Here is a 56,376-nt window from a genome sequence, read left to right as displayed (position 1 = left end):
GAATTTTAACAGTCAGTCCCAAACCGTCCAAATTCGGCATTTGTACGTCAGAAATCAGAGCATCAAAATAGCGAGTCTTTAATTTATTGAAAGCATCCAATCCGTCTACTGCTGTCACCACTTCATAACCTGCACCTTCGAGAATGCGCTTTTCTTGAGTGCGGGTAGCGATCGAATCTTCTGCTAAAAGTATAACTTGTTTTCGGCTGACCGTCTCAATGGGCGATCGGGCACTCCCAACCCCGCCCGACAAAACTTGCTTGCGTACAGATTTTATCAAATCGTGGGGATTGAGCACCATACAAACTTCTCCCGTCCCGAGAATCGTTGCACCTGAAACATTTCGCACCCGTTTCAGCAATAGACTTTGAGGTTTAATCACCACATCCTGTTCATCAATCAAAGCATCTATAAATAACCCCAATCTTTCCTCCCCAACTTTCAGAACAATACAAGAGATTTTCGGAGAATTTGATGTCAGGAATTCTCCTTTTATTTTGCTATTGACTTCTCTCCAACTTTCCTGTAGCCATTCCCGATTATTCGGCAGCCATTCTCTATTTTTTAATTCTAGTAAATCTGCTAAATAAGCAACTGATAGCGCCTGACCCTCAGAAAGTATAGTTGCCTTACCTTCTATGGCAAAAATATCAGAATAAGCAACCATTTTTGCCATTTCAACAAACTCAATGGGCAGCGCGTAAGCAATACCTTCAACTGCTACAATTAATACATTGGCAGTAGCTAGCGACGTGCCCAGTTGCAGCCGAAAAGTGCATCCTTTTCCTGAGACCGATTCAACTTGAATGCTGCCTTTTAGTGCTTCAACATTAGTCCGAACTACATCTAAACCCACCCCCCGTCCAGAGATTTCAGTAACAAATGTTCTGGTTGAAAAACCAGGAGCAAAAATCAGCGAGTGAATTTGGCTTTCTGTCATGATGGCGAGTTCCTCCAGCGTGCAGATGTTGCGTTTGACAGCAGTTTGTTGAATGCGAGCGAGATTCAGCCCCCGGCCATCATCAGCAACTTCAATGATAATATTGTTAGCAGTATGGTAGCCTTTAATTCGGAGAGTAGCGGTAGGAGGTTTGCCTAGTTTTTCGCGTTCGGCGGCCGTCTCGATGCCGTGGTCGATCGCATTCCGAATCATGTGCATTAAAGGGTCTTTCATTTCTTCTAAAATGCGTTTATCAGCTTTAGTTTCCGCACCTTCCATGACTAATTCAACTTCTTTCCCTTCCCGCTTCGCCAAGTCTCTAACCGTTCGGGGAAATAGATTAAAAATAGTAGACAAAGGCAGCAGTCTGAGAGTGCGAATTCCTGATTCTAATTCCTCGGCAATTAATTCGAGTCTGGCAGTATCTTCATCAACTCGATTTTTTAAGCCATTTACTAGAGTTCCCAGACGTTCTAAACGTTCTTCAGTACGCTGGTAATAATTCTGTAACTGGAGTAGGCTCGCCTTTTGTGGAGACCCATTTTTCTCAGTTTCTATTCGATCCAAACCCAACCGATTTATAGAAGCTTCTCGGCTCCAATTTTCCCACAAAGTTGTAAGCTTTTCTATATCAGCAAGTCGGTGTACTAGCCGAGTTTTGGTGACAGTAAGTTCCCCTGCTTGAGTCATTAAATCGTCTAAGTTTTGGGTAGAAACCCGAATGGTTTCGATGCGGTAAGACGAACTAGAAGAACCGCTAACAGTGGGTTGGGAAGCCGATGCAGCAGGGGGCCCGGAAGCCGCAGGCAAGTTTTGAGATTGCAGCAGCAATTGTTGCTCGGATTGTAGCGTCGAAGAAGAGTAATTATTATCTAAATTAGTGGCGGAAGAAGTTTCACTGTTTGTTTGTGATGGTGGCATTTCCGAATCAGTAAATTGCATTTTTACTAATTCTTGTTGGGGGACTTGTGAAGATGCTGGCTGTGCTGTCGGGGCGGCTGGCTGGGGCTTGTTAGAAGCACCCATCATGCTAGCAAGCACGTAAAATGTATTGACACCGGAATCTTCACCCGTGACGGCTTCGTCAACGAGTTTGCGGATGGCGTCTAAACCTTGCGAAAGTCGATCGCTAATATCTGGATTTAGTTGAGTTTCTCCCCGCTTGACACCTGCCAAAATATGCTCTATTTGATGAGCTAAAGATGCTACATTTTTTACGGCCAGCATCCCAGCATCGCCTTTAAGAGAATGGGTTTCCCGCAGCAATTCTTCTAACTTAGCTGAGTCCTTCGGGTGTTGTTCCAAGTACAGCAATCCATCGTCTAGTTTTTGCAAGTGATCTTCACTAGCAATTTTAAATACATCTCGGAGCTCTTCATCTTCAATCATATGTATCTTTGGGTAATTGGTAATCGGTAATTGGTAATTCTTCTTTTTATCCGTTACATCCGTTACATCCCGTACACTGCTCGTTGCCGAACTTCCTTCTAAACTACTGATTTTAAATCTTGGGCTGCTTGGTTGAGTTGAGAAATGCCGAGTTTGACTTGAGAAATGCCGGTGGCAGTTTCCCGGGCGGCGAGGTTAAGAGAGTTGACGGCTTCAACTACATCCTGAATGGCGATTGCCTGGTTTCTTGCAGTAAAAGAAATTTGTTTGCTGTTCAAAACAATGCGATCGATCGCCTCGGCCACTCCCGCAAATGCGTCTGCCGTTTTTCGGGCAATTTTCACTCCATTTTCCACAGTCTTTGTGCCGTCATCCGTCACCGTTGCTGTCGAACGAATCGCTTTCTGGATGTCTGCAACTAAAACATTAATTTGGCTAGCAGATTCCTTGCTTCGATCGGCTAATTTGCGAATCTCGTTGGCAACAATAGCAAATCCTTTGCCGCTTTCACCGGCTCTAACTGCTTCGACAGCAGCGTTGATGGCGAGCATATTTGTTTGGTTTGCTAAATCGCTGACTAAACTGGAGATATTTCCAATGCGATCGGTTTGCTCGCTCAAACGCAAAATTTGCTTTTGAATTGCTCCTACATTTTCGGTCAAAGTTGCCATCTCTTTCAAGGTATTGTCTACTGCTTGACTGCCTCCTGCTGTGAGTTTAAGGGCCTGTGCGGCCCCGAAAGCGGCCGAAGCGGCTTGCTCGGCACAAGCTTTGCTTGATTCGCCCAATTCGTCCATTGTAGTAGCAGTTCGATCGACAGCATATAGTTGTTGGCTGGCGATGCGTTCTTGCTGTTCGACGGTGACAGCAATTTGCGAGGAAGAAGAGGCGATCGCCCGCACAATTGCATTAACCGAGCGAGTAGTTCGACGGGCTAAAAAAATTGCGATCGCGCTAACAACAGCAGCAGTCATTCCAACTCCGGCCATCAGAGCATACAGCAAGTCTTTTTGCGGAGCAAATACATTTTTTGTATCGTTGGAAATAATCACGCTCCAACCCAATTCTGGCGTATTATTTAAGGTTTCAATAGGAGCGTAAGTAATCAGTTGCTTAGCTCCATCCATGAGATCGATATCTATGGCACTCTTAATCTTTCTGTCGGCTTGCATTTTGGCAAAAACAGTAAAGTTAGACCGTGCATCTCTGCTCACATCATGAGTTTCTGTTGCTGAGAAAAACTTGCCATTACCATCAATCAAAAGGTATTCCTCTTTTTTTAATTCCTCCGATTCTCGGGTTAATTTCTCTTGGTTTTCCTGAAAACCCTGCTCTAAATAACTTGTAGGCGTGCGAGTTCTGATGACGGCGATAGTTTTTCCTGTATTGATATCGACAACCGGCGCTGCTGCAAAAATGGCGTATTTGCCATTTATAAATGACTTTCTTGGCTGCACAAGTGTAGGACGATTAGTTTTAATTACTTCCTTAAAATACTCGCGCTTGCCGAGATCGGTAATTTCTTCTCCGCTCGATTGCAAAATAGTATTTCCCTGGAGGTCTGCGACTGCAATACTGTCGTAGCCTTCCCCTTCTTTTACAAATTTATCTAACAGAGCTTGTTTTTGACTGGTTGATGTTGTTTGGCTGACTCTGGGGTCGTTCAGTATACCTAAATTAGCTAGTTCCTTAATGTCTAGGTAGCGTTCAAAAATAAAGTTACTGACTTCATTTGCTGTAGAGATCGCCCGTGATTCTTGGTACTTAATTACGTAGTTAGTGAGGTGCTTGCTGGCAAATAAATAAGTCATCGCTCCTGTCAGTAGAAGTGGGATGGTACTGAGGGCGATCGCAAAAACAATCGCTTTAATTCTTAAAGATAATTTTTTCATTTTTGTGGCAATAATTAATTTTAAGAAATGATAAGTGATAACTCTTCTAAACAACTGCTTTTAAATCTAAAGCAGCTTCATTCAATCTTTGAGTGCCGACTTTGGTTTGAGTGATGCCGCAAGCCGTTTGTGCCGCTGCTTGGTTGAGAGAGTTCATAGCATCCACCACTTGTTCGATCGCGATCGCTTGCTGTTTGGCATTTAGCGAAATTTGCTGCGAACTCAAAACCACGTTGTTAATTGCATCAGCCACTCCGGCAAATGCCGCTGCGGTTTCTGATGCAATCTTTACGCCAGAGTCCACAGTTTTAGTTCCTTCATCTGTCACCATTACTGTTGAGTTAATCGCCCTCTGAATATCAGCAACTAAGAGATTAATTTGCGAGGCAGATTTTTTACTGCGATCGGCAAGTTTGCGAATTTCTGACGCCACAACGCCGAACCCCTTGCCGTGTTCGCCCGCCCGCACTGCTTCCACCGCAGCATTGAGCGCTAACATATTAGTTTGATTTGCCAAATCGCTAACTACAGTTGAGATATTGCCAATGCGATCGGTTTGCTCGCTCAACTGCATAATTTGCCCTTGCATATCCTGCACTTTCGTTTTCAGCGTTGCCATTGCTTCTAAAGTTTGTTCGACAGCTTTTGTACCGCCACCAGCTAAAGTTAAAGCTTGCATTGCTTGAGATGCGGCAGTTTCTATCTGCTGTGAAGTTGCCCTAGAAGATGCGCCCAATTCGTCCATTGTTGTAGTAGTTTGATTGACTGAAGCTGATTGTTGGCTTGCCATGCGTTCCTGTTCTTCAACTGTGGCTGCAATCTGGGCGGAAGAAGTGGCGATCGAGCTAATTGCGCGATCGATCGTTCCAGCAATTCCTGACGCAATCAGCCAAGCAACACTCGCACCCAACAGCACTAACAGCACCGAACCAACCACCAGCGTCCATACCAAAAAGCTTAAAGCTGCCTTCGTGGTTTGGGTTTCTTGCTTAATCATCTTTAATTCTGTTTCCCGAAATTCTCGGTTCACTTCCACAAATTCATTCACAAATTTTGTGTACTTCCCTGTATTAAATATAGCGAGGGCTTCCGCTGTCTGATTTTGCTGAAATAAGCGAACTATTTCGTTAGAACCATCATAATATTCGTTGACTAGCTCCAGCATCCTCTGCAAACGAATTCTCTGTTCGGGATTTTTAACGATCGGCTCTACATTACTCGCCGACTGGCGAGCCAACTCTGCACCTGTTTTAAACTCATTTAAAAATTGCTGATTTTTATTAACTAAATACCCGCGCATCCCTCGCACCATTTGCTCCGCACCTACGGAAAGATTACTTGTTTCCCCCAGGACATTTTCTACTCTTTCCGATTCTTGGAAAGTGTTAAACACCTGACTTGTAGTACCGAGAACTAATACGGGCAGACCTAAGTAGATAGCTGCTGGGGCCAGATATCCGAGCAGCATCTTGTTTCTAATGTTGATTTTTTTAATTTTAGCAAACATCTTTTTTTCCTTAATTTAAGATAGCATTTTGCTTGGTAAGATTGTGGCGCTGCCACAGTCGTTGGGAGCTTCGCTTTGGCCACATAAATTCCCTGCAACTTCGGCGCTCGATGCTGTCTAGTGACATTAGCAAATAGTATCATAGCAAATTATGTTCTATTACTCTTTTTTCTTTAGTTTCGGGTGGACATCTTTTGTGCAGGCGCGAACCCGACTCCCCCGTATAACATCTTTATTCAAACCTCCTCATCAACAACAACTCCTCCTTTTGTTAGCAGTTTTTGCAAGTTGAGAACAGCGATGATTTTTTCTTCGTAAAAAGCGGTGCCCCGGAGATATTCGCGGTTGGCCGAATTGAGTGCGGCAGGAATAGTCGCAATATCCGATAAATTTAAATATATAATATCTAATATTTCGTCCACAACTATACCGGCGACCAAATCTTTAATTTCAACAACGATCGCCTTAGAGAGAAATTTTGTATCCGCCGACATATTTAAAAGATTCCGAATATCCACTAGCGTCAGAATCTCGCCCCGCAAATTCATATTGCCAATAATGCGATCGGGAGTGCAAGGAACCGGAGTTACTTGGCGAATGTCAGTAAATTCGCGCACTACCGCGAGATTAATACCAAAGTATTCGCCGTTCAAAACAACCACCGCCAGCGACATATTAATTGCCGCAGAATTTTCGCGATCGCCCAACAGCCTCAAATTGTGAGCCCGCTCTCGAAAAATTGCCTTTTCTTGGGCTGTAGCATTCGGACAAAAAACGTGGGGCTTCACCAAAACTTTAGCATCTTCCGCTAACAAATTTGGATCTATTTCTAACTGTAAATTTTGGGTTTCTACCTTGCCTGCTGTGGCTGAAAGTCCTGCACCGCTTGCAGAAATTGGCATTTGGGCCTCTGTTTTGTCTGGAGAATATCGAATCAAGCGATCGAGATCGAGCAGCATGATAATATCGGCCCCGCAGCGGGCAAATCCAGCTAAAAAACGATCGGGCGCTTCTGGCTTGTCTCGCCCGTAAGATAGCTGCGGAGTTATTGCCTCTTCGGGGATATGCTTAACTTCGGTAACTTGATTGACAATGATGCCAACTCGAAATTCTTGCCATTTTATGACGATCGCACTATCTGTCAAACAATATTCTTGCCTGAGATATCCGAAACGGAGATTCAGATCCATCACGGGCAGAATTTCGCCCCTGAGATCGATCGCCCCGACAATATCTTGAGGCGCTTCGGCGATAGGCGTCAACTCCGGCAGAAAGAAAACTTCCCGAACGCAGCCGACTTCTAAACCGCAGAGCAAACCGTTCTGTTTAAATATAAGATACGGCTTAGTTTCCATATTTATCCTGACACTTTATTTACTAGGACTTGCGAAAAAAAACCGGTTTCTACGATAATATTGGGTTGGGCAGCGAGGCGCATACAAAAAAACCGGTTTTTTGGCTTCTCCGGCGCGTCAGTTTTGTTTGCTGTAGAATTTTACCAATTTTTTTTTAACATCCATCAATACTTGACTCGCTGTCATTTTTCCCTGCTGCTCGATCGGAGTATTGGGCGGTAGTTTTTTGAGAATTTCACAAGATGAGTTGTACATTTTAATAGCTATATTTAGCTTACCTTCTTTATTGTATATATTCCCGAGTTCTAGATAAGCTGAAACAAAAGACGGGCAAAGATAAATAGTTTTTTTCAAAAAAAATTTAGCTGTTTCCAAGTCGCCCTGTTCTTCAGCAATGTGAGCTTGCAAATAATAAGGAAATACTGACATAGCATCTACTTTGCTAGCTCGCTTGCAGTGTTCGATCGCCTGAGAATACTTGCCTAAATTTGCATAAACTTGAGCCAGCAAATAATCAGCCTCAAAATTGTTAGCTTGCAGATCGAGCGCCTGTTTTGCTTTATTAATTGCCTCAGCATAAGCTTGATTTTTGAAACAAGCTTTTGCCTCTAAAATCAGCATTTGAGGCGTTTGGCGATCGGCTTTTAAGGAGTCGAGCGTTGAAGGGAAACTAGGCACTTTATTGCTCATCATATCGCCCTCAAGATAGCGACTTCGCAGCATCTTTTCCTGCCCATTGCCGGCTGCTAATAGTGACCCGATATCCCCAAAATTACCGTTCTCAAAATTTGCTGAAATCGGGGGGAACGGTAGCAACTGACGGCTGTCGCCGCCCATGTCTTCTTCCTTTCCCGATTCCCCGAACGCCGATTTTGCCTTGGATGCTGGTGCGATCGAAGGCTCTATTTTACCTTGTCCTTCTCCGATGAAATTCTTGGCTTGATAAACAACCGACTCCGGGAAAATCTTTGGTTGAAACTCGTTCATCGCGTGACTGTGAACTTCAGCATGACCGGTCATTAAATATCCTCCAGGTCTCAGCGTCTTGGCAAACTTTTTCAATACCTGTGAAATATACTGAGGTTCAAAATAAACAAAAACATTTCGGCACAAAATCAAATCCATGTTATGAATATCTTGGTAAATATTAGGTAAATTATCGGTTACTAAATTTACACAGCTAAAGCTGACAAATTGCCGCAATTTCCGGTCGATTTCCCACTCGGTTTTCCGTCGCTCGAAATACTGCCTTTGCAGTTCCGGGTCAACTAAGCGAAACGACCAAGGGCTGTAAATTCCCCGCTCAGCTTTTTCTATTACTGCTTGATTGATATCAGTACCTAAAACTAAAATATTCCATTTTTCCACATCACAAATTAACTGTTTTAAAATAATAACTAAAGAATAAGGTTCTTCACCGGTCGAACAGCCGGCACTCCAAATTCGCAGTGTTGGCTTAATTCCCAATTTATCGTGCAATTTTCTCTTGTGTTCGATCAATTCAGGGAAAATAACTTTTTCCAGCAGCGAAAACTGTCCTTTGTCCCGCATGAAATAACTTTCGTTGGTTGTCAGCAGCAACGCGAGTTCTCGCCATTCGCTTTGACTTTCCCGACTCGGATCGGCTAACATTTGATAATACTTCTCGGGAAAGGCTATTTTTACAGCTTTCATCCGAGTCAAAATTTTTTGAGAGAAACCCGATCGCTCTTGCGGGCGAATTTGTAAACCCGTGTGAGCCGCAATTAATTGAATAAATAGCTGAATTTGTGCATCATTCATATCAACTCGGGTAAATGTGTTTAGGTATAATCTGCTATTATAGGGGATTGGTAATAGGGAATTACCTAGGCATTTGAGCCGATCGCACTCACAAAAATCCTACCAACGGAAATAATATCATCTCCGGTCGATCGACCCCAAGATTCGGGTCGGGGCGAGTAGACGCTTAGTTATTGCCGAGCTTACAGATAAAACGTGAATCCGCCCCGATAAGAATTATCGTTAATTTAGCGGACATGATATCAAAGGCAAAAGGTAGAAAACAGAAAGCAGCATCAAAAAAATTCGGCCGTTTCCCTTCTACCTTTTGCCTTCAAAGGCGTAAATTTCCAACAGTTAAGCTGGATAAATCCGCAGGCGGCGATTCGGTTCTTCCCCAAAACTGTGGGATTTCAGGTGATAGTGTTCCACAAGTTCGTGCTGCATTTTGCGAACGTCGGGAGAACGGGGCAGGAGTTCCACCGGCTGTCCCTTGGGAATGACAATTTGCTCGACTGCCAAGCGGGTTTCTTCGAGAGCTTCGATCTCGTCAGAAGAACCGCTGCGGGCGAATAAGGCGAGGTCTGCCACTTCCGGGGTGCCCGGGTCATCCATGTCCAACAGGCGCCGCAAAGCTCTCGCTACGTGGGGAATAGTGGCGGCCTTAATTGTGTGCACGGGAACTTGGCGAGTTTTGGCCAAGTGCCTCAATTTCGACTGGTTCCGAACGTTCGATCGCAAAGCCACAACCACGTCAGCACTCTCAATATCCTTCGTCAGCAGTACCGGCAGGTTCAGCGTCGAAATCACCTGTTCGAGCTGGTGGCGAGGTATGCCGTAAGGATAAACGTGGAGGGGCAAATCTTCGCCGTTAGGGCCGACATTATGGGAATAGCGTCCGGGCTTGGGTACCGGCTCGACGGACAGGGATTCTTCGAGCAGTTGCTCGAAATACCGAGTCTCAGAAACCGGCGCGCTCTTAGCAGCTAAGTTCTCGCTGGGAGCGGGCATCGGCACCATTTTGCCAGCACTCCGCCACCCTGAGATCGGTGTGACGGGCCGGATTGCCGATACAGCAGCCGGGCCGCTGGAAGCTGCCATCCCCGGAAACCGGGCGGGGGGAGCGGCTGACTCGCGCTCGATAATTACTTCTCCAGTCTCGCTGACGCTTCTGATTTGCTGGTGCGGTTCGCGTCCCCGCAGCAAAGTGTCGATCGCATCTGCAACTCGCTCGTGGATTACCCAGCGCTCGCGTTCGAGCATTTCGATGGCTATTTCAAAAGTTGGCGGTGCTTTGCGCTCCAAAACCGTCTTTTGAGAACCGCGCCGTCTTGCTTCGTCATCTCCCAGCGTCACCGCTTGGATGCCCCCAATTAAATCTGCCAGAGTCGGGTTTTTCATCAAGTTTTCGATCCGGTTCCCGTGGGCGGTACCGACCAACTGCACGCCCCTTTCGGCGATCGTCCGAGCCGCCAAAGCTTCGAGTTCCGTGCCGATTTCGTCAATCACGATCACTTGGGGCATATGGTTTTCCACTGCTTCGATCATGACTTGGTGCTGGAGTTCGGGACGGGAAACTTGCATTCTGCGAGCTCTGCCGATCGCCGGGTGGGGAATATCTCCATCTCCGGCAATTTCGTTGGAGGTGTCGATGATTACCACCCGTTTTTCCAAGTCATCGGCGAGCACGCGGGCAATTTCTCGCAGGGCCGTGGTTTTGCCGACTCCGGGGCGGCCGAGCATCAAAATTGACTGACCGGTTTCCACCAAATCGCGGATTATGCCGATCGTCCCGAACACAGCGCGGCCCACCCTCAAAGTCAAGCCGATAATCTCGCCGCTGCGGTTGCGAAGGGCGCTAATTCGGTGCAGGGTTTGCTCGATACCGGCTCGGTTGTCGCCGCCGAAGTGGCCGACTCGCTCGATGCAATAGTTGAGGTCTGCTTTGGTAATCGGCGTTTGGGAAAGATGTTCGGCCGAGGATGGAAAACGAGCTTCTGGTTGGCGGCCCAAATCCATGACAATCTCAATGAGATTGTTGCGCTGCGGGTGCTGCTCTAAGGGCTGCCGGATCTCATCTGGCACGATGTCTAATAATCTGTTGAGGTCGTCTGTAATCTGCATTCGCCTCGATGTGTTCGGTGACGTTTTCAACCTTTTTTAGTCAGTTGTCAGTTGCCAGTTGTCAGTTAACAGTTGCCAGTTGTCAGTTAACAGTTGCCAGTTGTCAGTTAACAGTTGCCAGTTGTTGTTGAAATTAACTACTAACCACTAACCACTAACCACTAACTAATGACTACTGACTACTGACTACTGACTAATGACTAATGACTACTGACTAAAATTCTTTGAGCTGGGAAACTAGAGAACGAGCTAAACTCACGGCCTCCGAGAGAAGTTCTGGGAAGGCTTCGAGCTGAGTGAGCCGAGATGTTTGAACTCCGGCTGCTGGCCGCGCGGCTGCCACCGGAACGGCACAGGCTCGATCGGTCTGCATTGTTTCTAATTGTTCTAAAATTGGCGATAGCAAAACCCTGGCATAGCTGCCGTAAGCTACACCTGCAATGTACGGGACAGGGGGAACTGACAAATTTTTCCCGCCATCCAACAGCAGTCCGCCGGCTCTCAGCTTGCTGACAGTGTGAGCATTAGTGCCGCCTGCAAGTTGCACGTATCCCGGCAACTGGGCAGCCAAAACTTTTTGACCGAGTTTGACCGCGGCTCTAGTAGTTCCTGTTCCGATATCTCCGCTCATCGGCCTACCGTCGGTTTGCCAAATTAGGGGACAAGGAAGGGGGGAAATTATTTGATAGAGTGTCCGCAAATAATCAATCAAACCGTCTCCATCGGGGCAACTAATTGCTATTACCTTGAGTTGACCGACCCAGGGAGCTATGCTCGACCAAAGTCGCCCAAAATCTGCCTCTCTGCCTACTTGCGTGTGGATTTCTAGGGCGTCCGCACCGGATTGCAAGATTAAAGGTGCGATCGCGGCGGGAGCAGACACGTAAGAACGAGTATAAATTAGTTGGCTCGGACAAATCGGCAGACAGCGACCGCAGCCGTAGCACTGCTCGTCTATCACCCCGGAAAAACCACTGCCAGCCCTCTGAAAAACTATTGCTTCGGCTGGACATATTTTTTCGCACGGCCGCCAGCAGTCCGCCGGACAATCGGCTGGGTTGAATTCGGCTTTGCGAAAATGCGGGTCTTCCCCATCGTTTAAACTCACCATCAGCAACGGCAACCCTTTGCCGCCAAACCTGCGGTTTTGAGTTCTTGCCTGTAATTCGCTGGCCACTTGTAGGGCTTCTTTCGCTGCGGCGACGGCGGCGGGATCTGCCGCGACATCGATACAGTCAGCGCCTGCTAAGGTGTAAGCCAAGGTGAGATTCCGTACCGCAGGCAGGTGTTGAAAGCTCGCCCCACAGATCAGCTTGAACCAATGGCCGCCTTTTAATGAGTTTAGGGGATGATAATGTTCTGTCACCCTTATATGCTAATCCTTTGAGCTGAAAATTACTATGTGAAAATTTCTACTTAATTTTTAAATTTAGGCTGATACAAGCTGGAAACGCTACTGATAGCAGTAGCTCTGGCGCTGTTGGCTCTATATGTAGAGTTCTGCCTTAATTTTTTTTCTTAAATTTGATTTTTGTCAGAGCGGCGGCCCAGGGGCGATTGGGAGATTGGGCGATCGGCTTGAGTTACACACAGACTTTCACTTATATCATAGTGTGGTGATTTAGGCAAGGAAAAAGTAGGCTAGAGAATTTTTTTGAAGTTGCCGTCCAGTGGCAATTAACGTAAAGCTCGATCGACATTGAAACCCATCGACCAACCGCAGATGAACATTCTTCTCCCTAACTTAAAGCTAAATTCATCTGGGTTAATCGGCGATTCAACTAGCTATACTACTTGCTCAGCCGCTTGTAAACCGTAGCCAAAGCATGGCTATCCCCCACATTTCCAGGAAACAAAACCACTGGTAAATTGGGAAACTGAGGATGGTCTGCCTCGGTTTTCACCACCGAACAACCTGCGATAATTTGACCGAGTTGCCTGACACTTTTCAGCGACAAACCTGTACTCAAAACATCATTAGAAGTAATGCCGCCCTTGCTAATCAAAAACCCGATATCTGTCGGCAGTCCCCGCACGATATCCATCAATAAAGCAGAAACCGCCTCTCCAAATTTTAACCGGACTTCTGCATTTTCAAATTGTAGTTCCTTGCGGCTTGTATAAATTACAGGCGTTTTGCCATCGGCATGAGAAGTGCGGACTTTTTCGAGAATTTCATCGAGCATTTGGGTGCGATACTCTGGTGAATCTTCTAGCAAGTGAGATACATCTATTTCAATGCTAACTATATTGGGTTCTTTTAACAAGCGTTCCAATTGTTCAGTAGTTTTCTTAACGTGGGAACCAACTATTACTGCGCCCGGTTTGCCGTCCCTCACGTATTTTGCCATTTGGTCGGCTGCTACTGGCTGGTTGCCGAGGTCAGCTAAGGAAGTTAAAATACTCGCCCCGCTGCGGAATAAAAACTTTTTGCCTTTACTGGCTGCATCCAGAATGTGTTTGGCAAATGTGTTTAAATCGCCTTGGCTTTCGCCGTCAACAACTGCACATTGGTTGTCTGTCATCTCCATCAGTCGATCTAAACTTCCGTAGCGGATGTCTGCGAGTAAAATGCGCTCGACTGCATCAGCATGGATGCGACCTTGGGTTTTTTCTTCTACGTAGTCTGGCAGGTAACTGTGACTGTAGCCGAAGACTGAATCTTTGGCAAATTCGGTTTGGTGAACTGGCGTTGCGACGCTGTTAACCATTAGGTAGTGCACGCTGTTGCGGGTAATTCTGCCTCCTTCAAAAAAGGCGGGAATTAGAAAATGAGCGTCGAAGGGGCCGAGTTCTTCGGCGATCGCATCGGTTTCGATCGGATAGTGGCCGCGCAGGGTAGAATCGGAACGGCTAACTATTAGGAAGTCTTCGATTTTTTCGCTCGCGATCGCCTTTTTAAGATTTTGACACACTTCGCGGGTGACGGAGGCTGCTTTTTCGGGAGTTAGCGATCGGGTATTTGTAAGTATGAAAAAAATCGGGGACTTGTCCCGCAGTCCCAAACGCAGAGTTTCTTCGTCCCAACGTGTCAGCAGCAAGCAACTGTGCACGGTTTGAGAACCTGTGGGATCGTCATCGAGAACTATAATCTTGGGTTTGGCAGAAGACATACTGACCTGGTTGTTAACGTCACCTTTCTAAGATATCCTTACCTGTTACGTAACAGGTAAAAATTTACAATCATGATATTTCTTAACAATTCTCATAACTTATAAATTTTAAAATGTGTTTTAGTTCGATCGCTTCAGTAATGTGCGCGTTGCTACCAACGAAGGTGCGCCCACAAGCACTGTACTAATATTTTCCATTGTTTCAATTAGCAGCGTTTCGGTCTTGCAACTTTTTCATTTCTGCTTGAACTCCTATAGCTAGCTGCAAAGCTTCGTTGAGCAATCGCCCCGGCTGGCTCGATCGATCGCTAAGAAGCAGGGCATTCAAACTTGTCAAATTATTGGCAAACAATTCGGAGTTAGTAGCGACAAATTTTTTGTTTTCCCTGAGAATTCTCTCGGTTTTCAAAGCTCGAACTAAATCGTCTCTGATGAGCTGCAAGGCTTGAATGACTTTCGAGCGATCGCCTATTTTGACTTCCCCATTGCCGGCATCTTCTATCTTGTCATTAATTTCGATCGCTTTGATGATACCGTTATAGCGATCGACATCATCAAAAAGATTGACTAAATGTTTGTTTTGGCTGCTGCACCAAATCTTCCACGCATCCTCAAAGATTAAACCGGCGATCGCAGCGAGGTGGAGGGCGAACCAAAACAAATAAGCTCTAGGAAATATAGCCACCAGCAGCCAACAACTGATTAGCACCAAAACAATTAAACCGACTGTTTTCAAAGCTTCGCGGGCAAACTTAGTCGCACTCGCGGGCCGGTATACGCGATCGGGTCCCGCGCCGCTGAGGTGCTTGAGCTCACCGACAGTAATTTCTAATCCCTGAATGTCAGCTCGCATAAATCTTCACAAATGTTTGTTAATTATAAAGTTTTGTGGTACAACAAGGGGCTCGTCTACAATAAACCTAACACTTTTTTCAACCAAAACTGCACTATGTCCGCACGTCCTATCTACCTCGACAACCACGCCACAACCCCCGTAGACAAACGGGTACTTGATGCGATGCTGCCCTATTTCACCGAACAGTTCGGCAACGCAGCCAGCATCAACCACGTCTACGGCTGGGAAGCAGAAGCAGCGGTAAAACAGTCGCGACAAATCATAGCAGAAGCAATCAATGCCTCCCCAGAAGAAATTGTTTTTACCAGCGGTGCAACGGAAGCAAATAACTTAGCGATTAAAGGTATCGCCGAAGCCTATTTCAGCAAAGGAAAGCACATTATAACAGTAAAAACAGAACACAATGCAATTCTTGACCCATGTACATATTTGCAAAAATTGGGATTTGACATTACTGTTTTACCGGTGAAAAGCGACGGGCTGATTGATATAGGCGATTTGATCAAAGCGATTCGGGCCGAGACAATTTTAGTTTCAGTGATGACGGCTAACAACGAAATTGGCGTCATCCAGCCGATCGCAGAAATTGCAGCAATTTGTCGCGGAAATGACATTCTTTTTCACACAGATGCGGCACAGGCGATCGGCAAAATTCCCCTCGACGTACAGGAGATGAATATCGATTTAATGTCCTTGACAGCGCACAAAATCTACGGGCCAAAAGGCATCGGTGCTCTCTACGTCCGCCGCCACAAACCGAGAGTGCAGCTAGCGCCGCAAATGCACGGAGGAGGCCACGAACGGGGAATGCGATCGGGAACTCTCTACCCACCGCAAATAGTCGGATTTGCCAAAGCAGTAGAATTGGCAATTGCAGAAATGCAGTCGGAAACAGAACGAGTGGTTAATTTGCGGCAGCGTTTGTGGGAAAATTTGAGTGAATTGGGCGAGGTTTTTCTTAACGGTCACGCGACTAAGAGATTGCCGGGGAATCTCAATATTAGTGTAGCCGGGGTTGACGGTCAAGCGTTGATGTTGGGTTTGCAACCGGCGGCGGCAGTTTCTTCGGGATCTGCTTGCACTTCTGCGAAAATAGCTCCATCTCATGTTTTAGCAGCGATCGGGCGATCGGACAAATTAGCTTACGCTTCAATTCGCTTTGGCATTGGGAGGTTCAATACCGCAGCAGAAATAGATGCAGTCTCCCAACACGCGATCGCAACTATTCAATCTCTCCGACAAGCACAAAAAGTAATGAGTTAGAAAGTTGACAGTTGACAGTTAACAGTTGACAGTTGACAGTTGACAGTTGATAGTTGATAGCGAAAATCCGTTCTGGGTTTTTGCTGTCCACTGTTAGAAAGTAGTTTAGGACTTACGCATAAATACCAAAGAAACTGGGTTTTTATCCATTTTTGCGATCTGTAACGAAGCATGATGCCAAAACCCGGTTTCTGAACACCCGCGCGTAAGTCCCAAATGCGTAATTCCTATAATCTGTAGGGTGCGTCGCTGTGAGATACTCAATGGAACTTGCAGATTTTTTCGGGCGACGCACCTTACCATTTAGGATTGGACGGTTCAATATCGTAGATGAGTTAAAGCATATACGACCATATCCCCTACTTCTGTAGCCGTTTCCCAGACTCAACATCAAAGCTAATGCTAAAAGTCGGGGATCTACTAACAGCATCGTTCACTTAGAACCAAATACCTCGCGCACCCGATAAATCGGTTTTCCCTGCGACTCGTGATAAGTCCGCATCATCACTTCCGCCAGCAAACCAAAACAAAATAACTGCACGCCAGTCAACAGCAAAACCACAGCCAAAATCAGCAAAGGACGGTTCCCGATACTTTGACCAAAAGCCAATTTCAGGAAAGTCAAATAAATCCCTAAAACCGTTCCCAACGTCATAGAACTCAGTCCCAAAAGTCCAAAAACGTGCATCGGTCTAGTCAGGAACTTTTTCATAAAAGAAATAGTTAACAAATCCATCAACACCCGAAAAGTCCGCCAAATCCCGTACTTACTTTGACCGAAACGGCGGGCGTGATGTCGCACAGGCATTTCTGCAATTCTCGCCCCTTCAATAAACGCCAAAGCCGGCAAAAAGCGGTGCAATTCCCCGTAGAGGTTCAAGTCTGCTACCAACTCGGATTTATAAGCTTTCAAAGAACAGCCGTAGTCGTGCAAATTTACGCCTGTAACGCGACCAATCAGCCAGTTAGCAATTTTAGAAGGAATCAGCCGACTAATAGTATTATCCTGCCGATTTTTCCGCCAGCCGCTAACTAAATCGTAGCCTTCATTTAACTTTGCCAACAACAGCGGAATATCAGCCGGGTCATTTTGCAAATCGCCGTCTAGGGTAACAATAGCACGACCGCGAGCGCGATCGAAACCCGCCGACATGGCAGCAGTTTGCCCGTAATTGCGGCGCAAAAGTACAGCACAAAGGTCATCGCGAGTGCTGGCTAACTGCTTGAGAAGTTCAGCAGAATTGTCCGACGAACCGTCATCTACACAAATAATTTGATAGCTGAGTCCAGATGGTTGGATAGAAGAGGCGATCGCCTCAATCAAATGAGGCAAACTTTCCACCTCATTATAGACCGGCACCACCACCGAAACATCCAGAACAACCTCAGCCTCAGCTTGCTGTCGCGCCAATTTTTCCAAAAATAATGCAGCGTCCATTGATTTATTCGATAACATCAGTAATCATTAGTCATTGGTCATTGTTCATTAGTCATTAGTCATTAGTCATTGGTCATTAGTCATTAGTCATTAGTTAACAGTCAACCGTCAACCGTCAACCGTCAACCGTCAACCGTCAACCGTCAACCGTCAACCGTCAACCGTCAACCGTCAACCGTCAACAACTCACTAGGTTGATAACTTGCCACAACTTTACCATAACCGCGCACTTGCTGGTAATAACCTCGACTGACTTCATCTCCATCGTCCGACAAAATATCGATACCGATACCGTTGCGACCTTGTAGTTTTCCCGAACTGTGAATGTAGCGATTATCTCCGAGATACAATCCTACATGAGTTGCTTTTTCCGGCGTACCAAAAAATACTAAATCTCCCGGTTCTAAAGCACTGATACTAATAGGTTTAGTAAAAGCTTCCTGCTGATAAGCATCCCTCGGCAACCAGATGCCCGCAGCAACAAAAGCAGCTTGCATCAAGCCAGAACAATCATAGTTTGGCCCGACTGTACCGCCCCAAAGATAATAATTGGATTGGTGCATAGCCTCGCGAGCAAAAGTAATTGCAATTGGCAATTTTTCCTTAATTTCTGCCTCAGAAACCACCAGAGGATGATACACTGTTTCTGCCGCATCGAGCAACTCAACATCTCGAATATCCAGCCATCCCGGATAATCATCTTCGCACAGCCGCACCATCACAGCCGTTGTATCCCCCTGAACAACCGAGTCTATGCCATTTCTCCCCCCTTTCATAAGGGGGGGCTGGGGGGGGTCAAAAAGGAGCAAATGTCGCCCCAGCGCTGCTTGAGTTGCCAATCGATCGCACTTTGGGGAATCGTAAATATTTATGTGCGATCGCGCCCGGTACTCCACAACATCAGATAATTGATAATTGGCCATTGCTAATTGCTAATTGTTTGCTGTTAATTGTTCGCACTTAGCGATAGATTGCCATTAGCCGCTAGCCGTTAACCGTTAACCGTCAGCCATTAACCATGACATTTTTCCACAAAGACGAACAATTAGAAACCCTCGGCAGTAGCATTATAAACGCAGCCAAGGCAGAATTTACAGGATTAACGGGCGATCGTACAGCCATTACCTGGATAGTCTACGATCCGCCGGTGCGAGTCAATACAGGCGGCGCCCTGAGTGCAGAAGAATTTTGGAAGTATCAACCGCGAGGTTTTAGCGCTAGAGCTTCCGAACGAATTTATCCAGCCAGCATCGTCAAATTATTCTACCTCGTTGCCATCTGGGAATGGGCGCAAAAAGGCATGATTCAAACATCGCCAGAATTAGAACGCGCCGTCCGAGATATGATAGTTGATTCCAGCAACGACGCCACCAGTTTAGTAGTAGACGCCCTCACCGGCACCACCAGCGGCCCAGAATTATCACCAGGCCCCTTTGAAACTTGGAAACAGCAGCGAAACATCGTCAACCGTTACTTTCAATCATTGGATTGGCCAGAATTAGAAAATATTAACGTCAATCAAAAAACCTGGTGTGACGGCCCCTACGGTCGCGAGCGAGCAGTTCTGGGAGAATTAATGGAAAATAGAAATATGCTGACCACAAATGCAGCGGCGCGTTTGCTGCACACTATAATCGGCGGCGTAGCTGTTTCTGCCCAAGCATCCCAAGAAATGATGGGTTTAATGAAACGCAGTTTAGAACCAGCAGAATTAGAGGCAGATCCTGAAAATCAAGTTACAGGTTTTTTAGGCGGGGGATTGCCAGAATCAGCAAAATTGTGGTCAAAAGCCGGACTGACAAGTCAAGTTCGTCACGATGCTGCTTATATTGAAATACCGGGTTTGCGGCCGTATTTGTTGGTTGTATTTACCGAGGGAAAAGACAATAGCAAGAAGGAAGAGATTTTGCCATTTATATCGCGGCAATTTGTAGAAGCGATGAAAGTGCTTAATTAGATTTAGTAGTTAATATTGCGGCTAGACTAGACTTGAATTGCCAAAATAATTTGGACGCTGCTCAAAGCCCATCCCACAAAATTTTCTTGTGGGATGGGCTTTGAGCAGCGTCCCAAGATTTGATTAAAAGGAATTTTTTCCTAGAAGCTCTAAAACGGAGAGGGAGGGATTTGAACCCTCGAAGGATGTTAACACCCTTAACAGATTAGCAATCTGCCGCTTTCGACCACTCAGCCACCTCTCCAGATGACAGCAACTAATCATAGCACACACATCTAGCCTTTGGCAACCCCTAAATTCAAAAAATCCTCAATCCCTGACGCTGTATGGAAGGAAGAAGGGCACAACACGAATTTTGACACGGATACAGGATGTAAGAGGGAAGAAAAAGAAACTATTCGCAATGCCCGATGCCCGATGCCCAATTCCCGAAATCAAGACTACTCCCCAAAGCCCCTGGCCTTCAAGTGTTTTTCCCAACTAAAATTGGAACTCAAAAAGAACCTCTTAGTATACAAATATCCCAAGCGGTACAGGTGAGCCTTGCGATCGGCATCAAGGTGAAAATCCGTCGTCGTCACCCCAGCTTCAGTCACATCAATATTAATCACCCTGCCTTTATCCATTTCCCGCTGGTGATAGCGGTCTCTTGCTTTCATCATCGTTCTGAACATCGCCGCCAGCATCGACAGCGGAGTATCAATCTTAACTTGATTCTCAATTCCAGTATCGACCAATCGAAACCCAAAGGTAAACCAGCGGGGCATAGCGGGAGTCGAACCGACGGATTGTTTGTCATAAATCCACAGGGGGAAATTGCTCAAAATTCCGCCATCGACAATTAAGTCATCGCCGAGTTTTCCCGGTTCAAAAAATAGCGGAATACTCATCGACAGCCGCACCGCTTCAGCTACGCTAAAATCTTCGGGATTTGCGAGTCGCAACTGCTGGTATAAAGGATCGGAATCGGCAGATTCCTGCCGTCGCAAGTCATCGGGAATTACCAACATTTCACCGCGAGTGAGGTTGGATATTACTACTTTTAATTCCCGGTCTTTTACGATTTGTTTGACATCGGCAAAAGTGTGCAAGTTACCTCGACCGAGCATTGCTTCCAGCCACTGCCGGAACGGTTGCGCCGAATATTCTCCCATCTGACGGCTAACTGTTAGGAAAAGTAGAGTCCAAGCTGGGGATTGCAAGTCGTCGGCGGGGTCGCCGTTTAAAATTAGAGGACTGTTTTTTTGAGTTAAAAATATGCTGTAATCGAGCTGTCCTAAAATTTCCTCTAAATCATCAATTGACAAGTCGGTTGCCAATACTGCCGCAGTAATTGCACCTGCCGAAGTGCCGGCCAATTTTCGCCAGCGGATGCCCAAATCGCTGCAGCACCTGAGTGCTCCTAAAAACGCAACTCCGCGCACGCCGCCGCCTTCAAAAACCCCGTCGGCATAGATTTGACCGTTTTCGTCGGGAGGCGGAAATTTGCTGAGAATTGTTTGTTTCTCGGTTGCGGTGATCCTGACACCGGGTTCTTGCAAAATTTGCTGCGGATACCACTTGCTCATGGGAAATACCTCGGATCGATTTGGGATTTTAGATTTTAGATTGATATCTATTGTTCTGGATTTTTGTGGGCATTCATTGCTTCTTTGACGTGTTCTTGAACTTGCGATCGCACTTGTTCGTAGGCCACCGACGCGCACCAAGGCCGGAGAGATAAAATAGTTGTATCTGGAGTAATCTCGGCTACCAAACAAGTCGGGGGCGGATTCTCCAAAACCAGGGGGTGAGAGTGGGCAATTTCTAATAACTCAGCCACTGTTGGACGGATCGGCCGATCGCCAATATCAATTTTCAAGTCTACTCGCCTCGTTCCCATTGTTGTTGTATTTTTCAATGTACCGTTAAACAACTGATTGTTCGGGACAATAATTTTTATGCGATCGTCTGTCACGACGGTTGTTGAAAAAATCCCGATGCTGTCCACTACTCCCTTAACATCCCCAGCTTCAATCCCATCTCCGACTTCAAAAGGACGCAAACTAATCAACATTACCCCAGCAGCAAAGTGCGACAAAGTATTTTGCCACGCCAAACCGATCGCCAAACCCGCCGCACCAACCACCGCAACCACACTGGTAGTTTGAATTCCCAACTGACTCAAAGCGGCGACTACTCCCACTACCAAAATCGTAATTTCAGCAGCTTGAACTAAGAATTTCCGCAGTGTGGCTTCGGTGCGACTGAGTGCTCGGCGAGTCACGCGGCCCGCAAAGTCGATCGCAAATCGCGTAATTAACAAAATGCCGATCGCCCACAGCAGTTGAGGTACAATTTTAAACCCCAATTCTACGAGTTTTTTCGAGAATTCTTGAGCTACTTCCAAGGCTTGTGTTCTTTCTGCATTTAGCTGAGAATAGAAGGTTTGGGCTATTGGTATAAATCTGCTGATGGCTGTCATATTAATTGGAATTGGGAATTGGCTTTCCCAGGGAATTGGGCATTGCAGTCTCAGTCTCCTCGCTTATCCCGAGAGTCCGACAGGGGTTGAAAACCCCTGTCTCATAGCGAAAGTCCTCTCAAAGAGGACTAAAGTCGATAATTTTATTCTTCAAACTCTTGAGTCGGTTTTAACTGAGATGTTGCACCATTCTCAATAAGGCTTTTATGGGCGGGCAGGATGCCCACCCCACAAGAAATTAATTCTTTGTGGAACAGGCATCTTGCCTGTTCTTGAGAATGGTGCAAGATGTAAGTTTTAACCGACTTTTGCTATGAGGCGGGGGTTTAAACCCCTGCCGGACTGTCGAGAGAGCTAAAGTCCTCTAAAAGAAAACTAAAATCAATAATTTTCTCGCTCAAACTCTTGAGTCGGTTTAAACCGACTTTTGCTATGAGGCTCTTGTTTAAACCCCTGCTGGACTACTGTTAATAGTTTACTGCTACGCGGGGCAATCGGTGTTTAAAACCGCAGACAATTTCCCACGAAATAGTTCCTAAAGTTGCGGCCCAATCGTCAGCAGTAATTTTATTTTCCCCATCTTTGCCCAACAACGTCACCACTTCGCCGACTTCTAAATCGGGAATATCAGTTACATCTAGCATTAATTGATCCATCGTCACTGCTCCCACTTGCTGCACAAAGTTGCCCCTGACTAAAACCTGCATTTTATTGGAAAGATTGCGCGGGATTCCATCTGCATAGCCGATGCCAACTACCGCAATTTGTGTCTGACGCCCAGCGATAAATTGATAGCCGTAACTGACGCCTGTTCCTGCTTCAATTGTTTTCACCTGCGTTACCCTAGCTTTTACCTGCATTGCGGGCTTTAAATCGACAACATTTTGCAAGTGAGGAGCTGGATAAAGACCGTAGGTAGCTAAACCGACTCGCACTAAATCGTAGTGCAAATCCGGGTCTGCCAGGGCGGCGGCAGAGTTTGCCAAGTGCAGGCGAGGGGGGTTAATTCCTGATGTTTTAATTTGCTCGATCGCCCGTTTAAACCGCTGGTGCTGCTCTATCATAACTGCCGGATCGGGACTGTCGGCTGTCGCCAAGTGAGAGTAAATGCTGGCTAATTTTAAATTGGGCAACCGCTTGACTAATTGCACAAATTCTGTTGCTTCCTCCCAGGGCGTACCCAAGCGAGACATTCCCGTATCCAACTTAGCGTGAACTGGCAAAGATTGGTTGAGATCGGCGAGAACTTCCGAAAAAATTAGGGCTTGTTTGGCAGTACAAATAGTTGGCTGCAAGTGCCATTGGGCGATCGCCTTTACCTGTTGGGCTGTATGAGTTGCCCCCAACAACAAAATCGGCGCTTCTATCCCAGCTTCTCGCAATTCAATTCCTTCGGGAATTGTCGCCACTCCCAGCCAACTAGCACCTGCTTGCAATGCTGTTTGACTGACTGCAACAGCACCGTGCCCGTAAGCATCCGCTTTCACAACTGCCATCAGTTCTGTGTGGGGAGATAAGAGATTTTTAAGCTCTTTTACATTGTGAGTTAAAGCTGCTAAATCGATTTCTACCCAAGCCCGCTGGCAAAGTCCCCCGTCACCGTCCCACAGAACCCTCTGGCGGGATTCTTTTGTCGTTGATTCTGCGGTTGTTTGTTCCCCACTCAACATTGTCGATCGCTCCTACTTGCTTGCACCATTAAAAACTGCTCGGAGATTTCACCCTAGGTTTAATTATAATTAAATTTGCCCTTTAATCAATGTCAACTGGTGTATCACAGCACCAAAAATACTCGGTAAAAACTATGGACGGACTGGCTTACCTGCATTTAGCTGAAACTTGGGAAACGCCTGCGGGTCAAACTCAATCGACAAACTCGAAAACGCACCTGAATTTAGCCTCTACTCCTTTACTTTTCTTTACGATCGCTCTCACAATTTTCAATTTAGTCAATCCCGCACTAGCCATCAAAAAAGGCGATTCAGGCCCGGAAGTTGCCCAACTCCAGAAAACTCTACAAAACGCAGGGTATTTTCGCCGCCAGCCCACAGGATTTTACGGTCCTGTAACCCAGGCTGCTGTGAAAAAGTTCCAAGCAGACAACAACCTGAAAATTGACGGAATTGTCGGCCCAAAAACCTTATCAGCCCTGAACGTTAAGCCGGAAGACGCGATCGCTGACAATGAATCTGCGGGAAAAACATCGCCCAATGTCGATCGACCTTCGCCATCTCCTAGCGCCAGAGAAAACACAAACCAACTCGAAGATACAACTAAAAATCAGCCAAAAGAACCTCTCTTTCAAGAACCATCTTTGCCACCATTTAAAACAGAAACTCCCGCAAAAACTCCCGACGATCGAGCAAGTGAATCACAACCGAAAAGGCTAGTAAATCCTCCAGAAAATACTCCCGGCAAAATGACCTTGAGAAAAATTATTTACGGCAAAATATCGCCGAAATCAATAGTTTATTCGGGAGCGGGTTTGTTTTTTGCTCAAAACATGATGTACAGCCACACCATCACAGTTTACGACAGGAAGTTTAAATTAGTCAAGACTATTCCCGATACAGTAAACTTGTCGAAGTTCGGCTTTTCTAAATTCAAAGGCAATTATCAAGGTTCTCCCGTAGAAGCTGCTTTTTCAACAGACGGCAAATATGCCTATGTATCCAACTATCAAATGTACGGTTCGGGGTTTGACAATCCGGGGAGCGACAGGTGCTCTCCAGCGGCCAAACACGACCAAAGTTTCCTGTACCGCATCAATACCCAAACTTTGAAAATAGAAAAGGTAATTCCTGTAGGTGCAGTTCCGAAATTCAATGCTGTTTCGCCTGACAATCGTTTCGCCCTCGCTAGCAATTGGTGCAGTTGGGATTTGAGCGTAGTTGACACTAATAAAAGCCGCGAAGTCGAGCGGGTGAAACTGGGTGCATATCCTCGCGGTATTGTTGTCACTCCAGACTCAAAAAGTGCCTACGTTGCTGTGATGGGTTCTTCGGATATTGCGAAAGTTAATCTCATAGACTTTTCGGTAGAATGGCTGAGAAATATTGGCAATGCGCCGCGTCATTTGACGATCGATCCCAAGGGCGACTATCTTTATGTCACTTTGAACGGTGAAGGAAATGTGGCAAAAATTGACCTTAAAACTGGTAAAGTGGTGGACAAAGTTTCGACGGGAAATGCACCTCGCAGCATGACGATTTCTGATAATGGAAAACGAATTTATGTGGTTAACTATTTCTCGAATACGGTTAGCAAAGTTAGGACTAGCGATATGAAAGTCCTGCAAACAGTGAATGTTAATTCAAGTCCGATCGGGATTACTTACGATCCGCAAACTAATCAGGTTTGGGTAGCTTGCTATTCCGGCAGCATTATGGTGTTTCAAGATTAATCTAGCTGGTTCGTAGTTAAGTTTGTAGGGTGCGAATTGCGCACCGGTTGACAAGCGCGAGTAACGAGGTTAGTAACTTTCAGCGTTTTGATTCTGAACCCAAGCTCCCCCAAGCAATTTTCCTTGATTGAACTCTGAAAAATAGGAACGTGATATCAAATCCGGTAGCATCGGAATTATGTAGTGCGAGCTTAAGAGCTCGCGAGCCACGCCGCGAGATATTAAGCTCGCACTGACATTGTCTAAATATATTATTCCGATGCAACCGGAAACGATATGAAATACTGGTTTGATGCTTTTTGTCCGGCTCAAATTTAACAGGTCAGACAGGGCTGGCACTGCGCTCCCTACATAATTCGTTTGCATCGTCCTACATAATAAGGTGCGCACTGCGCACCCTACATCAGGGGTGAAAATATTATTTGGACAACTTTAAACGCTTCACAACATACTCAGAAGGCTTAGCAGGTACTTGGCCTTTTTTGGCCATAGCTTGATAAATCATGGCTGCTACTTCGGCGCGAGTTGCTGTTCTATTAGGCTGCAAAAGTGTGGGCTTCGGGTGGTTGACAACAATACCAGCTTCTGTGGCTGATGCTACTTTGTTAACTGCCCATTTCGGCACTTTTGCCCTGTCTGTATAAACTTGTAAAGTTCTGGTTGCTTTTGTTGATGGTTTCAGGCTCAAACCGCTTGCTAAAGCTGCGATTACTTCGACACGCGGAATTTGTTTTTCGGGACGGAACTCATTGTTTGGGTATCCTTGAAGATATCCAGTTTTGACAGTGTGGTCGATCGCAGTAGCGGCAGGACTTTTGTCTTTTACGTCTTTAAAATCAATCGATTTTCGGATCGGTTCTTTGTCGCCGGACATTCGCTGAATTAACCGCGCTAGTTCGGCTCGCGTTATCGGTTCGTCGGGACGAAATTTGCTGTCGGTGGAATCAGCAAAAATTTTTCGATCGACTAAAGCTACAATGAACGGACGCGCCCAATATTTGTCAGGAACATCAGAGAATCTAACGGGCCCAACTTTGGGTTTACCTGCTTTGGGTTTGGTCGTTGCTGGAGCTGGAGCCGATCGCACAATTGGCTTGGGAGGAACAACGATTACACCCACCGGAGGATTTTGCGGTAAAATCGGCCCTAAAGGTGCAACAGGCAGAGCATCCGGTTCCGAGGGAAGGATGGTTGTAGCGGGCGATCGCACATCCGAATTCGGCAGCCCAGGCGTTAATATTCTCGGACTAGCGGGCGTGACAGCAGGTTGAGAGAAAACGGCTGGAAATTGCCAATTTGTAGCACCCAATCGATCGGGATTTCTGCCTGTTACCCAAAAGAAAATTGCTCCCATCGTGCCGAAGGCAACCAAGATCGCAATCAATTCATCAAATCCTAGAGGGTTTCTTTCCCCTGACGGGGGTTGTGAAGAAGACATACTTGTCACCTACATATCAATGTAGAAATTAAATCACATATTTTTTGGGTCTGGTGGTGACTGAAATAAATAAATCAACTATTCTAAGGTTCTCACTGTTAATACTTGCGGGGGCGTAGAATCGGGAGGATAAATAAAATCAATTTTTAGCGATCGCGTTTCTGTCGCAGCTAACCTCAACTTTACCATCGGTTCCACAACTTGACCGACACGGTGCCACAAATGCACGTAGCGAGTTACATCGTAACCTCCATCATCTCGGTAGCGCAGCCGCACAGTACCTCGAAAATAAGGAAAATCCAGCGGAGGTTGGCGAAACCGCAAGCCATTTTTTGAGAGTTTATCTTCTTTTAAAGGCGTTTCCAAACTCACCGCTATTGTTTGCGGTTTCTGTGCCGTGTTATGCAGCGGCAAAATCAGATTGTACTGTACGCCGTAATTGCCGTGGGCTTCGTAAGCGGTGTCGGGATAGCGCGCCAGCATTTTTCCGGCTTGCACTTGTTGGGTTCCTAAAGTGCCCCCGCGCAAGGTAGAGATCGCATAGGATATCGCTTTTCCAGTCTGGGGAATTGCCAGATTTTTAGCATCGCGATCGACTAATTCCGCTTCCCATCCAGAACCTTGCTGCACCCCTGCCACGCGGCCGTAAATCAGGCTTCCCGAAGTCGCGTCGGGGGGAGTCGGGGTTTTGTCGCGGGGGCCTGCCAAACCGCCATTATTCAGCAATTGCTGCCATTCTTCCAGAGTTGGCGCGCGTTGGCGCAGCCCTCGAAGAGGATCGCCCCCATCAGCATTTTGAGGTGCATACATTGCCAAAGTAGCGGCATAAACCTTGCCGCTACTTTTGAGCCGCACAAAGGTAGAACGACCATTTATCGGCTTTTCCAGACCCCGCACGGGAATAGGGCGATTCATCAACAATGCGGTTTCTCCCGGTGCCATCAGCAGTTTTGCGGGAAAATCCGGCTGCCGCATTCCCCGCAAAACGCTATCGACAGCGCGAATCCCAGGGCCGGAATATACTTCGCCGTTGGGACTCTCACTTAGTGCTGGTTTTTGTTTAAAAGGCGCGTCCGGTTCCATCAGGTAACTGGCTGCCTGTAACACTTCCACCGTCACGGGTTCGGAGCTGGGATTGTAGAGCAAAGCGCCGATATACAAAGTTCTAGAATTCAGCGGAGTGTGAGAAAAGTGGTGAGCAAACAGGTTAAATTGCCCTTGAAAGGCAAAGTTCAGGTGAGCTGCGGGGACTTTTTTGCCCTCTGGGGGAAAGGTTGATAGCAAAATGCCTTCTTTTTTGACCCATTCGGGACTGTCGCTGTTGAAGAGGGGGATGCTGTCGAGTTGTCCGGGGAGCTCGCGCACTTCCGTAGCTTGTACAATTTCCTCGGGTGCTGGTTTTGCGGGAACAGATTGTACGGGTTTTTTGACGTACAACAATCCGCCGACTGCACAAAGGACGATCGTAGAAATACCAGCAATTCGAGAAAAGAGATTTGGTTTCTGAATCATGAAAGTTAACTGTCAACCCAATCTCTGTACATCTTCCACCGACAGCGACAGCGCCTGAGCCACTTGCTCTACGGTTAAACCCATTGCCAGCAGTTGGGGAATCGCATCCCGTTGGGTTTGTTCTGCGCGATCGGCTCTTTGGCGTTCCTGTTCGGTATGGAGGCGTTCTAGTTTAGCTTGTTCGCTACCAGTTAACAACAAATTCCCCTGATTATCCCACCAACGCAACCATCGCTGATGCTGATTTTGATAGCTACCTTCCCACACACCTAACTCTACTCCCATCAGGTCGATCGGATAATGCCCGCGATCGTTCGGTTGCAAACGGCGATAACGAGTATTCACCCAGTTATAGACTTCCAATTCGCTCGTTTTAATGATGTATATCGCATAGTAAGGAATGTGAATAATCTGCTCGTATACCCAAAACTTTCCGGGTTTCTGGTTGATACCTTCTGGTAAGCGAGATAAGGGAGTATTGTTTCGTTCTTCTGAGCCATTACCACTAGCAAATTCGATCGCAATCAATGGCACAATATACTCGCGCCAAATCACGTAAGAGCGGCGAATTTCCCCATCTATTAGGGGCGGAACGTTGGGAACGTAGAACCAGTCAGGCGCTTCGGCTCCCTTTTCTGGAGGGTCGGTTTCGCGCCAGTAAATGCCACAATCTTGCCCTATAGCATATTGTCCGTCCGGGTGGAGGGTTTGCAGTGTAGTTTCCAGGGAGTCGGTGAGTAGAATACTCTGGGGATGTTCTTGGAAGTTTTTCACAAACGTGCCGTCGGAGTCAGGTAGTTGGGTGTGATCGGGAAAAGCGGGGGGTAATGTTGTGGGGTTGAGGCTTTGGGTCATGTCAGCTATCCGATGGTGAAAGGACAGATGCTTTATTAATTAGAGCATAGTAATTGTAGATTAAGCGGCTTTATACTGTTTGACAAAATGTTTGTTGCTCACTCTTCGAGCGCGGCGATCGCAAAGCACATCAACCCCGGATCGATGACCTTCTATTGGTCTAAAATCTGTTACATTACAATCATAGTTAAGCATTTGGCAACCAGCTATGCGGTCAATTGAACAACTGACAGAAGAGCTTTTATCTCTGCCTAGTGCATCAAGAGCACTTTTGGCAGAAAAACTCGCAGAAAGTTTAGAATTCGATATCGACCCAATAATTCAGGCCGCTTGGACAACAGAGGCTCATAGACGACGTAACGAGATCCAAAGTGGTGCTGTGCAAGCAATTCCGGGAGATGATGCCTTAGCTCAAGTGAGGCTGTTGCTTGACCCATGAAGTATGTATTTCATCCTGAAGCACTTGCCGAATATGCTGAAGCTGTCCAATACTATGCAGAACAACGTTCTGAAGTAGCACAGATGTTCATTAATGCTATTGAGGATGCTGTGTATCGAATTAGGGAATCTCCGACTCGCTGGGCTATAGTTGATGAAGATGTTCGCCGATGTTTGACGCGGAAATTTCCCTATAGCATCCTTTACACGATCGAACAAGACTACATTTTGATTCTCGCAGTAACGCATTGCAGTCGAGAGCCTGGGTATTGGAAAAGCCGCAAATAATTGAAACATTCAGCAATCCAACATTTAAAATGTCTGAGATAACTCTGCTACATGAAATTGCTCATTGCCCCCATGCACGGTTCTGTCGAGAAAATCCTGCTGCTGAACATCCATGTAGCGAAATTGTTAATTATCAAAAGTCGCTCAATTTAGACGATTTTCAAGTACCTGAGCCTTGGAGTGGACATATAGAGAAAGCTCCTATTCTTTTTCTGAGTTCAAATCCATCAATTGGCGCTGGTGAAAACTACCCAAATTGGTCTTGGTCAGACGATGATATGGAAGATTACTTCAGTTATCGTTTTGGAGGGGGACGCAAGGAATGGATCGTCAATGGTACGAAATCCTTACTAATGGACGGGACATATAGCCATGCTGTTAAGTTCTGGGCAGCAGTCCGGCAACGTGCTATGGAGTTATTTGAACGGGATGTGCTTCCAGGAATTGATTATGCACTTACCGAAATAGTGCATTGTAAATCCCATAAGGAAATTGGCGTAGAACGAGCGCAATATAAATGTGTTGAAGCCTATTTGTTGAGGACTTTAGAACTGGCAGGGGCAAAAGTAATTGTGGTGCTGGGAGAACGTGCAAGGAAAGCAATTCAAAGTCAATTCAATATTCCTGAAAAAATCTCAGTGTCTGAGGCAATAAAGATAGGGAGCAGTGAAAGATTTTTTGCTTTCCTTCCACATCCAAATGCCTACAAAGATCGTTCTTTTTCCAAGTGCTTTCAGGATGATGAGCTTGAAAAGTTACGCGCATTTTTGCATCCGTGAAAAAATGGTGAGTGATGCACATGGTCAAAGTTACTTGAACGTCCGCTCGCCCGATTGAAAACCTTACCTTCTAGTGAGCAAGATGCGATCGCGTTATGATAGAAGTATCGCCTGATTGTGGCAATTCGCTATGACCTTGGTATTATTTTCATCCGATTTATTGGCACTCATGCTGAGTATGACAAAGTAGATGCAAAAATAGTCTAAACAGAGGTGAATGTATGGAATTGCGCTCAATTAGAAATGAAACTGACTATCAGGAAGCCCTTCGAGAGATCGAGTTACTGTTTAATGCAGTTGTAGTTGTAGGGTGTGTCGCTGCAGGAAACTTCCCACTAAGGCGCAGATATTCGAGGGCGACGCACCCTACATTCTTACCGCCTTCTGCCACTCCCGAAAGAGCGACTCCGACTCGGTTGACGAGAACTCCTGCCGCTACCAAAACTCGGACTCCGCCTTTGCTGCGGGGAAGTTGAGTTGGGCGATCGCCTCAAAGTGCTGCCGCCGTAACCCGAACCGGTCGATCTATTATTGGCATTTGGACGTACTGAGGGTCTTACTGGCTGGTTAGATGTGGGCGATCGCAAGCGGCCGGTCGTCCTTAAAACTTGACGGTTTCTCACCTCCGGAGGCGGAGTTCGGTAGCGAGTTTGATATTGGTTAACAGCTTGGCTGTAAGTATTGCCATACCCGCCATATCCTGTCATAATCCCCGGCTGATAGACTGGCGGCATATAATATTGCGGTCTAAATAACAAACTGCCGATCGCCTGACCCGCTATAGCCCCAGCAAACGGCGCCCAGAAGCCTGATTGCTGTCTCACTACTACGGTTTGGGGCTGACCGGTTTGAGGGTTATTGACAGTTTCCGTCACGTTGTGAACGTACTCAATTTTAAAATCTTCTGTCAAATGCAAAACCCCTTGATTGTTATTCACATTTAGATAACTTTTCTTGCCTGCCGATATTTCTTCATCCGTTAAGCGAGCCATTTGCAAATCCGTAGTGCGGTAAACTGGGGGACTGCCGGCGGGAGTATTCAGCAACATCAAACTGTACTCACCATCCGCATCGTCGTAGGTAGCTTGCTGTACGGGATATTGGCCTTGAGCCAAGTTATTGTTTGGTGCAGGGCGCACCGTGTTTACATTGCTATTTGCCGCAGGATTTGCCGCAGGATTTGTCGCAGGACTTGGAAGAGCTTCTGGGGTAGGAGAACCGCAGGCAGTTGCCGTCCACAATAAAGTTAAAGCCATTAAATAAATTGTCAGTCTTCGCAGCATAAATAATAATTGGTAATTGGTAATTAGTAATTGGGAATTGGGAGTTGGGAGTTGGTAATTGGGCATGGGTTGTTTGATAATTGCTCCTTCTTCCTTCTTCCCGACATCCGTTAGAGCCGTTACATCCGTTACTGAATCCGTTGCCGAACTTCTTCCTTCCTTAAAGAGGAATGAGTTCGGGGAAATTGACCAACACTTGGTCGTTGGTAAGTTCGTCACCCAACTGTGCGGGAGAAAAGTGAACTTGCACAGCTCGGAGCCTTTGCTGGTAATTTAAATTAATCAGTGCTTTTAAACCGACTTTCAGCGCGCTGATGTCAGCGAGGTCTGTTTCTAGGGCAGGAATTTCGCCTTCATAAGCAACTGTCAGCATCACTACGACATTTCTAGTTACCGGCAAAGACAAGGGGGAATTTTTATCATAAACAGAGGTGCTGTATTGAGGCTCGCTGAGATAGCGATCGGCTGAATCAGTGAAAAGCTCATCCACATAATCGCCGGCTTCGCCTTCATTCCAAAAAACATCGCCTTCATTGGCTGCTGCTTGCCAGTAGTTGTCGTATTGCAACAGGTGATTGCAAATTTCTACAAGACCTTCTCCTAAAACTGCTAGGTTGCCATCGGCATCAATTGCTTGTCTGGCGGTGCGGTTTAGAACTCCTAACAGCGGTGCAACTTCTTCGCCTGTTAGGTGAACGAACACACGGCAAACTGCCAGTCGAGTTTTACCTGTAAATTGACTGAATCGATCGCGCCAAGCATTCATAATAACCTATAGTTGTAATCTGTAGGGCTATATTTCCAACGATAGCAGGCGATTTGCACTCTTGCCGTCTAACCTCAGATTGATATCGAGGGCATTTTGAGCGATCGCCTCCGCAGCGTACTGTCTCGCTTTGAGTCATCTAATTTTATCGCAGTTTTCAATCGGAGCAAATACAGTAGGGAAACGGCACGGTCTTGTCCTGACGGGTATCTGCGATTTTTAATAATAATTGGTAAAAATTTGATAATTGTAGCAATACTTTTTAAAATTGATATTAATTCGGCGTTCCTTTGCTTCGCCGGAATATGAGATTGTGCGCGATCGATTCATCGGTCATTGTTTGCTGTGCTTCGCGATCGCAATCATATCAATTCCGGGTGCGCCGGAATGAGATAGAGGACACGGCAGTGCCGTTTCCCTACCGCGATCGATTGTAGGGACTTAGGCACTCGCGGTGTCCTGATTTCGGGTAAGATTAATTCCCATACAACCGGAATTGATATCACAGGAAATTGTCGGTGGATAAATTTAATTCAAAAAACCTCCAATCGAGTTCGATTGGAGGTTCGCTGAGCGAATACTTTGGTTTGAGATAACTATTTGACGATCGCGCTTTGGACTTGTTCGATCGCAATTTCCGAACTCAACTCAGCAACTGGCGAAACCGGCAAATCCAGCTCGCCGCCCGGAGCTTCCGGGTGTTCGCGAACGGCTGCAACCGCATCTGCTGACTCAGCTACACCTGCATCTGCGATCGGATCGATCGGCTCTTCAAAAACTTCAAAATTATCGGTCATCGCAGCGCAAGCAGCAGAAGCGCGCTTGCCGGCGCGGTAGCTCATGTAGGCCGCACCGGAGCCCAAAACGGCACCCAAACCTAAGAAACCGAGAGCTGCTGTTTTGTAGGATTTCCACGGATTCATTCCATCCGAACCGCCGGAACCTAGGAGCGTTGTCGCAGAACCAGATTGAGCCGCCCCAGATTTGCTGTAGGAACAGGGGAAAGCAGATGCAGCGTCACCTATGGCGATGCTGCTTGCGATCGCGACGACAGAAGCAATGCCAGCTAACACTTGAAACTTCTTCATGGTGTTCTGGAGATTGTAAAGGATAATTAAAAAATTAATGGTAGCAGCTCTTTACAAATCTATCAACTTTGGGCGCCGTCCAAATCGCGGATCGATCGCAAATGTCAACTATAGCCTCACGCAATTCAAATTTAAAATTGTCCGTTTGAAAACCTGGAATGGTTGCTATGTAAGCGTTTTAAGTAACCGAACGGCAGAAGTTGAAGTTTTGTGAACCAATATTTCGATCGCACCCAAATTAGAACATCTAAGGTCAGACAGTAGAAAATTTAGTTACAGACTGGCAAAAACTTGGTGACAAACTACTTTTAAGGCTACTTTTGAAAAGGCTTAGTTATTGGAAAAACTCTTATTTTTATGACAGACAGCGGGAATCAAGGCATTGAGCGAGCCCCTCGCCGATTGTTGGTGACGGGCGGGGCTGGATTTATCGGCTCGAATTTTGTACATCACTGGTGCAGCAGCTATGGGGGCGATCGAGTAGTCGTACTCGACGCTTTAACCTACGCCGGAAACAGACAAACCCTGGCAACTTTGGAAGGAGGAGAAAATTTTCGGTTTGTGCAGGGGGATATTTGCGATCGTACTCTAGTCGATACCTTGCTGAAAGAAGAAAACATCACCACAGTCGCCCACTTTGCCGCAGAATCCCACGTTGACAGGTCAATTATCGGGCCTGCCGCCTTTGTTCAAACAAACGTTGTCGGAACCTTCACGCTTTTAGAAGCCTTCCGCAAGCATTTTGAAGCAATTGATGAGCCCTCTCTCAAAGCACAAATGCGCTTTCTCCACGTTTCTACCGACGAAGTTTACGGCAGTCTCGGCCCCGACGACCCAGCATTTACAGAAACAACCGCCTACTCGCCCAACAGTCCCTACTCAGCCTCCAAAGCTGGCAGCGACCACCTCGCCCGCGCCTATTTCCACACCTACGGCGTCCCGACAATTATCACCAACTGTTCCAACAATTACGGCCCCTATCACTTCCCAGAAAAGCTCATTCCATTAATGTGCATTAATATGCTATTGGGCAAACCGCTGCCAGTTTACGGCGACGGTCAAAACGTGCGAGATTGGCTCTACGTTCTCGACCACTGCCGCGCTTTAGATGTCGTTATCCACCGCGGCCAGCCTGGGGAAACCTACAATGTTGGCGGCAACAACGAGGTAAAAAATCTCGATTTAGTAAAAATGCTGTGCCAGCTAATGGACGAATTAGCTGAGGATTTGCCCGCCCGTCCTTGCGAACAACTGATCTCATTTGTCAAAGACAGAGCCGGGCACGATCGGCGTTATGCTATTGATGCCAGCAAAATTAAAACTGAGTTAGGTTGGACTCCCTCAGTAACAGTTGAAGAAGGTTTGCGGCAGACTGTGGAATGGTACTTAGCCCATCGGGAGTGGTGGGAACCCCTGCTTTCGGAGGAATATCAAACTTACTACAGCAAGATATACGCCAATTAGTCACTTACGTGCGATCGCTCCCGTATAGCGTGCGATATCGTTTCCGGTTGGATCGGAATTGTATATTTGGATGGTCAGTGCGAGCGTCTGGCTCGCGATCCATGCCGTTCGCTACGGATGATCGCACTACTACTGTATGATTCCGACGTAACCGGATTTGATATGAATCATTAACCGGGTTTTTTAACTTTTATCCACGGCTTGAACGAAGTATTTTGGTTGAAAAACCCGGTTTCTGCGTAACTCCTGATTTAATTAAGTGCATCTCACTATCATAAATATTCACCCTTGTCAATCTTTGTAAAGATTTAGTTACAAGTCATCAGCAAAACATAAATGCAACTGTTTGTAGCTGATAATTTTAATAGAGTTACCAAATCAAGCATTTTAGAAGCTTTTAGTAAAAACAGAAAGCAGCAATGACCGAAATCAACTGGCTCAAGCAGCTCCAAGAACCCAAATACTGGGTGTTAGCGATCGCAGCAGGTTTGATTACCCTGCACCTAACTCTGACTTCTAGAACAAACGACACTGACCTCTTCGGCACAATGTTACTGTTTTGGGGAGTCGTGGCATTTCTTATTTGGGAAAGACACGAATCCTTAACTTTTGAAAGCGGAGTTTTCGCCAGCTTCTTTGGGGCATCGTTAATTGGTTTAATATTGCTCAAAAGTTCCTCTATATATGGATACGACTTTTTTATCAGAGCAACGCCTTTTTTGTCGGGAATCAGTCTCGCAATGCTTGCTTCTGGAACAAAAGGACTGAAACAATATTGGCAGGAACTTCTAATTCTTGCCTATACAGCTATTCCTCCCGGGTTGATCGGATTAATTGATGTAGCGAAATTAACGGCTAAGTTTTCAGCTTTTATCCTGCACTATTTAGGATTTGAAGTTGTACGCCAAGGGGTTTTTCTGATTTTAGAAAAAGGCAGCGTGGAAGTGTATCACGGCTGTTCGGGGGTGAATGCAATTCTACAATTGTTAGGACTTGCTTTAGTTTTTTTGCTGATGTTTCCTACAACTACGGGACAAAAAATTGTAGTACCTATTGTGGCAGTCCTGATTGCATTTACCGTAAATGCAGCGCGAGTTGCTCTCATGGCCGTGTTGGTAGCGCTATCTCAAACAGAAGCATTTAAATACTGGCACGAAGGAAATGGTTCGGTAGTCTTTTCGATGATTGCTGTATTTATTTTCGGAATATTCTGCTGGTTTGCCATCTTAAAAAACGAACCAGAAAATAAGAAAAAACAAAACTGCTAATGACTATTACCTACTGGAAACCAGTTAGAATTTCCCTGTTGGCTGTTACTTTAGGAGCGGTTTTATTAGTTGCAGGAAAGTTGGTCTTGTATCCATCGACTGGCAATCTTGCTGCAACCCCGTTTGAGTTTCCAGAGTCAGTGCCTCTAGCAGATTGGCAACTGCAAAAGAGCGCGGCGCTGAAAATTACCGATACTTCAGAAGTCAAGGCAGCCAGAAAATATGAATATCAAAAAAATAACATTTCTCTAGAAATAGAGATGCGCTACGCGGTAAACACCAACGGGGATGTGGAAAGTATGATGAAGGGACATACTATTCTCAAGTCGTCTCCTGGTAAACTAGCATTGGTAAGCACTCAAGGGGTAGGTTTTCACGGAATTTTGCAAAAGCAAAATCGACTGTATTTGAGTTCGTGTATCAATCCTCGCGGCGGTGCTACAGTCACTGCCGAACAGTTTAGATACAATCGGAATACTCGCGATTGGCAGGCAAACCGCATTCTGTTTTGGCTGTTGGGTAGGGGAAATATTCAAGACCGGCGCTGTTTGTGGACTCAGATGTCTGTACCTTTGGATAAAACACCTCCAGAAAATGCCCAAAAAATTCTAGAGAATGCTTGGGTTTCTTGGTATGGGTGGTGGCAGCCGCGATTTCCCGAACCTTGAGTCGAGTCAGTCGATTTTAGATTTTAGATTTTAGATTTTAGATTTACTCCACAGGTGAATCTGGAAGCTTGAACGAGAGTCTAAAATTTTTGACTCTCCACGACTGCTGTCGTTTGCAAGTATCCGTTTTTGGGCGGGGTCAAGAGAGATTTTTCTTAACAACAATTCTGATTATTTTATGAATGACGTACAAGGCGAGCAAGGTTTTTCTATCTACAGGCTGCGTTGGATTGGCTACGGTCTATTAATTCTGTCTTTATTAGATACGATTGCAGTTCTTATACCAGGCAATTTTGGCAATCGCGTCTGGGAATTGCAGACGATTGGGGCAATAGTGGAACGGGTGCCAGTTCCTCTACTGGCAATGGCGCTGATATTTTTTGGAGAAGAGTATGACCGCAAACGTTTGGAAGACATTTTTTTGAAGGTTTTGTCTTGGGCTTGTCTGCTGTTGGCGCTGGTTTTTCTGTTGATGCTGCCTTTGGGAATTTTTGGCACTATCTTCGTCAACAACCAAAACAACAAGCAAATTACTACTCAAGCAAACCAACAATTAGCTCAGTTGCAGCAGGTGGAAGAACGGCTGAATAAGGGTAGTCCTGAAGATTTAAAGAATTTGGCGGGGGAACTTACCCGTCTGGGGGTACAAACGGATACGCAAAACCCGCAGGAATTGAAAAACCAAATTCTTTCGAGAATTACTCCGGCTAAGGAACGGTTGCAGACGCAAAGTGCTGCGGTTCAGTCAAGTCAGCGCTTGGGGTTATTTAAAAATGCAGTTAAGTGGCTGCTGGGCGCGCTGATTTCTAGCGTTTTGTTTTTTACGCTGTGGCGCGGTACTGATTGGGCTCGGTAGTAGTTTTGAGTGCGCGAGTTATATGTAATATCAATTCTGGTTGCACTCCTACAGATGATAGCAACTCTGGACACGGCACTGCCGTGTCCCTACCCCAAAATAATCATGAGCGCTCGCGACAGATGTAACTATCGTCTAATTAATTGTAGGGAAACGGCACTGCCGTGTCCTGACTGTGGGTAATATTAATTCTGATGCTACCGGGATTTGATATAGCGCGTACATTTCGCACCCTACGAACTGATAAATGCAAACATAATCCACAAGTTTAAACATCTATTATTTAAGAGTCTGCACTTCCCAATCTTCTGACGGTGCTGCAGGTTCAAAGGGGTCATCATAGCGCTTGACAGTACCGTGTAGAGGATACAAAAAAGCTTTACTCATCGTTTCGTTAACCAAATTTAGATAATCAACCAATTCTTGATATTGATCTAGTTCTGTTTCTTGTTCAGAAGTGAGAGCAGATTCGGTTTTTTGAACGATTAAGGTTTCTATTCGCTCCTGTATTTTGGTGGAAATGCGAAATATTAGGAGTCCTTTTACTAGCTCAATATGAATATAACCCTCGCTCGGTAAGCTGTTTGGTAAACGGTGCAGATTGAGAAGCAAATTAGTTGTCATAGTAGCTTGGTTTAAAGGTTAGATTTTAACGCGCTACTTTGAAATAGGAATAGTCCGACTTTTAGTCTTAATATAAATAATTTTTGTTTTAACATTTTGTTCAAAGCTAGGAGTTACTGAAGTTCCAGGATACTCTTCAGAGTCTAAAGTGATAACCACGGAGCAACCACAGCGAATATTGAAGCGATCGCATTTGCCAATGACGACATAAAAATCTCTGAAGCCTAAGTTGTATTTGTAACCGTCAAACTCTGCACTGGTAAGGTGCTGATACGGGCCGAATACCAGCAGTGAAAAAGCACTATACACCGCGATCATCAAAGCTAGCAAAGACAACATAATTGCAGCGGCGCTAGTACAAGCCAGAACCTTTGTCTCCTCCGTCACTTCAGAATAATGCGAAAGAGGAATGAGAATCGACACCACCAGCACAATTAGGCCTGTCAGCGGCCTAGCTGTAGAGTTGTAAAAAAGCACTGCCCAGTAAAAAACAGTGTTCTTGTGGATTGGTACATCTCCTTCCAAATTGCAGGGCAAGTTAGCTGGTATTTGTGCTAAAGACCCAGATAGGCTAATCAACACTGCCATAACCAGGGCACCGATACCGAGCAACATTCTCCAATTTTTCCAGACAGTTTTTTGTGCCATTTTTAAATCTTACACTGGATTTTAGTAGGTTATACGGTTAGCAATACATTGGTATCAACTAACAATTTAGGTGCTGTATGAGGGTATTTTCTAGTTTGTCGGCAATTCCTTCGACCCAGTTTTCATCTTGTTTTGTATAGCTGCGGGGCGCGTTAGCACCTAAGATTAAAACGCCTTGATTTCCCAGTGGCTGACAGATGACTCCTTGGGTATTTTCTGGTAAATAGTCAAATTCTATTTTGCCGGGATAAATATTGAGATTTACTAAATAAATTGGTTTGTTTTTGTCGAAGACTCGCTGCAAAATAGGCCCCGGTTTGACTTCGGGATTGATGCCTAAAATGCCGCGCCGCAATAAAACTTTTCCTCGATACAAAATCACGATCGACCTTGTGGCGGTATTTGTCAACAGCAAACGCGACGCCCAAGCTAATTCTATTTTTACCGCATCTGGCAAATCCGGCGCAAATTCAAAACCTTCTTCGCCGATAAGTTGTACGGAATCGGGCGATCGCGCTTGCACCTGCTGCCACAGCAAACCTGTTAAAATCAGCAGAGCGCTGATAATTACTCCCAAAGCGTCCGATCGAGCTTGAGAATCTGTGATTTGCTCTGTCAGCAAGCGGTTGACCATTAGCAGCGTACCTGCTAACCCTCCTGCAACTAAGGGCAATTGCCGCAAAACTTTATTTGGATCGGATTTTGTCATTAATCAGTTGGCTGTTGACTGTTCACTGTTGACTGTTCGCTGTTGGCTGTTGGTTATTGGCAGTCAACCGTCAATTGCCAACTGCCAACTGCCACATGACTTTATCCGACTTCCCCAATTTCGACAATTCGCTGGAACAGATAGCCGGTGCCGCGGGCGGTGAGAATTAATTCAGGATTGCTGGGGTCGTCTTCCAACTTTGCCCTAAGCCGGGAGATGTGAACGTCCACTACGCGGGTGTCTACGTGGCGTTCTGGCGTGTATCCCCACACTTCCTGCAAAATTTCCGATCGCGAAAAAGGCTCTCCCGATCGGCTCACAAGCAGCTCTAACAAGCTGAATTCCATGCCCGTGAGCCGAATTCGTTCGTCGCCTTTGTAAACTTGGCGCTTGTTGGTGTCAATCCTAATATTGGTGACGTGGATGACTCCAGAGCTGGGAATGCCCGACGCGCCGTTTTTGTCAACCCGGCGCAGTACCGAACGGATGCGGGCTTCGAGTTCTTTGGGAGAGAAAGGTTTGACGACGTAATCGTCTGCGCCCAATTCTAAACCGGTGATGCGATCGGCTACGTCTCCCAAAGCGGTTAGCATGATGATGGGCACGTCTGACTCTTTGCGCAACTCCTGACAGACGCCGTAACCGTCGAGCTTCGGCATCATCACGTCCAAAACCACTAAGTCGGGTTCGGTGTTGCGAAATGTTTCGAGAGCTTCTTCGCCGTCAGCAGCGGTGACGACATCGTAACCAATCATGGAAAGGCGAGTCTCCAGAATGCGCCGGATACTGGCTTCGTCATCGACTACCAGAATTTTTTCTTTATGGTTTTCCAATTTACCGAGCACTCCTTAAGTTACATTTCAGATAATGTTAATTTTTTTTACCCTATCATAGAAGACACAAACTCATTGGCCTGTGGCGCTCGGTCTGAAAGCTTAATAATTGCTTTAACTCAGACTTTTTAAAATGTTAAGGTGACTAAGCTGTTACGCATTTAAACCATTAACGATCCAGGTAAGGTGCGTCAGCTAGAACGCTTACTATACATGGGAAACGCTTCTTTACTGACGCACCCTACTATCCTCCTTTAAATGCCGAACAGCTTATTTATCATAGTAAACAATGCCTAAGCCTCGAATACAATATATTTGTCGGGAATGCGGGTATGATTCACCACAATATTTTGGCAGGTGTCCTAGCTGTCACAAGTGGGATTCTTTTGACGAGCAGTTAGAACAACCGACTGGTGGTGTGTCGCGGGCTGGTTTAACTGGGGTGACAACTAAGGCAGCGGGCGGTTCGCCTCCTGATAAGTCGAAGGGTCAACCGAGGGTATCTTTTAGATTATCGCAGATTTCCGACCAAACTCAGTCTCGCTGGCCTTCTGGCTACGGGGAGCTCGATCGAGTTTTGGGAGGGGGGATTGTTCCGGGCTCGCTGGTGTTGATTGGGGGGGAACCGGGAATCGGGAAATCGACGCTGCTGTTGCAGGTGGCGAATATGTTAGCCCGCAAGGATCGGATACTGTATGTCAGTGCGGAGGAGTCCGGCCAGCAGGTGAAGTTGCGATCGCAGCGTTTGGGCGTGGCTAATCCGGTTGATTTGTCAAGCAACGGCGGACATAAATCCGATCGCAATGGGGAAGCTAAAACGGATTCCGAGGACAATTCAGCGGAGAATTTCTATTTGCTTCCAGAGACGGATTTAGAAGTTGTTTTGCGGGAGTTGGAAGCGCTGAAACCGAATGTGGCGGTGATTGACAGCATCCAAACTATTTATTTTGCTAGTTTAACATCGGCTCCGGGTTCGGTGGCTCAGGTGCGGGAATGTACGTCTGCTTTGATGCAGGTTGCGAAAAGGGAAAATATTACTTTATTTATTGTCGGTCACGTTACGAAAGATGGAGCTTTGGCGGGGCCGAGGGTTTTGGAACATTTGGTAGATACTGTACTTTATTTTGAGGGCGATCGCTTTGCTTCTCACCGACTTTTGCGATCGATGAAAAACCGTTTTGGCGCGACTCATGAAATCGGTGTTTTTGAAATGGTAGCCAACGGTTTGCGAGAAGTAGATAATCCGTCGGAGTTGTTTTTAGGAAATAGAGATGAATTTTCTCCCGGTACTTCGACGACGGTTACTTGCGAAGGAACTCGACCGATTTTAGTGGAAATTCAGGCATTAGTTAGCCCTGCGAGTTTCGGTTCGCCGCGCCGCACTACTACTGGTGTGGACAATGCTAGATTGCAGCAAATTTTAGCTGTTTTGGAGAAAAGGGTGGGGATTCCTTTATCTAAATTAGATGTGATTTTGGCAACTGTGGGCGGGTTGAAGGTGGATGAACCGGCGGCGGATTTGGCAGTTGCGATCGCCGTTGTGGCCAGTTTTCGCGATCGGGTAATCGATGCGCGCACAGTTTTGCTCGGAGAAGTGGGTTTGGGGGGACAGGTGCGGCCGGTTTCCCAATTAGAATTGCGACTGAGGGAAGCGGCAAAATTGGGTTTCAAAAGGGCGATTATTCCTAAGAATCAACCGGTGCCGGAGTTAGGGATGGAGATTATTCCGGTGGCGAAAGTAATCGATGCAATTATTGCGGCGATTCCTGCTACACCGGCTCAGTTGCAGTCTGCTGATATGGAGTTGCAGTCTGTTGATTTGGAGGAAGAGGATTTGTTTAATTGAGTTAGAATGGTGATGTTGAAAAGTGACATTAAGGAGGCATAAATCATGTATCAAGTAGACATTGTTGAGGCAAAAGAAAAACTTCTTGAATTAATAGAAGCGGCCATGAGAGGTGAAGAAGTTGCGATTACTCAAGACAACCAGCCTGTTGTAAAATTGGTAGTAATTGCCAAACAAGCTAAACCCAATCGACAAGCAGGAAGTGCTAAAGGAATGGTTTGGATGTCCGATGATTTTGACGAACCGCTAGAAGAGTTTAAGGAGTACATGGAATGAGGTTGTTGTTGGACACTCATGCCTTTATTTGGTATACGACAGACAGTTCGAGACTCACCACAACAGGGCGATCGCTAATTGACAACGGAGATAACGATATTCTCCTCAGTACAGCTAGCGTCTGGGAAATGGCGATTAAACATAGTATAGGCAGGCTAAATTTTAGTATGCCTTTTATGGAGTTTATTAAGCAGCAGATCGCACTTAATAGAATTGAGATACTGGAGATTAATCTCGACCACATTGAGGTTGTGGCTTCACTGCCTTTGCATCACCGCGATCCATTTGACAGGATGATAATTGCACAATCTATGGCGGAACAGATACCTGTTTTGAGCGTTGATGCTATTTTTGATGCTTATGCGATCGCGCGGCTGTGGTGAATTAAGCTAGTATAAAAATAAAGAGGCAAAAAGGAGGTAATAGCAACGTGAGCGTTAGATTACATCCCCATGCTCAAGCACGATTGATTGAGCGAGGTGCAACTGAGGCAGAATTAATTGCGACTGTAGAAAGTGGCACAACTTTTCCGGCTCAATTTGGCAGAACCGGATTTAGGCGCAACTTTTCCTTCAATGCTGAGTGGCAGGGAAAAGTTTATGCTATGAAGAAAGTAGAGGCGATCGCAGCGTCAGAAGGCGAAGACTAGATGATTATCACTGTAATTGTCAAATTCTTTTGAGCAGGAGGTTCCCGTGAAACTGACTTACGATCCGAGATACAACGTAGCTTATATATACCTGAAAGAAAAAACCACACAGGTAAAAACTATCCAGGTTAGCGAGCAAATGAATGTGGATATTGCCCCAGACGGTACTATTTATGGAATTGAATTACTCAATGCCAATCAACAATTAGGGTCGGATAGTCAAGGAAAACTGATTGTTGTCAACGAAGCTTTGGGAGAATATTCTGAGATTAAACTCGCACTATAACTGCCTTAATAAAATTATGTTAAATACAGATTAAAACCTACCATGAAAGCATACGAGTTTCCCGCAAAAGTCACAGATGAAGGGAAAATAGAATTTCCCGATACCCTCTTAAAATACTTGGCAGCTAACCAACAAGTCAGAGTTATTGTTCTGGTGCAAGAACCAACTGACACAGAAGATGAAGAAGAGGAAAACGCTGCTTGGCATCGTCTTGCCACCGAACAATTCTTTGGTGATTGCAGCGAAGAAGACGCAATTTACGATGAGATTTGAGCTAGGACTAATTATCTCTTTGGAGAATTAGTTCTAGTTGCATTCCTGTTTGCGGGTGCAGCCGAAACTAAACGCCGTCCTGGTTTGGTACTGTTGGACACAGGAGATGAAGACATGATTATTGCTAAGATAACCAGTCAAATCTCTCGCACAACTTTTGATGTAGAAATTCGGGAATGGCAACAAGCAGGATTAAATCGACCTTCAGCGGTTCGCTTGCATAAACTGAACACATTACAAAAAAGTTTAGTTGAACGTAGACTGGGAATATTAACCCCTGATGATTTGGCACAAGTGCGAGAAAGAATACAACACATATGGTATTCTATTTGAGCAGGTTGAAAAAAATATTTACTTGCCAAATTTTTGAGGTGCGTTTTCACGAAACATGAACAAATCAAAAAGACGCAAAAATCAGTGGTCAAATGAACTAAACGACATCATTAGAGGTGCATCGGGGGGCTTTTTATTCGGAATTCCCCTGCTTTATACGATGGAGGTTTGGTGGATCGGTTCGTATACTACACCAGCGGAAATGTCGATCGCGATCGCAACTACTTGTATCGCCGTTTTCTTGCTGACTCGCACTGAAGGTTTTCGCAAAACTAAGGACATCCGCTGGCTAGATGCTGCAATCGATACCGTAGAAGCGATCGCCATTGGCATTGTCTGCGCGGCTTTTGTCCTGTTTTTGCTCAGGGAAATTACCCCGGAGACTCCGCTGCAAGAAACTTTGGGGAAAATCATCTTTGAAGGCCTGCCATTTTCCTTGGGAGTTGCCCTGGCAAGCGGTTTCTTGAGTGGCGATCGCTATCAAACTTCAGATAGCGACAGCGAACCTACCATTAATCCAACTTTAGCAGATATCGGCGCTACTTTAATCGGCGCGATGATCATTGCTTTCAGTATCGCCCCAACTGACGAAATTCCCATGCTAGCGGCAGCGATTTCGCCACCTTGGCAATTAGCAATTATCGCCGCTTCGCTGCTAATTTCCTACGGTATTGTATTTGTAGCAGGCTTTACTTATCAAGCAAAACGGCAGCAGCAGCAAGGGATTTTTCAGCGTCCCCTCAGCGAAACTGTCATGGCCTATTTAGTGTCGCTGGCGGCTTCTGCATTTATGATGTTTTTCTTCCAAAAACTCACTTTTGACGACCCGTGGTCGATTTGGTTGAGCTATACGTTAGTATTGGGATTGCCGGCGGCTGTTGGCGGCGCGGCGGGGAGGTTGACGGTATGACGGAAAGTAATAACGAACAGCAACCAAAAAAAACTTTTGCTGAATGGGCGACATTTGCGATCGCCTGCTCGATCCTTTCTATCCTCACCGGACTCGTAATCTACAACTGGGTGACTAAAAAACAGGAACCTCCGATTATTTCCGTCACTCGCAACACGCCTATTCGCGAAACTCAAGGGCAATTTTACGTGCCGTTTACAGTAACTAACACGGGCGGCGAAACGGCAGAATCAGTGCAAATTATTGTCGAACTGCGCGTCAATGGCGAAGTCTTGGAATCCGGCGATCAACAAATTGATTTTTTGTCAAGCGGCGAAACTGAAGAAGGAGCTTTTATCTTCAGCCGCAACCCCAGTCAAGGTGAATTGATTGTGCGATCGAGCAGTTACAAACAGCCTTAACACAGATAAAAATCGGCGGTTAAAACCTTTTCACCTCTGTGAACTCTTTCTCTTCCTTCGCGCCCTTAGCGTCTTCGCTGTTCGTTCAATCTCAAAACCCCCTTGCGCGTTGGCATTTATTGCTATAGTCCGCGCAGGCGGGATTTCAATCGCTTTGGAAGTGCGATCGAGCTAACGCTTCACCAAATTGTGTTCCCACTTCCAAACACAGCTAGAAATCAAATTTGTACAAATATGAGCCGTAATGGGCACTAACAAATTCCCAGTAGCTAAAACACTGTAACCCAACAGCAATCCGACAGCCGTTGCCCAAACAGCATAAGGCCACTGATCCATGCCTCCCAAGTGCAGAATGCCGAAACAAAAACTCGATAAAACTAAACCGGTAACATTCAATCCCAAAGCAGACAGCATCACGCCTCGAAATAGCAATTCTTCGCTAAGTCCCGGCAGCAGTCCCAGCCAAATTAAATCAGGCCAAAACAAAGGTTTGAGCACTACTTCCAAGTAAACATCTGCACTCCGGCGATAACCCGGCCAGAGGTGATAAACGATCGCACTGCCGCCTGTAATTGCCAGTCCGATCGCACATCCTTTGAGCAAGTCCATTCCTATCAATTTGACTGGCAAAAGCGATACCGATCCAAATAGCAACCACAATTTAGCTACCGCCAGCAACATAATTGCTGTCACGCCCATTGCTACTAAAACTTGGGTGCGCGTCAAGGGTTCAATTTCAGGATTTCCGGGAAGTTTTTCTGCCACTTAATCACTTTTAGATTTGAGGTTTGAGATTTTAGATTTGTTGGGTTTAGTCAGACAAACAACGCAGGGAGGAGATGTCTGCACCCAAGGAAGCTGGACTGATGCCGGCTCGCAAAGCGACCAAAACTCCGATCGCCTCTAAATATGAGTTTACCTGCAAAGCTTTGATTCCGAGTTTTTCTGGAGTCGCCTGCATCTGGGTTTTGTTGTCGCCCACAGCGATGATTTGTACGGACGATCGCCCGCTCAAACTCAGAATAGCACTGCCGCCGCAGGCTGTGGCGGGTATGACAACCGCATCGACTCGATCGGCGGTAATTGATAATTGATGGTGCTGCTGGCTTTCTGGCGCTACCAATTGGGGAGCTTTGCTGAGGCCCGCAAGCACGCAAGGTAGGAAAGTATAGCCGATTTCCTCAGCAGCCGATCGCGGGGACAGGTGCGGATCGAGGGGAAGCGCAGACAGCGCTGGGGCGTGGGCGCAGGGGATTTTAAACGTCCTGACTATGAGGTGGCTGATGACAGCTTCCGCGCCGGCGAGGGGGTCAACTCCTTTGCCGCGGCGGTAGTTTTCGAGGGCGAGGCTGCCTTCATCGTCGGGAAATCTGGCCACAACCGCGATCGCCTCTACTCTTGCTTGTTCGATCAATTTTTCTGCAGCGCGCAATAAACTGTCGGGATTGCCTATCGTCCCCCAGGATGCGCCTGATTCGGAAATACGCAATTCTACTTGCAGGGGGCGATCGGTTAAAACACAATCAGTTATATTCAAGCCCAATGTAGCTCTAGCAGCATCAACGGCTTGCAAGTGGCGCAACTGCAAGTCTGGTTCGATCGCGGAATCTAGGATTAAGCCGATGCGATTTTGATGTACCGGTTGCAGTCCCCAGCATCCGGCCGCAAATTTGTCGAGGGCGTAACCTTCAACGTAGAGGGCGTTAGGTATCGGCCAATAAAGTTGAGCGCCGTTGAGGACGTTGGGGTGAGTAATCAGGGTGTCTGAAATTTGGGCGATCGCCCTAGCCACGGGCAGCGCATCTCCTGCAAAGCCCCCGATCGAGGCTCCAACGCCTGTGGGGACTATCAAAACCACTGTTAAAGGGCGCCGGTTCACACTGTTACGGGGGATGCTTCCACGAGCACGTAGCCTTCTACCACAGCCTTTTGCCGATCGACATCCACGTCTGTGACTGCCCACCGCAGGGGTTCCCCGTGCTTTTGCAGTTCAATTTCAATCGCCGAGTGCAATTCTTCGGCGGTATCGTGGAGGTCAACTTCTGCGGAAATGAAATGGGTAGTCATCGGGCGATCCATAGTGGTTTTACGGAGATCGGTACTTAGCTAAATTTTAGCTTAGTCCTAGGATTTACCGAACTGGCGATCGTACACAATGTCTTCTTTTTCGGTTTCTATCTTCAAGTTCGATCGGGGATAAGCAATGCACAGCAACACATAACCTTCTGCCTGAAGTTCGGGACTGACGCCCATGCAATCAACTTGCTCAACTTCACCCTCAATAACTTTAGCAGCGCAAGTAGTACAAACCCCCGCATTGCAAGAGTTAGGCAGATCGATGCCCGCAGCGTTAGCGGCCAGTAGAATTTGTTTATCTTCCGGCACTTCTACGGTATAGGTAGAGCCTTGGTGGAGCAATTCAACAGTGTAAGTCTTAGACATATTTCAATGATTGGTTTTAATTCTCAATAGGAATTTACGCTAGATTTGCAAACAAAGCAATAAGTATTTTACCGCTGTTGGTGCTTTTGTGCAAATTTACAACTGCACTTTTTTTTGCTAAAAATTTTCATGAATTGGCTGGGGCGATCGGCATTTTGTCAAGGACTTTTTCACAAATTATCACGAGCCTCACGGGCGAACTCTGCCAAAAAGCACTTATACGTAACTAATTTTTGCCTTCAAGCCAACAACTCCTCAACAGCAACACTAAAACCCGGCAGCACTAGCTGAGTGCTGACTGTAGAACCCAGGTTAAAGGTTAACTTTTGAGTTTGAGTCATTATCATTATCCAGCAACTTTCTGGAAAAACTATCCAAACTTCCAGACAACCAGAATCTAAATACTCTTGTGCTTTCAGAAATATTTCTTCCGCAATATCAGTAGGAGAAACTATTTCTGCAATTAACGGCGGACTTTGAGGCAAAGTAGGAATATCCCCATATTCAGCAACAAGTTCAGGAGTCAGATAAGCTACATCAGGACGGCGCACTCGCCTGTCAGTACGACAAGGAACTTCTGTATAAACTTCGCCGCCTTGTCCGCTAGATATCTTATAACTTCTCCAAGAATAATCTAGTTTAGATTGGATTCGACTGTGTTTTACTGTCATGCCATTTTTCTCCGCGATTTGCCCGTCCACCCATTCCATATCGTCTGTGGGACTGGCTATAAAGTCTTCTAGAGAAACATTGTCTGATAAAACGGCAGCCATTACCATAGCCCTTTCCTCCTTTTTGCAGAATTCACTGATATTGTAGCAATCAATTGGTAATGGGTAATTGGGAATTGGTAATTGGTAATTGGAACTAACAAATAACCTATGCCCTATGCCCTATGCCCCATGCCCTATGCCCAATTTACTCAATATTAATTTGATTGGGAGGTTTAGGTTGATTCTGTTGCTCATCCTTCAAAGTTTTACGCCCAGAACTAGCATAATCTTTGTACATTTCGACAAACATCTTGGTTAACTGCTGCAAAGAAAGTTGTTCCCCATTAATTTGAGCTTTCATATAAGCTTTAAGCACTTCAATGTAAGCCAAACCGAGGGCAAGCGTGAGAGCTGCTGCCGTTGCACCGGAGATAGCACCGCCCACAACTGTACCAGCACCAGGAATCATTTTAATCAAATTAGTCACAATACTTCTGCCAACAGCAGTCACCCCGCCAGCGCCGCTAATCGCAGACAGCATCGCCGAAATAAACCCCTTATCAAAGGGCATTCCAAAAATTACAGTAATATTAGCAATCATTGCCGTTTGCATCGCCATCAAAATCGGCGCATCAGCAAACGGTACAGGAGTCGCACCGACTATCGCTGAACCGGCAACATAACCAGTTACATACTTAAACGCCATGTCAGATTTCAGCGAAACATTGGCAATTTGTTCTTTCACAAAAGCTTTTTTAGCGACTTCCGGCAGCAGTTGAAAAGTTGCATCCACCAATTTGTCTAAACCGTGAGATTTTACTGTATAATCCTCATCTATTTCTTCCGGTTCTGCCATGACGGGGATGATTTGACTAACTGGCAAATTCATGTGTTCGAGTTGCTTGAAAAACTCGCTGGGCTTTTTAGATGTAGTTTGAGTGAGCACTAAAATCACTGGTACATCTTTGACTTCCATTTCTTTCAGCCAGCTTTCCTCCACAGATTCTATTCTATTGGCGCTGTGATTGATGCAGTACCAGATGACGTGAATGTGTTCTTTAGGGTGCAGGAGTCTTTGGTCTTCAATCAGTTTAGCAACGTTTAATTGAATAACTTTAATTTGTTCGGCGTTGAGTTCGAGTCCGGGAGTATCGTAGACTGTAATTGGGCAATTCGGTTTTGTATATTGGCGGATGCCTTGAGTTATGGGGCGGCCGACTCCGGTTTCTGCTAAGCGCTGGCGAAAAACGGAATTGATCAGGGTACTTTTGCCGACTCCGGTTTTGCCGATGACTAAAACATTGCACTGTCCCACTTGGTTTTCTGCGTCTTTGAAGGCGTAGTAACTTCTATTTAAAAGCTCGTCTAAGGAAAAGTCGTCTGACATGGCGGTTTGCTCCGATAATGGTGGGATATTAATTCAATACCACCGAATATAATTCCAATGCTCTACAAACGAAGTCCGCGAAGGCGGACTGGGGAAGTCTTAAGAATATTGTAGCAATTTGATTTAAGAACTGGTGCAACGGGTAGAGGAGAGTTTTGTGTCGCGTGCTGCTAAATGAAAGGTTGTAGAATTTAGTTTAAGCTAGCAATCGATCGACATCAATGCTAAAACCTGTCAGGATTTGTTGGGTGCTGGCGGTATCGCCGGATCTAAATGTCAATATTTGATTTTGAGTTATCACGAATATTAAACGACTTTCGGGAAAAACTAACCAGACTTCCTGACAGCTAGATTCTAAATATTCCTGTGCTTTGAGGAAGACATCTTCAGCGATATCGGTGGGTGAAACTATTTCGGCAACTAAAGGGAAACTTTGGGGTAAAGTGGCAAGATTGCCAAATTGTGCAACTAATTCTGGTGTGAGATAAGCGACATCGGGCCGGCGAATTTGTTGCTTAGTGCGGCAAGGTGGTGAAATATAAACTTCTCCTCCTTGTTTGCTGGAAATCATGTAATTTGCCCAAGCACAACCCAGGCTTGATTGAATTTTACCATGCTTGAGCGTGGCTCCATTTTTCTCCACGAGTTGTCCGTCCACCCATTCCATGTTGTCGGGGGGATTAGCCATGAAGTCTTCTAAAGTAAAATTATTCTGTGCAGCAGTAGCAGTGACCATCGTCATTTCCTCGCTTTTGCATATTCGATGATACTATGACCGATTAGTACAGAGAAGGATATCTGATTCAATTATTCAATATTTTCAGTATTTTCAGACCGATCGCTGTCAGGCGGTAAAAAATCAGGATTAAGAACTTCTTCTTCAGTAAAGGGAGACTCTGGGGGAAATGTCGCAATAGATAAACCTGTTTCATCTGCGGCTAATTCCCTAGCATCTTGATAAGATTCACTAAAAATTTCTTCAAAAAAATGATATAAACTAGGACTGGTTTTGAAGGCATCTCGGATGCGTTTACGATGTTCACGAATGGTGTACACCCAACTATTTGTTCGTTTTTCTGGCTGATATTTATACTTAAGTAAGTGCATTAAAAGTACCCTCAAATTACTTTTTAAAGCATTTTTATCGCTTCTCCCCATACTTTCCAGTTCCTCTAGTAAGTTCTCTAAATCTATTTCGGAAAACTTTCCCTCTTTTAATAAGTTGATAGTTGTCTGTAACCACAGATAAAAATCCTGTTCATAAAGAGATGTTATTGCAGTTGTTATTGATTGGATAGTTGTCATTTTGTTTGACTCCCTTTCTCTTCTCTAGACATAAGTGTAACATATTCGATAATTTATCGCTGAAGTTAGCTTTACGGGCCCAAATGAGCCGAATGATGCAAGAAGTGCGATCGGTTTGTTTAAAGGTATGGAAAACTACTTTTAAATTTCCTGTTTCATCTAAGCCTATTATGATGTTCTATCAAACCTTCACCAATCGCGCAAACTCCTCTAACTTCACTTGTAGGTCATCCACCAGCATAAAACGATACCTTTCTGTAGCTTTCAACTTTTGGAAAACATAACTAGCAAAATCATCACACCACTTTTGCCTCTCAAGTTCATTCGAGATGTTCAACGCTCTGATTGATAGGTTATAAGGGTATTCTTCAAATCTTATATTTCGATCGTTTTCAAAATCATGCTTTCCTACAGTAAGAGTGATTGTTGAGTTGCGAAACTCATACCAGTTATCAGTACCATCAGAAATAAGCTCAAATTTTAGAGCCAATATCAACTCTAATTCTTTGATTAAATGTTCGATGTCCTGCGGAAGTTCTACAAAAATATCTAGTGTGCGAGACATAAAAAACCTCCTTTATTGAAACTCATCTCAAGGAGTTACTTGGACTTTTAGCATCTCCCAAGTTTCCCGTTCCATGTTCAAAATATTGCCCACTTCTTGCAAGAGTTCATAACCCTTTAAATCTATGGGAATTTCTTCTTCAATGAGAATATCGCACAAAGTCTCTAACGCCAAATTCCACTCGCCAGCCTGAATGTCTGAAACCAAAAATTCTATTTGAGTATCTGAAAGTTGTGGTTTCACGATGTTAATGACTTCATTGAGTTTACTTTCCACAATTTTATAGTCAAACATTTATTTGGCTCCTGACAATATTTATAGGGATTTTTGGGTAGGTTAGTAGGGAAGGCTGTAATGATTCCTCTCCCATCAGGTTCTACTATTACCCTAATACTAGCACTATCTCTAGTTCCTTCAATATGCCATCTTACAGGCTTACCAGCAAAGAAGTTACTTAAAATTTTAGCAAAGACTTAAAATAAGTATAAACTCTGAAACAATAAATTATCTTTGATTTTCTGACTATTAATGGCACTTTTGCAAGAAGCCTGGTATTAATATTATGGCCGGTAAAGACGATGATTTTATCCCATAATCATTGTAAAATTAAGTTGGTATTGAGAACACAATGATGGCACATTAAATGGATTGACGGAGTAATTCTAGCTCTTGCTTCATTAAAATGGGATCGCCAATTTGTAATATTCTGTCAAGAATTTCTAATTGCCTCTTCTTCTTACCTTTTTCTATCCATTTTTGATATTTCGGCTCGTCGAGCATTTTCTGATATTCCTGATATTCATTAACTTCTTCTTCAAAATCCTTTAGAGTTTTGTAAGGTAATTCCTTCATATTCTCTGGAACAGATATTATTTTATACTTTTCATTCGCAAGGATTTCACCAATATCTTCATTAAGCTCATAAGTTACATTTTTTTCATATGTGACAAAACATCCTTCTGTCTCTTCTTTATAGGAACAGTGAGACATGATTTTAACAATCCTGAATATATTGTTTTCTGTTGAAAATAAGATACATAAAGAATTTTGAGGAACATCATTTTTCTCTTTATCTATAGCCTGATTCGAGTGAAAACAATCTATATTATCACTATAATTAGCGAGGGTAGTTGCCTTGGCAAGAAGACCACTATCAGTCAAGACACCTAGTTCAATGAATTTACCACCTAGTGGTGTGCTGGTTATCAGTGCTTGATCTTTACGAGGGTGTTTTTCATTATATTTTATTTCATACTCCATAATTTCTTGATCCCACGGACGCGAGTTCCTACATTTATTTGACAAACGATAAATAAAATCTTTTGTTAAATTTAAGTTATGGATACTAATACATAATTCTCCATCACATTCAAGACCTGCCTTGGTTAGATTAGATGACCCTATGATAGAAAACCCTATTTCTCTATTGTCACGACGACCTAAAAAACAATAGGCTTTGATATGAAAGTTATTTTTGGGACAGATAAGAACAGGCTTAGCTTTAATCTTTGTTGATTCTTTGATAAATTTCAATAAATCTTGAATATTACTAGGGTCATTAAAATGATTTTTTGTTCCGATCGCAATCACAACTTCCGTATTTTCATCTAAATAAGGGTGTTCAAGAATCTTTTTTACTTTTTTCACCCCATCATCACTAACAAAAGCAGAAAAAAGATAAATTTTATCCCAAGAGTATTCTTTACAATCTAATAAAAAATCTATTGTCGTTTCCAAGCTTTTTTGACTGTCTTCCAAAATTACAAATTTTCTAATAACACTCATTGTAAATTACTCCAATTAATTGATATAAAACTTTTTAGGCATGATGTAAACCACAATTTGATTATCTTCCCTAAAACTGCGCGATCGCACCTAATAAAGTTGACTAAAAACATAATCAGCCAACTCAATCAAAGCCTGCTTTGACTCCGACGGCGGGAACCCTACCAAACGCATAACCGCAGACTGAGCGGACTTAGCCTGTAATTCCCGCGATCGCCCTCTGCTGGTTGGATGCCTGAAAAATCACTCATAACTCTCTACAACATCATAGTGTTTTGCAGCCACGCCTAAGCCTTGTAGCGCTAGCGCCCGCGTGGTTAGTGATGCTTGAGTTTCCCAGATATTGACGAAAAAAGGAACAGCGCGATCGGGGTTGCTTTCGGCAAAATCGAAGAATGCTTGGATTTGTTCGCCTACATTCCGATAGTGATCGGGTAAATCGCCACCGCCTGGGATGTTTGAAAGGTTACTCATGGGCTTAATTGCGATCGAGGGGAAGCGCATGGAAAAAATTGTATCTCTCAAAGTCTAGCTTGCTCTGCTAAAAAAAGCAACTTGTATCTGTAGCCACATAAACAGGACTTACGCAGGGACGCTACATATTAGCCGCTTTTGAAGAAAAGAATAGATTTTAAATTTTTCTTGCTAGTCTATCATTGATTCTCTCCCAGTTTTCTGATTAAAAATCTGACTTCTTCGAGCAGGGTATTAAATCGTTGGTCATTTTCTAATTTGTACTGTTGAAAATCCTCATCCCGCCGCCGCATTTCTTCATCCCGTCGCCGCGTTTCTTCATCGCGCCGCGAGTCTCTTTCTAAAAGAGCATTGACAGCACCTACAAGCATATCGACATTCCGAGTCGTTTGCTCTACAGTAGAAGCCAAATCATCCACCATTTCATCGTTCCAGCGTTCGGTTGTCATTTTTCTGCTTCCTTTACCTGTTTTCAATCAATATTTTACGACTCTTGGCTGCTATTTTTAGTCGATCGCTCTTCTTAGAAATGTTCCAGCAGATATTTCTCTTTTGCATAAACTTTTCGCAGCGATTCTAGGGCGATCGCACTTAACATCAATTTAATCACCCCCACCATTTCCCCCCACTCGAACAATTCAGAAACAGAAACAGCTTTCTGAAATCTCGCCGCATAAAAATCCACCCAAAAATCCGGCGCGTATCTCTCCTTCAGACTCGCCATCCGCCGCTTCCAATAACCAAAATCTAAACCAGAGGGCGATTCCACTCCCAAAACTGGCGGAAAGTCGGCATAACTGACAAACCGACTCATGCCTTGGGCGTGCACGTACAGGATATGCGCCCAGCACTCGAAGCGATATATTTGTTCTACCTTGATTTTCAGCAGGCGGGCGATCGCCTCTTTGGTAACGAACCGGCTCAATCTGTGTCTGGGGGTTGATTTTGGTCGAAAGCTTGCTAACATGGTTGATACATCCCACTTGATGGGAATTTTCAATGGTTGATACATCCCACTTGATGGGAATTTCAGATGGTTAATAAATCCCAGTTGATGGGATTTGAACTTTGATAGGCGATCGTCTTTAAGTTTTCCAGACGTTGGGGCGATCGCTTTTTACGATAAAACCATCATATGATGGTGTACCATCATTTGTCAAGTATGGGTTTAGTCAGATTAAAAGTCAGAGAACTAGCTAGCGAGAAAGGCTGGACGCTGAAAGAAGTTTCAGAACGATCGGGAGTAATTTACAGCACCGTCAGACACTACGCCCGCTGTCCGGGAGTGTCAACCATTGACTTTATTTCTATACACAAATTGGCTCGCACCTTTGATGTAATGATTGAAGACTTGGTGGAAATTGTGCAGGAGTGAGCGATCGCTTTTTACGATAAAATTTTATCCCAGAGTAAATCTAGTTTTTTGTCAATGGGTTTAATTAGATTGCGGGTTAGAGAATTTGCTGGTGAGAAAGGCTGGACGATCAAAGAGGTTTCTGACCGATCGGGAGTCAACTACAGCACCCTCAGCACCTATTCGCGTTCTCCAGGAATGGCAATGGTTGATTTTACTTGTCTGCTCAAGTTGGCACGTACTTTTGACGTGATGGTGGAAGATTTGGTTGAGGTTGTGAAAGAGTAGGGCGATCGCTTTTTACAGTACAATTCTCTGACTTACAGCACTTCCGGATGTTATGAGGTACAATAGAATTGACTAAAAATAATATACCAATGAAAGCATACTCAGTAGAT

Annotated in this window: 60 protein-coding genes, 1 tRNA gene and 1 pseudogene (1 of these 62 only partly in view); 23 read left to right on the top strand and 39 right to left on the bottom strand. The window is 45.3% G+C overall.

What is annotated here, in order from left to right:
* The 9 genes from QUA02_RS15430 to QUA02_RS15390 all read right to left on the bottom strand — a co-directional run.
* A protein-coding gene (locus QUA02_RS15430; protein WP_333029049.1) for a hybrid sensor histidine kinase/response regulator crosses the window boundary here: on the bottom strand, positions 1-2,329 show its 5' portion. The gene continues 161 nt to the left of window position 1, outside the view; 2,329 of the gene's 2,490 nt are visible here — the first part of the coding sequence; the start codon lies at positions 2,327-2,329; its stop codon lies beyond the left edge, outside the window.
* Between the two features lie 98 nt (positions 2,330-2,427).
* Entirely contained in the window at positions 2,428-4,221 is a 1,794-nt protein-coding gene (locus tag QUA02_RS15425; protein ID WP_333029048.1) for a methyl-accepting chemotaxis protein, read from the bottom strand.
* 46 nt (positions 4,222-4,267) lie between these two features.
* A complete protein-coding gene (locus tag QUA02_RS15420; protein ID WP_333029046.1) occupies positions 4,268-5,728 on the bottom strand; it encodes a methyl-accepting chemotaxis protein in 1,461 nt (486 codons plus the stop codon).
* 236 nt (positions 5,729-5,964) lie between these two features.
* Entirely contained in the window at positions 5,965-7,083 is a 1,119-nt protein-coding gene (locus QUA02_RS15415) for a chemotaxis protein CheW (RefSeq protein ID WP_333029045.1), read from the bottom strand.
* A gap of 117 nt (positions 7,084-7,200) precedes the next feature.
* Positions 7,201-8,865, bottom strand: coding sequence for a CheR family methyltransferase (locus tag QUA02_RS15410; protein ID WP_333029044.1), 1,665 nt, complete (start codon positions 8,863-8,865; stop codon positions 7,201-7,203).
* 336 nt (positions 8,866-9,201) lie between these two features.
* On the bottom strand, positions 9,202-10,968 hold the full coding sequence (locus QUA02_RS15405) for a R3H domain-containing nucleic acid-binding protein (RefSeq protein ID WP_333029042.1): 1,767 nt from the start codon (positions 10,966-10,968) through the stop codon (positions 9,202-9,204).
* A gap of 214 nt (positions 10,969-11,182) precedes the next feature.
* A complete protein-coding gene (gene ldpA, locus QUA02_RS15400; protein ID WP_333029040.1) occupies positions 11,183-12,334 on the bottom strand; it encodes a circadian clock protein LdpA in 1,152 nt (383 codons plus the stop codon).
* Positions 12,335-12,758: 424 nt separating this feature from the next.
* On the bottom strand, positions 12,759-14,081 hold the full coding sequence (locus tag QUA02_RS15395; protein ID WP_333029038.1) for a four-carbon acid sugar kinase family protein: 1,323 nt from the start codon (positions 14,079-14,081) through the stop codon (positions 12,759-12,761).
* A 202-nt stretch (positions 14,082-14,283) separates the two neighbouring features.
* Positions 14,284-14,934: a hypothetical protein gene (locus QUA02_RS15390; RefSeq protein WP_333029036.1), complete on the bottom strand. Its 651-nt coding sequence runs from the start codon at positions 14,932-14,934 to the stop codon at positions 14,284-14,286.
* A gap of 96 nt (positions 14,935-15,030) precedes the next feature.
* On the opposite strand from QUA02_RS15390, the gene QUA02_RS15385 reads away from it, so the two are divergent.
* Positions 15,031-16,200, top strand: a complete 1,170-nt coding sequence (locus tag QUA02_RS15385; RefSeq protein WP_333029034.1) for an IscS subfamily cysteine desulfurase — start codon at positions 15,031-15,033, stop codon at positions 16,198-16,200.
* Between the two features lie 433 nt (positions 16,201-16,633).
* Here QUA02_RS15385 and QUA02_RS15380 read toward each other — a convergent pair whose 3' ends face one another.
* Together QUA02_RS15380 and QUA02_RS15375 are read right to left on the bottom strand one after the other, a co-directional pair.
* A complete protein-coding gene (locus tag QUA02_RS15380) occupies positions 16,634-17,638 on the bottom strand; it encodes a glycosyltransferase family 2 protein (protein ID WP_333029032.1) in 1,005 nt (334 codons plus the stop codon).
* A 164-nt stretch (positions 17,639-17,802) separates the two neighbouring features.
* Complete coding sequence (locus QUA02_RS15375) at positions 17,803-18,561, bottom strand: C40 family peptidase (RefSeq protein ID WP_333029030.1); 759 nt, start codon at positions 18,559-18,561, stop codon at positions 17,803-17,805.
* Positions 18,562-18,656: 95 nt separating this feature from the next.
* Here QUA02_RS15375 and QUA02_RS15370 point away from each other — a divergent pair, with 95 nt between their 5' ends.
* Positions 18,657-19,595: a serine hydrolase gene (locus QUA02_RS15370; protein ID WP_333029029.1), complete on the top strand. Its 939-nt coding sequence runs from the start codon at positions 18,657-18,659 to the stop codon at positions 19,593-19,595.
* Between the two features lie 155 nt (positions 19,596-19,750).
* Here QUA02_RS15370 and QUA02_RS15365 read toward each other — a convergent pair.
* The 4 genes from QUA02_RS15365 to alr all read right to left on the bottom strand — a co-directional run bounded on the left by QUA02_RS15365 (position 19,751) and on the right by alr (position 23,729).
* Positions 19,751-19,839 (bottom strand) — tRNA-Ser (locus tag QUA02_RS15365).
* A gap of 196 nt (positions 19,840-20,035) precedes the next feature.
* Positions 20,036-21,163, bottom strand: coding sequence for a patatin-like phospholipase family protein (locus QUA02_RS15360; RefSeq protein WP_333029027.1), 1,128 nt, complete (start codon positions 21,161-21,163; stop codon positions 20,036-20,038).
* A 47-nt stretch (positions 21,164-21,210) separates the two neighbouring features.
* Positions 21,211-22,059: a mechanosensitive ion channel family protein gene (locus QUA02_RS15355; RefSeq protein ID WP_333029025.1), complete on the bottom strand. Its 849-nt coding sequence runs from the start codon at positions 22,057-22,059 to the stop codon at positions 21,211-21,213.
* Positions 22,060-22,526: 467 nt separating this feature from the next.
* On the bottom strand, positions 22,527-23,729 hold the full coding sequence (gene alr, locus QUA02_RS15350) for an alanine racemase (protein WP_333029023.1): 1,203 nt from the start codon (positions 23,727-23,729) through the stop codon (positions 22,527-22,529).
* A 134-nt stretch (positions 23,730-23,863) separates the two neighbouring features.
* On the opposite strand from alr, the gene QUA02_RS15345 reads away from it, so the two are divergent.
* Positions 23,864-25,462: a peptidoglycan-binding protein gene (locus QUA02_RS15345; protein WP_445305174.1), complete on the top strand. Its 1,599-nt coding sequence runs from the start codon at positions 23,864-23,866 to the stop codon at positions 25,460-25,462.
* Between the two features lie 418 nt (positions 25,463-25,880).
* Here QUA02_RS15345 and QUA02_RS15340 read toward each other — a convergent pair whose 3' ends face one another.
* The 3 genes from QUA02_RS15340 to QUA02_RS15330 form a co-directional block, all read right to left on the bottom strand.
* Entirely contained in the window at positions 25,881-26,900 is a 1,020-nt protein-coding gene (locus QUA02_RS15340; protein ID WP_333029019.1) for an S-layer homology domain-containing protein, read from the bottom strand.
* A gap of 78 nt (positions 26,901-26,978) precedes the next feature.
* On the bottom strand, positions 26,979-28,412 hold the full coding sequence (locus QUA02_RS15335; protein ID WP_333029017.1) for a DUF3370 domain-containing protein: 1,434 nt from the start codon (positions 28,410-28,412) through the stop codon (positions 26,979-26,981).
* 12 nt (positions 28,413-28,424) lie between these two features.
* Positions 28,425-29,267, bottom strand: coding sequence for a Uma2 family endonuclease (locus QUA02_RS15330; protein ID WP_333029015.1), 843 nt, complete (start codon positions 29,265-29,267; stop codon positions 28,425-28,427).
* Between the two features lie 208 nt (positions 29,268-29,475).
* Here QUA02_RS15330 and QUA02_RS15325 point away from each other — a divergent pair, with 208 nt between their 5' ends.
* The 4 genes from QUA02_RS15325 to QUA02_RS15310 all read left to right on the top strand — a co-directional run bounded on the left by QUA02_RS15325 (position 29,476) and on the right by QUA02_RS15310 (position 30,979).
* Entirely contained in the window at positions 29,476-29,706 is a 231-nt protein-coding gene (locus tag QUA02_RS15325; RefSeq protein WP_333029014.1) for an addiction module protein, read from the top strand.
* Positions 29,703-29,993, top strand: coding sequence for a type II toxin-antitoxin system RelE/ParE family toxin (locus QUA02_RS15320; protein WP_333029013.1), 291 nt, complete (start codon positions 29,703-29,705; stop codon positions 29,991-29,993). The genes QUA02_RS15325 and QUA02_RS15320 overlap by 4 nt, the downstream gene beginning before the upstream one ends.
* A 29-nt stretch (positions 29,994-30,022) precedes the next feature.
* Positions 30,023-30,772, top strand: coding sequence for a hypothetical protein (locus QUA02_RS15315; RefSeq protein ID WP_333029012.1), 750 nt, complete (start codon positions 30,023-30,025; stop codon positions 30,770-30,772).
* Positions 30,773-30,883: 111 nt separating this feature from the next.
* Positions 30,884-30,979, top strand: coding sequence for a type II toxin-antitoxin system HigB family toxin (locus QUA02_RS15310; protein WP_333029073.1), 96 nt, complete (start codon positions 30,884-30,886; stop codon positions 30,977-30,979).
* Between the two features lie 167 nt (positions 30,980-31,146).
* On the opposite strand, the gene QUA02_RS15305 is transcribed toward QUA02_RS15310, so the two are convergent.
* A complete protein-coding gene (locus QUA02_RS15305; protein WP_333029072.1) occupies positions 31,147-32,055 on the bottom strand; it encodes a hypothetical protein in 909 nt (302 codons plus the stop codon).
* Positions 32,056-32,215: 160 nt separating this feature from the next.
* Positions 32,216-32,821 carry a DUF1517 domain-containing protein gene (locus QUA02_RS15300; RefSeq protein ID WP_333029010.1) on the bottom strand — a complete coding sequence of 202 codons (606 nt, stop codon included), beginning with the start codon at positions 32,819-32,821 and terminating at the stop codon, positions 32,216-32,218.
* 268 nt (positions 32,822-33,089) lie between these two features.
* Between QUA02_RS15300 and QUA02_RS15295 the strand changes: the two genes are divergently transcribed.
* Positions 33,090-33,212, top strand: coding sequence for a hypothetical protein (locus QUA02_RS15295; protein ID WP_333029008.1), 123 nt, complete (start codon positions 33,090-33,092; stop codon positions 33,210-33,212).
* 205 nt (positions 33,213-33,417) lie between these two features.
* On the opposite strand, the gene QUA02_RS15290 is transcribed toward QUA02_RS15295, so the two are convergent.
* Positions 33,418-33,909, bottom strand: a complete 492-nt coding sequence (locus tag QUA02_RS15290) for a hypothetical protein (RefSeq protein WP_333029007.1) — start codon at positions 33,907-33,909, stop codon at positions 33,418-33,420.
* Between the two features lie 357 nt (positions 33,910-34,266).
* On the opposite strand from QUA02_RS15290, the gene rfbB reads away from it, so the two are divergent.
* The 4 genes from rfbB to hpsJ-A all read left to right on the top strand — a co-directional run bounded on the left by rfbB (position 34,267) and on the right by hpsJ-A (position 38,165).
* Positions 34,267-35,373 (top strand): dTDP-glucose 4,6-dehydratase, encoded by a 1,107-nt coding sequence (rfbB, locus tag QUA02_RS15285; RefSeq protein ID WP_333029005.1) that lies wholly within the window; start codon positions 34,267-34,269, stop codon positions 35,371-35,373.
* A 419-nt stretch (positions 35,374-35,792) separates the two neighbouring features.
* Positions 35,793-36,641: a cyanoexosortase A gene (gene crtA / locus QUA02_RS15280; RefSeq protein ID WP_333029003.1), complete on the top strand. Its 849-nt coding sequence runs from the start codon at positions 35,793-35,795 to the stop codon at positions 36,639-36,641.
* Positions 36,641-37,309: a cyanoexosortase A system-associated protein gene (locus tag QUA02_RS15275; protein WP_333029002.1), complete on the top strand. Its 669-nt coding sequence runs from the start codon at positions 36,641-36,643 to the stop codon at positions 37,307-37,309. Before crtA ends, QUA02_RS15275 begins: the two co-directional genes overlap by 1 nt.
* A 178-nt stretch (positions 37,310-37,487) precedes the next feature.
* On the top strand, positions 37,488-38,165 hold the full coding sequence (hpsJ-A, locus tag QUA02_RS15270; protein ID WP_333029001.1) for an HpsJ-like protein, cyanoexosortase A-associated: 678 nt from the start codon (positions 37,488-37,490) through the stop codon (positions 38,163-38,165).
* Positions 38,166-38,444: 279 nt separating this feature from the next.
* Here the strand turns inward: hpsJ-A and QUA02_RS15265 are convergent, their stop codons facing one another.
* From QUA02_RS15265 to rpaB, 4 genes are all read right to left on the bottom strand, one after another.
* Positions 38,445-38,789: a hypothetical protein gene (locus QUA02_RS15265; protein ID WP_333028999.1), complete on the bottom strand. Its 345-nt coding sequence runs from the start codon at positions 38,787-38,789 to the stop codon at positions 38,445-38,447.
* Positions 38,790-38,822: 33 nt separating this feature from the next.
* Positions 38,823-39,437 (bottom strand): hypothetical protein, encoded by a 615-nt coding sequence (locus tag QUA02_RS15260; protein ID WP_333028997.1) that lies wholly within the window; start codon positions 39,435-39,437, stop codon positions 38,823-38,825.
* A 58-nt stretch (positions 39,438-39,495) separates the two neighbouring features.
* A complete protein-coding gene (locus QUA02_RS15255) occupies positions 39,496-40,146 on the bottom strand; it encodes a cofactor assembly of complex C subunit B (protein WP_333028996.1) in 651 nt (216 codons plus the stop codon).
* Between the two features lie 101 nt (positions 40,147-40,247).
* Positions 40,248-40,979, bottom strand: a complete 732-nt coding sequence (gene rpaB, locus QUA02_RS15250; protein ID WP_071587789.1) for a response regulator transcription factor RpaB — start codon at positions 40,977-40,979, stop codon at positions 40,248-40,250.
* A gap of 289 nt (positions 40,980-41,268) precedes the next feature.
* Between rpaB and radA the strand changes: the two genes are divergently transcribed.
* From radA to QUA02_RS15205, 9 genes and pseudogenes are all read left to right on the top strand, one after another.
* Positions 41,269-42,825, top strand: a complete 1,557-nt coding sequence (gene radA, locus QUA02_RS15245; RefSeq protein ID WP_333028993.1) for a DNA repair protein RadA — start codon at positions 41,269-41,271, stop codon at positions 42,823-42,825.
* 45 nt (positions 42,826-42,870) lie between these two features.
* The gene (locus QUA02_RS15240) at positions 42,871-43,101 is read left to right on the top strand and encodes a type II toxin-antitoxin system Phd/YefM family antitoxin (protein WP_333028992.1); all 231 of its coding nucleotides are present in this window, start codon (positions 42,871-42,873) and stop codon (positions 43,099-43,101) included.
* Complete coding sequence (locus QUA02_RS15235; protein ID WP_333028991.1) at positions 43,098-43,484, top strand: type II toxin-antitoxin system VapC family toxin; 387 nt, start codon at positions 43,098-43,100, stop codon at positions 43,482-43,484. The genes QUA02_RS15240 and QUA02_RS15235 overlap by 4 nt, the downstream gene beginning before the upstream one ends.
* Before the next feature lie 47 nt (positions 43,485-43,531).
* Positions 43,532-43,750, top strand: a complete 219-nt coding sequence (locus QUA02_RS15230; protein WP_333028989.1) for a hypothetical protein — start codon at positions 43,532-43,534, stop codon at positions 43,748-43,750.
* A gap of 46 nt (positions 43,751-43,796) precedes the next feature.
* A complete protein-coding gene (locus QUA02_RS15225; protein WP_333028987.1) occupies positions 43,797-44,036 on the top strand; it encodes a DUF2283 domain-containing protein in 240 nt (79 codons plus the stop codon).
* A gap of 42 nt (positions 44,037-44,078) precedes the next feature.
* On the top strand, positions 44,079-44,309 hold the full coding sequence (locus QUA02_RS15220; RefSeq protein WP_333028986.1) for a hypothetical protein: 231 nt from the start codon (positions 44,079-44,081) through the stop codon (positions 44,307-44,309).
* Positions 44,310-44,342: 33 nt separating this feature from the next.
* A pseudogene (locus QUA02_RS15215) lies at positions 44,343-44,642 on the top strand (type II toxin-antitoxin system PemK/MazF family toxin); the annotation flags it as partial.
* 55 nt (positions 44,643-44,697) lie between these two features.
* Positions 44,698-45,552, top strand: a complete 855-nt coding sequence (locus QUA02_RS15210; RefSeq protein WP_333028984.1) for a TIGR02587 family membrane protein — start codon at positions 44,698-44,700, stop codon at positions 45,550-45,552.
* Complete coding sequence (locus QUA02_RS15205) at positions 45,549-45,953, top strand: TIGR02588 family protein (protein WP_333028982.1); 405 nt, start codon at positions 45,549-45,551, stop codon at positions 45,951-45,953. The genes QUA02_RS15210 and QUA02_RS15205 overlap by 4 nt, the downstream gene beginning before the upstream one ends.
* A 171-nt stretch (positions 45,954-46,124) precedes the next feature.
* Here QUA02_RS15205 and QUA02_RS15200 read toward each other — a convergent pair whose 3' ends face one another.
* The 14 genes from QUA02_RS15200 to QUA02_RS15135 all read right to left on the bottom strand — a co-directional run bounded on the left by QUA02_RS15200 (position 46,125) and on the right by QUA02_RS15135 (position 55,591).
* Entirely contained in the window at positions 46,125-46,718 is a 594-nt protein-coding gene (locus tag QUA02_RS15200; protein ID WP_333028981.1) for a CPBP family intramembrane glutamic endopeptidase, read from the bottom strand.
* A gap of 46 nt (positions 46,719-46,764) precedes the next feature.
* The gene (locus tag QUA02_RS15195; RefSeq protein ID WP_333028979.1) at positions 46,765-47,832 is read right to left on the bottom strand and encodes a DUF3326 domain-containing protein; all 1,068 of its coding nucleotides are present in this window, start codon (positions 47,830-47,832) and stop codon (positions 46,765-46,767) included.
* On the bottom strand, positions 47,829-48,020 hold the full coding sequence (locus tag QUA02_RS15190; RefSeq protein WP_172184567.1) for a DUF8621 family protein: 192 nt from the start codon (positions 48,018-48,020) through the stop codon (positions 47,829-47,831). Before QUA02_RS15190 ends, QUA02_RS15195 begins: the two co-directional genes overlap by 4 nt.
* A gap of 57 nt (positions 48,021-48,077) precedes the next feature.
* Positions 48,078-48,395 carry a 2Fe-2S iron-sulfur cluster-binding protein gene (locus QUA02_RS15185; protein WP_333028977.1) on the bottom strand — a complete coding sequence of 106 codons (318 nt, stop codon included), beginning with the start codon at positions 48,393-48,395 and terminating at the stop codon, positions 48,078-48,080.
* A 239-nt stretch (positions 48,396-48,634) separates the two neighbouring features.
* Entirely contained in the window at positions 48,635-49,174 is a 540-nt protein-coding gene (locus QUA02_RS15180) for a Uma2 family endonuclease (protein ID WP_333028974.1), read from the bottom strand.
* Between the two features lie 139 nt (positions 49,175-49,313).
* Complete coding sequence (locus tag QUA02_RS15175) at positions 49,314-50,495, bottom strand: YcjF family protein (RefSeq protein ID WP_333028972.1); 1,182 nt, start codon at positions 50,493-50,495, stop codon at positions 49,314-49,316.
* A gap of 196 nt (positions 50,496-50,691) precedes the next feature.
* Positions 50,692-51,231 (bottom strand): Uma2 family endonuclease, encoded by a 540-nt coding sequence (locus QUA02_RS15170; protein ID WP_333028970.1) that lies wholly within the window; start codon positions 51,229-51,231, stop codon positions 50,692-50,694.
* A gap of 71 nt (positions 51,232-51,302) precedes the next feature.
* A complete protein-coding gene (locus QUA02_RS15165) occupies positions 51,303-51,800 on the bottom strand; it encodes a DUF29 domain-containing protein (RefSeq protein ID WP_333028968.1) in 498 nt (165 codons plus the stop codon).
* Positions 51,801-51,981: 181 nt separating this feature from the next.
* Positions 51,982-52,365: a hypothetical protein gene (locus QUA02_RS15160; RefSeq protein WP_333028966.1), complete on the bottom strand. Its 384-nt coding sequence runs from the start codon at positions 52,363-52,365 to the stop codon at positions 51,982-51,984.
* Between the two features lie 27 nt (positions 52,366-52,392).
* Positions 52,393-52,659 carry a MafI family immunity protein gene (locus QUA02_RS15155; RefSeq protein ID WP_333028963.1) on the bottom strand — a complete coding sequence of 89 codons (267 nt, stop codon included), beginning with the start codon at positions 52,657-52,659 and terminating at the stop codon, positions 52,393-52,395.
* Between the two features lie 345 nt (positions 52,660-53,004).
* On the bottom strand, positions 53,005-54,150 hold the full coding sequence (locus tag QUA02_RS15150) for a phospholipase D-like domain-containing protein (RefSeq protein ID WP_333028962.1): 1,146 nt from the start codon (positions 54,148-54,150) through the stop codon (positions 53,005-53,007).
* 243 nt (positions 54,151-54,393) lie between these two features.
* On the bottom strand, positions 54,394-54,624 hold the full coding sequence (locus QUA02_RS15145) for a hypothetical protein (RefSeq protein ID WP_333028961.1): 231 nt from the start codon (positions 54,622-54,624) through the stop codon (positions 54,394-54,396).
* Positions 54,625-54,803: 179 nt separating this feature from the next.
* On the bottom strand, positions 54,804-55,073 hold the full coding sequence (locus QUA02_RS15140; RefSeq protein ID WP_333028958.1) for a hypothetical protein: 270 nt from the start codon (positions 55,071-55,073) through the stop codon (positions 54,804-54,806).
* Positions 55,074-55,147: 74 nt separating this feature from the next.
* Positions 55,148-55,591, bottom strand: coding sequence for a hypothetical protein (locus tag QUA02_RS15135; RefSeq protein WP_333028956.1), 444 nt, complete (start codon positions 55,589-55,591; stop codon positions 55,148-55,150).
* Between the two features lie 195 nt (positions 55,592-55,786).
* Here QUA02_RS15135 and QUA02_RS15130 point away from each other — a divergent pair, with 195 nt between their 5' ends.
* Both QUA02_RS15130 and QUA02_RS15125 read left to right on the top strand, forming a co-directional pair.
* Positions 55,787-55,999 (top strand): helix-turn-helix domain-containing protein, encoded by a 213-nt coding sequence (locus tag QUA02_RS15130; RefSeq protein WP_190735550.1) that lies wholly within the window; start codon positions 55,787-55,789, stop codon positions 55,997-55,999.
* 54 nt (positions 56,000-56,053) lie between these two features.
* Positions 56,054-56,266, top strand: a complete 213-nt coding sequence (locus QUA02_RS15125) for a helix-turn-helix domain-containing protein (RefSeq protein WP_106149040.1) — start codon at positions 56,054-56,056, stop codon at positions 56,264-56,266.
* The last annotated feature ends 110 nt before the right edge of the window (positions 56,267-56,376 follow it).

The organism is Microcoleus pseudofavosus SVA1_A4, from assembly GCF_036700565.1.
Taxonomy (GTDB): Bacteria; Cyanobacteriota; Cyanobacteriia; order Cyanobacteriales; family Microcoleaceae; genus Microcoleus.
The sequence above is the reverse complement of the archived record's forward strand: the minus strand, read 5'-3'. Positions and strand labels throughout refer to the sequence as shown.

What these genes read in the sequence shown, in the direction of transcription:
- QUA02_RS15255 (WP_333028996.1), bottom strand. Translation starts at nt 40,146, where the DNA reads ATGACAAAATCCGATCCAAATAAAGTTTTGCGGCAATTGCCCTTAGTT.
- alr (WP_333029023.1), bottom strand. Translation starts at nt 23,729, where the DNA reads ATGTTGAGTGGGGAACAAACAACCGCAGAATCAACGACAAAAGAATCC.
- QUA02_RS15125 (WP_106149040.1), top strand. Translation starts at nt 56,054, where the DNA reads ATGGGTTTAATTAGATTGCGGGTTAGAGAATTTGCTGGTGAGAAAGGC.
- QUA02_RS15205 (WP_333028982.1), top strand. Translation starts at nt 45,549, where the DNA reads ATGACGGAAAGTAATAACGAACAGCAACCAAAAAAAACTTTTGCTGAA.
- QUA02_RS15405 (WP_333029042.1), bottom strand. Translation starts at nt 10,968, where the DNA reads ATGCAGATTACAGACGACCTCAACAGATTATTAGACATCGTGCCAGAT.
- QUA02_RS15305 (WP_333029072.1), bottom strand. Translation starts at nt 32,055, where the DNA reads ATGCTGCGAAGACTGACAATTTATTTAATGGCTTTAACTTTATTGTGG.
- QUA02_RS15320 (WP_333029013.1), top strand. Translation starts at nt 29,703, where the DNA reads ATGAAGTATGTATTTCATCCTGAAGCACTTGCCGAATATGCTGAAGCT.
- QUA02_RS15260 (WP_333028997.1), bottom strand. Translation starts at nt 39,437, where the DNA reads ATGGCACAAAAAACTGTCTGGAAAAATTGGAGAATGTTGCTCGGTATC.
- crtA (WP_333029003.1), top strand. Translation starts at nt 35,793, where the DNA reads ATGACCGAAATCAACTGGCTCAAGCAGCTCCAAGAACCCAAATACTGG.
- radA (WP_333028993.1), top strand. Translation starts at nt 41,269, where the DNA reads ATGCCTAAGCCTCGAATACAATATATTTGTCGGGAATGCGGGTATGAT.
- QUA02_RS15345 (WP_445305174.1), top strand. Translation starts at nt 23,864, where the DNA reads ATGGACGGACTGGCTTACCTGCATTTAGCTGAAACTTGGGAAACGCCT.
- QUA02_RS15180 (WP_333028974.1), bottom strand. Translation starts at nt 49,174, where the DNA reads ATGGTAATGGCTGCCGTTTTATCAGACAATGTTTCTCTAGAAGACTTT.
- QUA02_RS15170 (WP_333028970.1), bottom strand. Translation starts at nt 51,231, where the DNA reads ATGGTCACTGCTACTGCTGCACAGAATAATTTTACTTTAGAAGACTTC.
- rfbB (WP_333029005.1), top strand. Translation starts at nt 34,267, where the DNA reads ATGACAGACAGCGGGAATCAAGGCATTGAGCGAGCCCCTCGCCGATTG.
- QUA02_RS15375 (WP_333029030.1), bottom strand. Translation starts at nt 18,561, where the DNA reads ATGGCCAATTATCAATTATCTGATGTTGTGGAGTACCGGGCGCGATCG.
- QUA02_RS15380 (WP_333029032.1), bottom strand. Translation starts at nt 17,638, where the DNA reads ATGGACGCTGCATTATTTTTGGAAAAATTGGCGCGACAGCAAGCTGAG.
- QUA02_RS15145 (WP_333028961.1), bottom strand. Translation starts at nt 54,624, where the DNA reads ATGAGTAACCTTTCAAACATCCCAGGCGGTGGCGATTTACCCGATCAC.
- QUA02_RS15355 (WP_333029025.1), bottom strand. Translation starts at nt 22,059, where the DNA reads ATGACAGCCATCAGCAGATTTATACCAATAGCCCAAACCTTCTATTCT.
- QUA02_RS15185 (WP_333028977.1), bottom strand. Translation starts at nt 48,395, where the DNA reads ATGTCTAAGACTTACACTGTTGAATTGCTCCACCAAGGCTCTACCTAT.
- QUA02_RS15165 (WP_333028968.1), bottom strand. Translation starts at nt 51,800, where the DNA reads ATGACAACTATCCAATCAATAACAACTGCAATAACATCTCTTTATGAA.
- QUA02_RS15330 (WP_333029015.1), bottom strand. Translation starts at nt 29,267, where the DNA reads ATGACCCAAAGCCTCAACCCCACAACATTACCCCCCGCTTTTCCCGAT.
- QUA02_RS15390 (WP_333029036.1), bottom strand. Translation starts at nt 14,934, where the DNA reads ATGCGAGCTGACATTCAGGGATTAGAAATTACTGTCGGTGAGCTCAAG.
- QUA02_RS15300 (WP_333029010.1), bottom strand. Translation starts at nt 32,821, where the DNA reads ATGAATGCTTGGCGCGATCGATTCAGTCAATTTACAGGTAAAACTCGA.
- QUA02_RS15265 (WP_333028999.1), bottom strand. Translation starts at nt 38,789, where the DNA reads ATGACAACTAATTTGCTTCTCAATCTGCACCGTTTACCAAACAGCTTA.
- QUA02_RS15425 (WP_333029048.1), bottom strand. Translation starts at nt 4,221, where the DNA reads ATGAAAAAATTATCTTTAAGAATTAAAGCGATTGTTTTTGCGATCGCC.
- QUA02_RS15130 (WP_190735550.1), top strand. Translation starts at nt 55,787, where the DNA reads ATGGGTTTAGTCAGATTAAAAGTCAGAGAACTAGCTAGCGAGAAAGGC.
- QUA02_RS15240 (WP_333028992.1), top strand. Translation starts at nt 42,871, where the DNA reads ATGTATCAAGTAGACATTGTTGAGGCAAAAGAAAAACTTCTTGAATTA.
- hpsJ-A (WP_333029001.1), top strand. Translation starts at nt 37,488, where the DNA reads ATGAATGACGTACAAGGCGAGCAAGGTTTTTCTATCTACAGGCTGCGT.
- QUA02_RS15335 (WP_333029017.1), bottom strand. Translation starts at nt 28,412, where the DNA reads ATGATTCAGAAACCAAATCTCTTTTCTCGAATTGCTGGTATTTCTACG.
- QUA02_RS15150 (WP_333028962.1), bottom strand. Translation starts at nt 54,150, where the DNA reads ATGAGTGTTATTAGAAAATTTGTAATTTTGGAAGACAGTCAAAAAAGC.
- QUA02_RS15275 (WP_333029002.1), top strand. Translation starts at nt 36,641, where the DNA reads ATGACTATTACCTACTGGAAACCAGTTAGAATTTCCCTGTTGGCTGTT.
- QUA02_RS15360 (WP_333029027.1), bottom strand. Translation starts at nt 21,163, where the DNA reads ATGAGCAAGTGGTATCCGCAGCAAATTTTGCAAGAACCCGGTGTCAGG.
- QUA02_RS15415 (WP_333029045.1), bottom strand. Translation starts at nt 7,083, where the DNA reads ATGGAAACTAAGCCGTATCTTATATTTAAACAGAACGGTTTGCTCTGC.
- QUA02_RS15340 (WP_333029019.1), bottom strand. Translation starts at nt 26,900, where the DNA reads ATGTCTTCTTCACAACCCCCGTCAGGGGAAAGAAACCCTCTAGGATTT.
- QUA02_RS15140 (WP_333028958.1), bottom strand. Translation starts at nt 55,073, where the DNA reads ATGACAACCGAACGCTGGAACGATGAAATGGTGGATGATTTGGCTTCT.
- QUA02_RS15155 (WP_333028963.1), bottom strand. Translation starts at nt 52,659, where the DNA reads ATGTTTGACTATAAAATTGTGGAAAGTAAACTCAATGAAGTCATTAAC.
- QUA02_RS15385 (WP_333029034.1), top strand. Translation starts at nt 15,031, where the DNA reads ATGTCCGCACGTCCTATCTACCTCGACAACCACGCCACAACCCCCGTA.
- QUA02_RS15370 (WP_333029029.1), top strand. Translation starts at nt 18,657, where the DNA reads ATGACATTTTTCCACAAAGACGAACAATTAGAAACCCTCGGCAGTAGC.
- QUA02_RS15315 (WP_333029012.1), top strand. Translation starts at nt 30,023, where the DNA reads ATGTCTGAGATAACTCTGCTACATGAAATTGCTCATTGCCCCCATGCA.
- QUA02_RS15220 (WP_333028986.1), top strand. Translation starts at nt 44,079, where the DNA reads ATGAAAGCATACGAGTTTCCCGCAAAAGTCACAGATGAAGGGAAAATA.
- QUA02_RS15160 (WP_333028966.1), bottom strand. Translation starts at nt 52,365, where the DNA reads ATGTCTCGCACACTAGATATTTTTGTAGAACTTCCGCAGGACATCGAA.
- QUA02_RS15420 (WP_333029046.1), bottom strand. Translation starts at nt 5,728, where the DNA reads ATGTTTGCTAAAATTAAAAAAATCAACATTAGAAACAAGATGCTGCTC.
- QUA02_RS15410 (WP_333029044.1), bottom strand. Translation starts at nt 8,865, where the DNA reads ATGAATGATGCACAAATTCAGCTATTTATTCAATTAATTGCGGCTCAC.
- QUA02_RS15135 (WP_333028956.1), bottom strand. Translation starts at nt 55,591, where the DNA reads ATGTTAGCAAGCTTTCGACCAAAATCAACCCCCAGACACAGATTGAGC.
- QUA02_RS15290 (WP_333029007.1), bottom strand. Translation starts at nt 33,909, where the DNA reads ATGAAGAAGTTTCAAGTGTTAGCTGGCATTGCTTCTGTCGTCGCGATC.
- QUA02_RS15210 (WP_333028984.1), top strand. Translation starts at nt 44,698, where the DNA reads ATGAACAAATCAAAAAGACGCAAAAATCAGTGGTCAAATGAACTAAAC.
- QUA02_RS15325 (WP_333029014.1), top strand. Translation starts at nt 29,476, where the DNA reads ATGCGGTCAATTGAACAACTGACAGAAGAGCTTTTATCTCTGCCTAGT.
- QUA02_RS15395 (WP_333029038.1), bottom strand. Translation starts at nt 14,081, where the DNA reads ATGTCTTCTGCCAAACCCAAGATTATAGTTCTCGATGACGATCCCACA.
- QUA02_RS15235 (WP_333028991.1), top strand. Translation starts at nt 43,098, where the DNA reads ATGAGGTTGTTGTTGGACACTCATGCCTTTATTTGGTATACGACAGAC.
- QUA02_RS15175 (WP_333028972.1), bottom strand. Translation starts at nt 50,495, where the DNA reads ATGTCAGACGACTTTTCCTTAGACGAGCTTTTAAATAGAAGTTACTAC.
- QUA02_RS15190 (WP_172184567.1), bottom strand. Translation starts at nt 48,020, where the DNA reads ATGACTACCCATTTCATTTCCGCAGAAGTTGACCTCCACGATACCGCC.